Raw genomic sequence first — 57671 nt, 5'->3', positions numbered from 1 at the left:
CATTGGGAAGGTAATGTTGCGGAATTTTTGCCAAGCATTCGCCCCATCAATATAGGCTGCTTCGTAAAGATCATTTGGAATAGATTGCAAGATTCCGAGTGTCAAGACGTAAATGTAAGGGAAGCCGAGCCAACCTTGCATCATAATCAAAGCAATCTTCGTCCAGGTAGGATCTGTTTTCCAAGGAATGAGAACTCCATCCAAGAATGGGAAAATCTTCGCAAAGAGCGGAAGAACTTGCGCATTAATGGCCCCGATACTATCATTGAACATGTTTGAGAAGGTCAAGATTGTAATGAAGGCAGGAACCGCCCAAGGAAGAAGGAAGATGACACCGAAGATGCGTTTTCCTTTAATGAATGGTTGGTTGGAAATAATGGCCGTCAGGATACCAAGGACGATTTGAAGTGTTGAAGCTGCCAAGGCCCAGATCAAGGTCCAGCCCAATACAGATGTAAAGGCAGAACGGAAGGTACTCAAAGTCCACATGTTGGTGAAGTTTTGAAGTCCGATCCAATCAAGGAGCGTAAAGCGAGCAGTATGCTTAAAGTCGTAGTTGGTAAAGGCAATCATCAAGGTAACCAAAACAGGGAAGATGATTGCAAAGGTCATGGCAATATAAGAAGGGATGATTAAGAGATAGGGGAAGCCATTTTCATAGATAGCATTCACCATCTCTTTTAGGGTCTTCGGCACTCGAATACCGTTATTAATCCGCTTAGCTACAGTACCCGCATCTTTGATATTCAAGGCGTAGAACATCAAATAAACGACGGTGATAATTAAGTGGAAGGCCCCACGAATCAAGATAAAAAGAGAATTATCTTTTCCACGGACAGTACCGAGGGTAACGAGTTTAGACAATTCCTCCAAACCAATACCGAAAAAGTAAGCGAGAAAGACAAGTGTTACACCAAGGAAGATGTATCCTTTTGCTTTCTGTTTGTTATAGATTTGTCCCAAGCCAGGAATGAGGGATAACCACATTGCCTTTTTTGGATTTTGTTGTGTTTCCATATCGACTCCTTATAAGTGAGCGACCAGAGGCCACATCACAGCTAAAGGCTGGGAAACACTCCCAGCCCCTTGGGAACTGTATTACTTGCCACCGAATTTTTGTTCGATAGTTTCTTTGATTAATTTAACAGCACCGTCAGCAGCATCTTTAGCAGATTTCTTACCACTTACAGCGTCGAAGAGCATAGTTGCAGCTGGATCCCAAACAGTACTCATTTCAGAGATGTTTGGCATTGGTTGTGCATTTTCAAACTGTTTAACAACGGCAGTTGTCAATTCATCGTTTTTACCAACAGCGTACTCACGAGCTTCTGTGTTAGCTGGCACTTCGTTCGTCTTATCGTAGAAAGCTTTTTGTTGATCAGTTGAAGTCAAGAAGTCTACGAATTTTTGAGCTGCTTCAGGGTGGTTAGCACCTGCAGGGATAACCCAAGCTTTACCACCACCGAAGGCAGAGTAAGCTTTTCCGTTTGGAAGAGTAGGGATTGTTGCTACACCGTAGTTTACTTTGGCTTCTTTCAATGAAGATGCTTTCCATGGACCATCGATGATGGCTGCTGTCTTACCTGATTGGAATTGAGTTTGGATGAAGTTTGCAGCACTTTTAGTGTCTTGCAATCCTTTAGGCCATTTAGCGTACCAAGTTTTTGCGTATTCGATACCGTCGATCGCACCTTGGTTGTTCAAACCAATGTCTTTTGGATCTGTACCATCTTTACCGAAGACATAGCCACCGTTACCTGAAAGGAGTCCGTATGCATAGTAGAAGTTTGTCCAGTCAGCAAGGAAGGCAGTGTTTTTACCATCTTCATCAGCGAAGTCATACTTGCTGTCTTTTGCCAATTCTTCAAGTTCGCCAAATGTTTTTGGAGCTTCTTGCAAGAGGTCTTTGTTGTAGTAAAGAACCAATGTTTCGATAACAGCTGGTGCACCGTATACTTTACCACCGTTTGTTACAAGTGATTCAGTTGTTTTGTCAGTCTTGCTGTCTTTGTTCAATGTCACTTCAGCCAATTGACCGTCGTTACCAAGGCCACCTACACGGTCGTATGGTGCCATCATAACGTCTGGAGCTTTACCAGATTGGTTGTCAAGAGACAATTTGTCCAATCCACCAAGAGCGTCACCTGTCTTGATCGTTACTTTTGTTCCACTTTCTTTTTCAAAAGCTTTCGCAGCTTCTTCCATGTAAGCTTTGTAGCCATTGTCAACGTATACTGTCAACTCGTTTTCAGAAGCAGCAGAGTCGTCTTTTTTGCCTCCACAAGCTACCAAAAGAAGTGATGCGAATCCAACTGTACCAAGTACAGCAGCGCTTCGAAGAATTGTGCGTTTCATGATTTATTCCTCCTAAAGAATAAAAATAAGATTATTAGTTGAAAACGTTTTAGACAAACGTTTTCCTTAACACGAATAGTATATCACAGAGAGAAAACGTTTGCAAGCTCTTTGTGCAAAAATTTTTTAAAAATTTTTATCTTCTATTAAATACACACAAATAGTTGACAAGAAAATGAGAAAGGGATAAACTAGGCGTGGGGTGAACCCGCAGAAAAAATCATAAAAGTTTAGGAAACCTCTTGCATAAACCACAAGAATACTTTATAATGGACACGTAACGCAAACGTTTTCCTTGAACGTTGCATAACGATGATCTAAGGTCATTTATAAATAGGCTAAATTTATTTCTATGTCTGAAAGTTGGTCGCTTCTTATGCCTTCTAAGAGTCGGAATGAGAACTGGAACAGAACAGAGTAGAAAGTTGGTCTATTTTTCTTTGAAACAAAAAATATTAAACTAAAGGTGGTACCCTCAATGAAAAAACGCCAAAGTGGTGTCTTGATGCACATTTCATCCTTGCCTGGGAAGTATGGAATCGGTTCGTTTGGTCAAGCAGCTTACGATTTTGTCGATTTCCTCGTTCGGACTAAGCAACGGTATTGGCAAATTTTGCCTCTCGGAACAACTAGTTATGGAGATTCTCCTTATCAATCCTTCTCGGCTTTTGCAGGCAACACCCACTTTATTGACTTCGATCTCTTGATCGAGCAAGGGCTCTTGGATGCATCTGATGTTGAAGGTGTTGATTTTGGTCAAGACCCAACAGAAGTAGACTATGCAAAGATCTTCGAACAACGTCGTCCTCTTCTAGAAAAAGCGGTTAAAGCTTTTATCGAAAACGGTGATTGGGATGACTTCAGCCGTTTTGCTGAAGAAAATGCAGCTTGGTTGGAATTGTTCGCAGAATACATGGCTATTAAAGAGCACTTTGAATTAAAAGCATGGACAGAATGGCCAGACGCTGCGATTCGTGTACGTCAACCGGAAGCCCTTGCATCCTACCGCGCTCAATTGGAAGATAAATTGACTTACCATCGAGTAACACAGTATTTCTTCTTCAAACAATGGTTGAAATTGAAAGCATACGCTAACGACAACCATATTGAGATCGTAGGTGATATGCCAATCTACGTAGCGGAAGATTCAAGCGATATGTGGGCAAATCCTCATCTCTTTAAAACAGATGAAAATGGAAAAGCAACCTGCATCGCAGGATGCCCACCAGATGAGTTCTCAGCAACTGGTCAGCTTTGGGGCAACCCAATCTATGACTGGGAAGCAATGGACAAAGATGGTTACAAATGGTGGATTGAACGCTTGCGTGAGAGCTTCAAGATCTACGACATCGTGCGGATCGACCACTTCCGTGGTTTTGAATCTTACTGGGAAATCCCAGCTGGTTCTGATACAGCAGCACCAGGTAAATGGGTCAAAGGTCCTGGCTACAAACTCTTTGCTGCAGTGAAAGAAGAACTCGGTGATTTGAACATCATCGCAGAAGACCTTGGCTTCATGACGGACGAAGTCATTGAGCTTCGTGAGCGCACAGGCTTCCCAGGCATGAAGATTCTTCAATTTGCCTTCAATCCTGATGATGAAAGTATCGACAGCCCTCACTTAGCGCCAAATAACTCTGTTATGTACACTGGTACACATGATAACAACACGGTTCTTGGATGGTACCGCAATGAAATTGATGATCCAACTCGTGAATATCTTGCACGTTACACCAACCGGAAAGAATACGAATCTGTTCCACATGCCATGCTTCGTACTGTCTTTGCTTCTGTCAGCTTTATGGCCATCGCTACCATGCAAGACTTGCTAGAGTTGGATGGTTCAGCACGGATGAACTTCCCATCTACTCTTGGTGGTAACTGGTCATGGCGGATGACAGAGGATCAATTGACACCGGCTGTTGAGCAAGAATTGCTTGACTTGACTACAATTTATCGCCGTATCAATGAAAATTTGGTAGAATTAAAGAAATAAGACATTATCAGGAGACATAAAAAATGTTACCATTAAAAGAATTTGTACAAAATCGTTACAATAAATCTATCGCAGAATGTAGCAACGAAGAACTTTACCTTGCTCTTCTTAACTACAGCAAACTAGCAAGCAGCCAAAAACCAGTGAACACTGGTAAGAAAAAAGTTTACTATATCTCAGCTGAGTTCTTGATTGGTAAACTCTTGTCTAACAACTTGATTAACCTTGGTCTTTATGACGATGTTAAGAAAGAACTTGCTGATGCAGGTAAAGAGTTGATCGAAATCGAAGAAGTAGAATTGGAACCATCGCTTGGGAACGGTGGTTTGGGACGTTTGGCAGCCTGCTTTATCGACTCAATCGCTACACTTGGTTTGAACGGTGACGGGGTTGGTTTGAACTACCACTACGGTCTTTTCCAACAAGTGCTTAAAAACAACCAACAAGAAACCATTCCTAACGCTTGGTTGACTGAGCAAAACTGGTTGGTTCGTTCAAGCCGTAGCTACCAAGTACCATTTGCACACTTCACATTGACATCTACTCTTTACGATATCGATGTACCTGGTTACAAAACGGCTACGAAAAACCGTTTGCGTTTGTTTGACTTAGATTCAGTTGATTCATCTATCATTGAAGATGGCATTAACTTTGATAAGACAGACATCGCTCGCAACTTGACTCTTTTCCTTTACCCAGACGATAGCGACAAACAAGGTGAATTACTCCGTATCTTCCAACAATACTTCATGGTTTCAAACGGTGCTCAATTGATCATCGATGAAGCCATCGAAAAAGGAAGCAACTTGCATGACCTTGCTGACTACGCAGTTGTACAAATCAACGATACTCACCCATCAATGGTGATTCCTGAATTGATCCGTCTTTTGACTGAACGTGGTATCGAACTTGATGAAGCAATCTCTATCGTTCGTAGCATGACTGCCTACACAAACCACACAATCCTTGCTGAAGCCCTTGAAAAATGGCCTCTTGAATTCTTGGAAGAAGTGGTTCCTCACTTGGTACCAATCATCAAAGAATTGGACCGCCGTGTTCGTGCTGAATACAAAGATCCAGCTGTTCAAATCATTGATGAAAACAATCGTGTACACATGGCCCACATGGATATCCACTATGGATACAGCGTAAACGGGGTTGCCGCTCTTCACACAGAAATTTTGAAGAACTCTGAGTTGAAAGCTTTCTACGATCTTTACCCAGAAAAATTCAACAACAAAACAAACGGTATCACCTTCCGTCGTTGGCTCATGCATGCTAACCCAAGCTTGTCTCACTACTTGGATGAGATCCTTGGCCGCGAATGGCACCATGAAGCTTCTAAATTGGAAGACCTTCTTTCTTACGAAGACAAGGCTGCTGTCAAAGAAAAATTGGAAAGCATCAAAGCTCACAACAAACGTAAATTGGCTCGTCACTTGAAAGAACAACAAGGTGTGGAAATCAATACTAACTCTATCTTTGATATCCAAATCAAACGTCTTCACGAGTACAAACGTCAACAAATGAACGCTTTGTATGTGATCCACAAATATCTTGACATCAAGGCTGGTAATATCCCTGCTCGTCCAATCACAGTTTTCTTTGGTGGTAAAGCAGCTCCTGCCTACACAATCGCTCAAGACATCATCCACTTGATCCTTTGCTTGTCAGAAGTCATTGCAAACGACCCAGCAGTAGCTCCACACTTGCAAGTCGTAATGGTTGAAAACTACAACGTTACTGCAGCAAGCTTCCTCATCCCAGCATGTGATATCTCAGAACAAATCTCATTGGCTTCTAAAGAAGCTTCAGGTACTGGTAACATGAAATTCATGTTGAACGGAGCTTTGACTCTTGGTACTATGGACGGTGCTAACGTGGAAATCGCTGAGTTGGTTGGAGACGAAAACATCTACATCTTTGGTGAAGATTCAGAAACTGTTATCGATCTTTACGCAAAATCTGCATATAAATCAAGCGAATTCTACGCTCGTGAAGCGATCAAACCATTGGTTGACTTTATCGTGAGCGACGCTGTTCTTGCAGTTGGTAAGAAAGAACGCTTGGAACGTCTTTACAATGAATTGATCAACAAAGACTGGTTCATGACTCTTCTTGACCTGGAAGACTACATCAAAGTGAAAGAGCAAATGTTGGCTGATTACGAAAACCGTGATGCATGGTTGGATAAAGTCATCGTTAACATTGCTAAAGCAGGATTCTTCTCATCTGACCGTACAATCGCTCAGTACAACGAAGATATCTGGCACTTGAACTAATTTGCTTTCAGAATTCTAGAAGCAATATACTCATAAAAGAGGAGCTCCTTTTGGATCATATCCTGATTTAGAGGGAGCTTTTTTGTATAGGAGAACTGGGAAAATCTAAACTTGCGCTTCCCTTCGGTTCACGTTATAATAAATAGTATGGATATTAGAAACGAGGAAATACAATGAAGAAAAATCCGATTTATATGTATGTCTTGCTAGCCCTCTCAGCGATGGGAACTCTATTAACTGCTCAGTCCTTCTTTGGATTGGCTAAAGTGGAGGTCACAGATGAGACGGCAGCTTCTTTGAACTTAACCACTGCTCTTGAACGGGAAGAATACAAAGCCTTCCTTGAAAAATTAATCGTAGCGTTACGCGGACCAATCGCTTGGTTGTTGCTCTCTCTTTTGATTGCAGGCTTAATTGCTGTTGGCTATTTCTTCCTGTCTAAAAAGGATATTGTCAAGGCAACCTATGCCTATATGGGTCAAATTGGAGCCTTCCTCCTAATAAGCTTGCACAATTTCTGGTCTTATCGTTCTTCCATGTCGGTGATCACGTCAGATAAATTGCGGACTTTGATACAGGCTTCTAGCTTATATGCACTTGTCTTGAGTGTAGTTGTAGCCCTTGTTTACTTGGGAATCCTCCTCTACAAATTGAAAAATAGACCAGCTAGCGACCTTCAAGCTTAGATCATAGCATTTAAAAGCTCCTCTAGTTTTAGACAAAGAAGAGGAGTTGGTCTGATTGGAGAAGAAAATGAAAGTATGTTTTGTCTATATCAGTTTAAGTGGCAATACTGAAAGTTTTGTCCATCGCCTCAGTGATTATCTATGGGAGCAGTATCCTGACTTGGTTATTGAAAAAATCCATGTCAAAGACCTGGTCAAAGAAGGGAAGCCCTTCTTTGAAGTCGATACACCTTTTATTACCTTTTTGCCGACCTACCTAGAAGGAGGAAATGGTATTGATAATGGGGATGTGGAGATTTTAACGACCGATGTAGCAGACTTTATTGCCTATGGAGACAATGCCACTAAATGCTTGGGAGTTGTAGGATCTGGAAACCGCAACTTTAATAATCAATATTGCCTAACGGCCAAGCAGTACAGCCAACGCTTTGGTTTCCCTATGCTAGCAGACTTTGAAATGCGAGGGATGCTAGGGGATATCAAAAAAGTAGCTGGTATTATCGAAGACTTGTATCACTTTTAAAATGAGAAACCCCAAGCCTAGGCTTGGGGTTTCTTTGTATGAGAGGAGGTTGCTTGATTAGCAGAGAAAAGGAGGCTGGGACAAAGTCCTAGCCTCTCAATTATCTTTGGATTATCAAGCAAGACGCAGTGGTTGAGTGGCCTCTACTACGCTGATTTCATCAGCTTTTACAGCCCGACTCAACTGTGCGGAGGTAGGACGACGAAATCGAATTCTAACGAATTACCGATTTCTGTCCCACTCCCTTTTTTGCTGGTTATTTTAATTGATCGGTGATTTCTTTCGCAAGCAAGAGGCCGAGGCGATAGTCCTTGTTGATGGCGTGGATGACATCGTTGATGTTCTCCGTTGTTTGTATTTGTTCCTTGATGCTTGCTTTGAAGGTTTCATCTTTTAAGAGTTGCTCTTGTAAAATCTTTTGCAGTTTTTCTCTCTCGTATTTATTGATTAAAAAGAGGATGAGTAGACTAACCAAAATAAGGATGTAAACAGTTTGATTCATAGGGTTCTCCAGAGGATAAGATAATGGATAAAGGGGAGGGAAACGATAATCCCTAAAAATATAGGTGTATTTAGCATGAAAAAAGGAGTGAGATGGAACTAAATAAGGTTTATTTAGCGATTCCTCTCACCCCTATAAGAGATGGTTTCCTATCAAAAAGTAAGGAAGAAATTACATTTTCTCAGGCGCATCTACACCCAATAGACGAAGTGCTTCTTTCAAAACAACTGCTGTTGAGTAGCTAAGAGCAAGACGGCTATCGCGTTCTGGACTTTCATCCAAGATACGAGTGTGAGCATAGTACTTGTTGAAGGCTTGAGCCAGGTTGATGGCATATTTTGCTATCAAGGATGGATCATAGTTTTCAGCGGCACGTTTCACGACACGAGAGAAGTCTTGGAGAAGTTTGATGATTTCCCAGCTTTCTGGATCGTTCAAGCTGTAAGTTGCATCTGTTGATGGAGTGAAGTTAGCTTTGCGAAGGATGGATTGGATACGAGCGTATGCGTATTGAACGTAAGGTCCAGTTTCCCCCTCAAAGGATACCATGGCTTCGAGGTCAAAGTCATACCCATTGCGACGGTCTGTCTTCAAATCGTAGAATTTAACCGCACCAACACCGACTGCACGTGCCACTTCTTCCTTGTTTTCAAGTTCAGGATTCTTCTCTTCGATCTGAGCTTTGGCGCGAGAGATAGCTTCTTGAAGAGTTGGTTCGAGTAGGATGATATTTCCTTTACGAGTTGACAATTTTTGGCGGTTCTTTGTGACCAAACCAAAGTCAACGTGGATCATATCGTCGCTCCACTCAAATCCCATTTTCTTCAAAACAGCTTTCAACTGACGGAAGTGGTTGGATTGTTCTTGACCTACGGCGTAGATGTTTTTCACAAAGTTGTAGGTCCGTGCACGGTAGATAGCGGTTGCGATATCACGAGTGATATAAAGAGTGGCACCGTCTGATTTCTTAATCATAGCTGGTGGAAGGTTGACATCATCCAACTCAACGATGCTAGCCCCTTTAGACTCTTTCAACAAGCCTTTTTCTTCAAGGATTTGGACGGCTTCATCCATCTTGTCATTGTAGAAAGCTTCTCCGTTTAAGCTATCAAACTCAACACCGAGTAGTTTGTAGATACGGTTGAATTCCACCAAACTCTCGTCACGGAACCATTGCCACAATTCAGTCGCTTCTGGATCTCCATCTTCCAATTTCTTGAACCAGAGACGTCCTTCTTCATCAAGCTCAGGATCGTTTTCAATTTCAGCATTGATACGAACGTAAAGTTTTAGCAATTCATCGATTGGGTTGGCTTCGACAGCTTCCTTGCTACCCCATTTTTTATAAGCCACCATCAAGAGACCGAACTGTTTGCCCCAGTCTCCCAAGTGGTTAATTTTAATGGTATTGTAGCCCATTTTGCGGAAGATGTTTGAAAGAGCATCCCCGATAACAGTTGAACGTAAATGACCAACTGAGAAAGGTTTTGCGATGTTTGGACTAGAAAGGTCGATGGTGACGTTCGCTCCTTGACCTTCTTCTTGTTGTCCATAGTCGGCACCCGCTTGGATAACAGATTTGATGACTTGGTCAGAGATTTGTGATTTATCTAAGAAGAAGTTTACATAAGGACCAGTAGCAACGACTTTTTCAAAGTGAGAAGCATCGATTTTTTCCGCAATATCAGCAGCAATCGCTTGAGGAGCTTTGCGTTCGATTTTAGCCAAAGAAAAGGCAGGAAAGGCGATGTCTCCAAGGTCTGAAGATTTTGGTTGCTCTAGTAAATTTAAGATAGTTTCTTGGTCTAAGCCTTCAATGACTTTTGCCAATTCACTTGCAATAAGTTCTTTATGATTCATAGTAGCTCCTTTGGTCTTTTGTTACTATTCTATCACAAAATTCGGCCTTTCTTCAAACTTTTTGGTATAATCAAAGTATAATTATTCAAAAGTGGAGCAAAAATGAAAAAAGATGAACGTCAGCTTTTGATTCGAGAGATTATTCAAAATGAGAAGTTATCGACGCAAAAAGAAATTCAAGACCGCCTAGATCAGAGAGGGGCGGGAGTAACCCAGACAACCTTATCCAGAGATCTGCGAGAAATTGGTCTGATCAAGGTGAAAGAAAAGGGTGGGCTCTATTATAAATTAGCCGATGAACCTGATCGAACAGATATTTTTAGACTGATTGCTCAATATGCACAAGAAGTCTCGAGAGCAGAGTTCACACTGGTTGTTCGGACGGAGCTTGGAGAGGCGGCCATTTTAGCCAACGCAGTCGATGAGATTTTGGATGATCAAATCCTTGGCACCGTCGCAGGAGCCAATACCCTCTTAATTGTTTGCAAGGACCAAGAAGTAGCACAAACGGTCCAGCAGACTATTCTCCAACATTCTAGTCACTAGTCAAGGGCGAGGGACCAGTCCAGAAAGGGATCGGCCCTCCTTTTATGTCAGTTTAGAGTTGGAGCAAGCTCTCAGAATGAAAGCAATGATATAGAAAAGGAGCAATATGGCAGCAGAAAAACTATCACCTGGTATGCAGCAATACCTAGATATCAAAAAAGACTATCCGGATGCTTTTTTGCTCTTTCGGATGGGAGATTTTTACGAGCTCTTTTATGAAGATGCCGTCAATGCCGCTCAGATTTTAGAGATTTCCTTGACCTCAAGGAATAAAAATGCAGAAAATCCAATTCCCATGGCTGGAGTTCCCTATCATTCAGCCCAGCAGTACATTGATGTCTTGATTGAAAAAGGCTATAAGGTGGCTATTGCAGAGCAGATGGAAGATCCCAAGCAAGCTGTCGGTGTAGTTAAACGGGAAGTAGTCCAAGTCATTACCCCAGGGACGGTTGTCGACTCGACCAAGCCAGACAGCGCCAACAATTTCCTGGTAGCCTTATCTCATGATGAGACGGATTATGGCCTTGCCTATATGGACTTGGTGACTGGAGAGTTTCAGGTCACCAGTTTGAATGATTTTGCCATGGTCTGTGGGGAGATTCGCAACCTACGGGCACGTGAGATTGTCCTGACCTACTCCTTGTCAGAAGGGGAAGAAAGAGTCCTTCTTGGCCAAATGAATCTCTTGCTCTCCCCTATCTCAGAAGTAGCGGAGGATGTCCAACTTTTAGGGGCAGACTTGACTCATTTGGAAAGAATAGCGGCGGGAGGCCTGCTCCAATACGTCCAGGAAACCCAGAAGCGGGAGCTCCACCATATCAAACCTGCTCATCACTATGAAGTCCGTGATTTCTTGCAGATGGATTATGCGACAAAGGCGAGTTTGGACTTGACAGAGAATGCCCGGACAGGCAAAAAACATGGTAGCCTCTACTGGCTCCTAGATGAAAGCAAGACAGCCATGGGAGGACGTCTCTTGCGGGCTTGGATCCAGAAGCCCTTGATGGACCGCCATCGGATCGAAGAGCGCCAAGAGATTATCCAAGTCTTCTTGGACCATTTCTTTGAGCGAAGTGATCTGGCAGACCGTCTCAAGGGTGTGTACGACATAGAGCGCTTGGCCAGTCGAGTTTCCTTTGGTAAGACCACTCCTAAGGACCTCTTGCAGTTGGGTGAAACGCTACGCCACGTTCCCTTGATTAAATCGCTCTTGGTCGAGATGGGAGAGCCGGTGCTAGGCCTCCTCATTGCGCAGTTAGATGAGCTCCCAGAGCTTTGCCGACTCATCGAAGCAGCGATTGACCCAGATGCACCTATCGTTCTGACAGAAGGCAATATCATCCGTACCGGCTTTGATCCAACCCTGGACCAGTACCGTGTCATCCTCAGAGAAGGGACCGGCTGGATTGCGGAGATTGAAGCCAAAGAACGTGAAGCCAGTGGTATTACCGGACTTAAAATCGACTACAACAAAAAAGATGGCTACTATTTCCATGTAACCAACTCCCAATTATCCCGTGTGCCAGCTCATTTCTTCCGCAAGGCGACCTTAAAAAACTCTGAGCGCTTTGGGACAGAAGAACTAGCTCGGATTGAAGGAGAAATGTTAGAAGCTCGGGAGCAATCGACCAGTCTGGAGTATGCGATTTTCCTACGAATCAGAGAAGAAGTCGGCAAGTACATTCAGCGCCTACAGTCACTAGCCCAAGCCCTAGCAACGGTCGACGTCTTGCAAGGTCTGGCCTGTGTGGCTGAAAAGCAACAGCTCATCCGTCCAGTCTTCCAAGAGGCGCGTGATATCCGGATTGAAAAGGGCCGTCACCCAGTTGTTGAGAAAGTGATGGGAGCTCAAAGTTATATTCCCAATAGTATTTCCATGTATGAGACTTGCCAGATCCAGTTGATTACGGGGCCCAATATGAGTGGGAAATCCACCTATATGCGTCAGTTGGCCATCATTGTCATTATGGCCCAGATTGGTTCCTTTGTACCGGCTCAAGCTGCGACCCTCCCTCTCTTTGATGCCATTTACACCCGGATTGGGGCAGCAGATGACTTGGTATCCGGTCAGTCAACCTTTATGGTCGAGATGATGGAGGCCAACAATGCCATTCGCCAAGCGACTCCAGCCTCACTGATCTTATTTGATGAGTTGGGACGGGGAACAGCGACCTATGATGGCATGGCCTTGGCTCAAGCCATCATCGAGTACATCCATGACCGGACAGGGGCCAAGACCCTCTTTGCTACCCACTACCATGAGCTAACCGACTTGGAGCAGACCCTATCTCGCTTGCGCAATGTCCACATCGCTACCTTGGAGAAGGATGGCCAAGTGACCTTCTTGCACCGGATCGAAAAGGGACCAGCTGATAAATCCTACGGGATCCATGTGGCCAAGATCGCAGGCCTGCCAAGCGACCTCTTGAAGCGGGCGGATGCCATCCTGAGTCAATTAGAAGGCCAAAGCCAAGAAGTGCCGGTGGCCGGTCCGACAAAGCAATCCTCTCCAGAGCTTGGTGGACAGTTATCTTTGTTTGCAGCAGATGCCACTCACCCAGTACTAGAAGAATTGAAGAATCTTGATATCTACAACATGACCCCGATGGAAGTCATGATGGCAGTTGCTGAGATGAAAAAGAAGGTATAAAACAAGATCTCCCCGCGATGAGTTTCACGGGGAGATTTTTATATGAGGATTGCTTTTTAAGCTTTCCCTTGCAACTGTTGGTTGATCTCTTCTACTTTTTTCTTGTAAATGCGATAAGAAACAGCCCAGATAACCAAGTAAACAAGGCTAAACTCTATAATGACGGAGATGTAGAAGCTGATTTGGATTGGGAACCAGCCTCCCAAGGTTGCCAAAGGTAGAAAACCAAAGAGCATCAAAAGGTAGTGGCTGAGGGTCGCACGGAGGAGGCTCCAGTCTTTGTTGAACAGGTTTTTTCCTAAGCTGAAGAGCAAGCCGATGCCAGCCCATATAAGGATACAATAGAGCATGACAAGGGATCCATGCACGTCATGGGCTTGCATCCATTGTCCAACGCCTGAACTTGGACTGAGAGGCATATAAGTTGAAGGTGAGTTTAGGAAAGAAAAGACGATAGAGAGGGTAAGGCCGATGAAGATGCCTTTAGAGGCATTCGATAGATGAGTCTTTAACATGATAATTTCTCCTTAATAGCTTTTAAATAGCGACGAGACGAATAGGTGATGGTCCTGTTTTTCAGATTGATTTGGACCGATCCGCTGGTGGTAAAATATAGCTGATCGATTTCTTTGGTGTTGATAATTTCAGATTGGGAAATTTTTAAAAAGTAGATGGGCAAGTCTTCAGAGAGTTGGTAGAGTGGACCTGTGAGGATGAAGCGATCATCCTTTGTTTCCCCCACCACTTGCCGATTTTCAATATAGAAACGATGAAACAAGTGGGTCTCTACAAGATAGGTTTCCCCATCCTTTTTCGCTCGCAAGCGTTCCTTCTGGTCCAATTCTTCTATGAATTGTTGGACTTTCTGGATGCGTTCGCTAGTTTGTGGCGCTGTGATGGCTACGCCTTCTTCTTGAAAATGGGGGTCAATGGTAACTGTTACTTTCATACAAATCCCTTCTAACTCTATGATTTGAAGTCAGATGTCCGCTAGCAGGACCTCCTCCTTACAAGTCTATTAAACACTTTTTCAGGCATCAAGACAAGGTTTTTTGTCTATTCGGTCATTTTGTCTGTTTATCTGGTAGTAAGCCAGTATCTTTAGTGGAACTAGGGTAGAAGATTTTATAAACGGAGGGCTTCCTTGGAGATATGGTATAATAGTTCTACCTATGCGCGTATAAAACATAAGAGGGGAAGCTATGTCACAGATTATCGAATTACCAGAAATTCTAGCCAATCAGATCGCTGCCGGGGAGGTCATCGAGCGCCCTGCTAGTGTGGTCAAGGAACTGGTTGAAAACTCCATCGATGCGGGGGCTAGTCAGATTGTCGTAGAGATTGAAGAAGCTGGCTTAAAGACCATTCAAATCACGGATAATGGACAGGGAATTGCCCACGAGGAAGTAGAATTAGCCCTTCGTCGCCATGCGACTAGTAAGATCAAAAGTCAAGCGGATCTCTTTCGGATTCGGACCCTAGGCTTCCGTGGAGAGGCCTTGCCCTCCATTGCCTCTGTCAGTCTTATGACCATCCTAACAGCTCAGGAAGGAGCTAGTCATGGAAGCAAGCTAGAGGCCAAAGGGGGCGAAATCACTTCTCTTGAGCCGGCGACTAGCCCTGTGGGGACTAAAATCACAGTTGAGGACCTCTTTTTCAATACACCAGCCCGCCTCAAATATATGAAGAGCCAACAGGCAGAGCTGTCCCATATCGTCGACATTCTCAACCGCCTGAGTCTGGCCCATCCAGAGATTGCCTTTACCTTGATCAATGACGGCCATGAAATGACACGGACGGCAGGGACGGGAAATCTCCGCCAAGCCATTGCAGGAGTCTACGGCCTCGCTACTGCCAAGAAAATGGTTGCCATCGAGACAGGTGATTTGGACTTTGAAGTGTCCGGTTTTGTCTCTTTGCCAGAACTGACCAGGGCCAATCGCAACTACATCAGCCTCTTTATCAATGGCCGTTACATCAAGAATTTCTTGCTCAATCGGGCCATCTTGGATGGCTACGGCAGTAAACTCATGGTCGGACGCTTCCCAATAGCGGTCATCAATATTCAGATCGATCCCTATCTAGCTGATGTCAATGTCCACCCGACCAAGCAAGAGGTGCGTATTTCTAAAGAACGAGAACTGATGGCCTTGATCTCCCAAGCGATTGCCTCCGCTTTGAAAGAGCAAGATCTGATTCCAGATGCTCTGGAAAATCTAGCCAAGTCGACGCTTCGTCGAACAGAAAAGCCAGTCCAGACTAGCCTCCCTCTAAAAGAAAATAGCCTCTATTACGACCGAGACAAGGGAGACTTTTTTGTCCGTCCAGAGGTTGGGGAATCCCAGCCAAATGGTGAAATGATTCCAGAGCAAACGCTTCTCTTTTCACAAGATGAAGGAAAGGAGACCAAATCTCCAGCCATTAAGTTCGCAGAGCGAAAGGCGCCTCAGTACGACCAACTGGATCACCCAGAGTTGGACCTGGCTAGTCTAGACAAGGCCTATGACAAGCTGGAGGGAGAGGAAACATCGACCTTTCCAGAGTTGGAATATTTTGGTCAGATGCATGGGACCTATCTCTTTGCTCAAGGCAATGGGGGCCTCTACATCATTGACCAGCATGCAGCTCAAGAGCGGGTCAAATACGAAGAATACCGGGAGAGCATCGGGGACGTAGACGGCAGTCAACAACAACTGTTAGTGCCTTATATCTTTGAGTTCCCTGCAGATGATCTGATCCGCCTGCAACAGCGCAAGCACCTTTTAGAAGAAGTGGGAGTCTACTTAGAAGAATACGGAGCTAACCAGTTAATCTTACGGGAGCATCCGATCTGGATGAAGGAAGAGGAGATTGAGGCGGGCATCTATGAAATGTGTGACATGCTCCTCTTGACCAAGGAAGTGTCCATTAAGAAATACCGGGCGGAGTTGGCTATCATGATGTCCTGCAAACGGTCTATCAAGGCCAATCACACTCTGGATGATTACTCTGCACGGGATCTCATCTACCAACTGTCCCAATGTGACAACCCTTATAACTGCCCCCACGGCCGTCCCGTCTTGGTCAACTTCACCAAGTCGGACATGGAAAAGATGTTCCGACGCATTCAGGAAAATCACACCAGTCTACGGGATTTGGGAAAATATTAAACAAAGAATAAAGGAATCTTATGTACGAATACATTAAAGGAATCTTAACAAAAATTACTGCCAAATACATTGTGGTAGAAACAGCTGGGATCGGCTATCTCTTGCATGTGGCCAATCCCTATGCCTACTCTGGCAAAATGAATCAAGAGGTGCACGTCTATCTGCACCAAGTGGTCCGTGAAGATGCTCACCTTCTCTATGGCTTTGCGACCGAAGAAGAGAAACAGCTCTTTTTGAACTTGATCTCAGTCTCCGGGATTGGACCTGTCTCAGCTCTAGCTATTATCGCTGCGGATGACAATGCAGGCCTTGTCCAAGCTATTGAAAGCAAGAACATCACCTACTTGACCAAGTTTCCGAAGATCGGCAAGAAAACAGCCCAACAGATGGTCTTGGACCTAGAAGGTAAGATTAATCTTGACCTAGAAGATGCACCGGCTCAGTCCAATGCCAAAGTTTCAGAAGAAAACCAAGCTCTTGAAGAAGCTATGGAAGCCATGTTGGCTTTGGGCTACAAGGCAACGGAACTCAAGAAAATCAAGAAATTCTTTGAAGGAACTTCTGATACGGCTGAAAACTACATCAAGTCTGCCCTGAAGATGTTGGTCAAATAGGAGAAGAAGATGCCAAAACGTTGTGGATGGGTTAAAATGACCAATCCTCTCTATGTGGCCTATCATGATGAGGAGTGGGGACAGCCCCTCCACGATGATCAGGCACTTTTTGAGTTACTCTGTATGGAAACCTATCAGGCCGGTCTATCTTGGGAAACGGTCCTCAATAAACGGCAGGCTTTCCGAGAATCTTTTCATGGCTACCAAATTCAAGCGGTCGCGGAGATGACGGATGAAGAGCTGGAAGCTTTGATGAATAATCCAGCAATTATCCGCAATCGAGCCAAGATCTTTGCGACACGAGCTAATGCTCAGACCTTTCTACAAGTTCAGGAGGAATTCGGGTCGTTTGATGCCTATCTTTGGTCTTTTGTCGATGAGAAAACCATCGTCAATGATGTTTCAGATTACAGTCAAGCACCAGCTAAAACAGCCTTATCTGAGACATTATCCAAGGACCTCAAAAAACGTGGTTTTAAGTTCACCGGACCAGTCGCAGTTTTATCCTTTCTACAGGCTGCAGGTCTGGTTGATGACCATGAGAATGATTGTGAATGGAAAAGCGGTAAGTAGTGAGTACAGATAGCGAAAGTATTTGAGAATATAGAAAAAAAGCTGAGAGTTCTATCTCAGCTTTCTTTGTTATAGTCAAAGCGAATGACTTGCTCCGTTGCATCTACATGGGCGTGGACTCCGAAGGGGACAATGGCTCTTGGAGTTGCATGACCAACATTCAGATTATAGACAATTGGGATATTGCTATCGATGATATCCAAAAGTGCTTCTTTATAGTCGTCATAGAAAGTTTCATCCATAGGTTTTCCGACTAATAGTCCACTGATGACCTCGAATATACCCGTGTCCTTCAAAGTCCGCAACATCTTTTTGAAGTCGTCAGGTTCAGGCTTTTCTTGGCTTGTTTCTAGCAAGAGGATCTTTCCTTCCCAGTCTGACAAGTCGGGGAAAAGTTTGTATTTTTGGCAGAGGTCCGTGCTATCTGCGTGTAGAGAGTTGTCAAAAATATCATAGAGAGACTCAAGACAACCACCGAGGATTTCTCCCTCGAACTGAGCATTGCCTTGCAATAAGTCAAAACCTGTATTTGCATGGCTGACACGAGGTGTTCCCAAGGCTTTGGGACTAAAATCAGTCCGTTCCTCATACCAAACGTTACTAGGGCGAATTTCTGAGATTCTTCCCGTCTCAATCAATTCTTTGAAGTAGTGGAGGCTATATGGCAACATTTCTTTGTCTAACTCACAAATGTCTGCTAGAAATGATTGGCCGTAAAAAGTCTTGATTCCTAGTTTATGCAACATGAGATGGTTCATGGTCGTATCCGAGAAACCGAGAAAAATCTTTGGTTTGATAACCTTTTGTAGTTGGTCATTTTCAAAAAGATAAGGTAGCAAGCGATAGGTATCGTTTCCACCAATGGCGCATAGGATCATGTCGATGCTATCATCAGAAAAGGCCTGAATCAAATCCTCTGCACGAGCTTCAGGATGTTCTTTGATAAAATCTAAGCCTTTTAGCGAATGAGGTAAAAAGATAGGGTTGAGTCCGAGGTCCTTGAGACGTTGAATACCCAAGTCCACTTCGTGCTTGACAAAGTCTTCACCCATAGTCCCACTAGATAAACTTACAATACCAATAGTAGAAGTCATATATTATCCTCCTAAAAATAAATTGATGCTATTGTATCATAAAAAGTGATAGAAAAATATAAGGACTAGCGTTAGAGATACGATTTTATGTCAATAAAGCAATATAAAAATAACCGCTCGATGTGCTTACTTCAGAATATAGGCAAGCCCTTCTAGAAGTTGGTTACCACGTAGTTAAATCTCTTAGGAATATTGATGTAACGGAATTTATAAGAGTTTTTTACTTTATAATACTCTAAAAGAAAAAGATTGAAGAAAGTTACCTAAAATGAACTTTTTCTTCAATCTGTTTTTAAAATAATTTAGGAAATTGTGTTACAATGAAGAAAAATTACGAATAGTATAAGTGGAGGCGTTATGAAAGCAGAGATCATTGCAGTGGGAACCGAAATTCTCACAGGACAGATTGTCAATACCAATGCGCAATTCTTATCAGAAAAGTTGGCCGGTCTAGGGATCGACGTTTATTTCCAAACTGCAGTTGGGGATAATGCCGATCGTCTCTTGTCTGTTCTTGCGATTGCGCGTGATCGAAGTGATCTCGTCATCCTCACGGGAGGCCTCGGACCGACCGAAGACGACCTGACCAAGCAGACCCTAGCGCAGTTCTTGGGTAGAGACCTGACCTTTGATCCAGAAGCAATGGCCAAGTTGGATCGCTTCTTTGCCAGTCGGCCAGACCATGTCCGAACTCCCAACAATCTGAGACAAGCGCAAATAGTGACAGGCTCAACACCGCTCCAAAATTTGACTGGTTTGGCAGTGGGAGGGTTGATTGAAGTAGAGGGCGTTAGCTATGTGGTCTTGCCTGGTCCCCCTAGTGAACTGAAACCTATGGTTACTGATGAGTTAGTGCCCCTTCTAGCCACAGGCGAGAAGCTCTACTCACGCGTCTTGCGCTTTTTTGGAATCGGGGAAAGCCAGCTGGTAACCGTTCTAGCCGATGTGATTGATGGCCAGACTGACCCGACGGTGGCTCCTTATGCCAAGACCGGAGAAGTGACCTTGCGCTTGTCGACCAAGGCTGCGTCACAAGAGCAGGCTGATCAGAAATTGGATCAGTTGGAGCAAGTGATCCTTCGTCATGAGACTTTAGATGGTCAAGCCTTGAGCCAGCTCTTCTATGGCTATGGAGATGACAATTCCCTAGCTAAGGTTGCTTTTGAACTCTTGCGAGAGAGAGGTTTGACCCTAACCGCAGCAGAGAGCTTGACAGCCGGGATGTTCCAATCGACTCTGGCTAATTTCTCAGGAGCCTCAGCAGTCCTACCAGGAGGTTTCGTCACCTACAGCATAGAGGAAAAGAGCAAAATGCTCCAAATCCCCCTAGCTGAGTTGCAAGAACATGGAGTGGTCTCTGCCCATACAGCTGAGCGGATGGCGGCGCAAGCCCGTCTCTTAACAGGGGCTGATTATGGAGTTAGTCTGACAGGTGTTGCTGGCCCAGACAGTCTAGAAGGCCACCCAGCAGGGACCGTTTTTATTGGAATTGCAGGTCCTAAAGGAGTCCAATCGATCAAGGTCAATATCGCTGGCCGGAGTCGTATGGATGTTCGGAAAGTTGCAGTCCTCCATGCCTTTAATCTGGTACGCCGGACTGTATTATTAGATGAAAATTTGCTATAATGATAAGAAGCTTGTATAGCATTACGCTTTGAATATAGGAGAAAAGAATGGCGAAAAAACAGAAAAAATTAGATGATATCTCTAAGAAATTCGGAGACGAGCGTGAAAAAGCGCTCAATGATGCCCTAAAGTTGATCGAAAAAGACTTTGGTAAAGGATCCATCATGCGTCTGGGCGAACGCGCAGAGCAAAAAGTTCAAGTCATGAGCTCAGGTTCCTTGGCTCTTGATATTGCCTTGGGTGCTGGTGGTTATCCAAAAGGTCGGATCATCGAAATCTATGGTCCAGAATCATCTGGTAAAACAACCGTTGCCCTCCATGCAGTAGCGCAAGCACAGAAAGAAGGAGGCATTGCTGCCTTTATCGATGCCGAGCATGCCTTGGACCCATCTTATGCTGCAGCTCTTGGGGTTAATATTGATGAACTCCTCTTGTCTCAACCAGACTCAGGAGAACAAGGACTTGAAATTGCTGGTAAATTGATTGACTCTGGTGCCGTTGACTTGGTCGTTATCGACTCTGTTGCTGCCTTGGTCCCACGCGCAGAAATCGATGGAGATATCGGTGACAGCCACGTTGGTTTGCAAGCGCGGATGATGAGCCAGGCTATGCGTAAGCTTGGAGCTTCAATCAACAAGACCAAGACCATTGCTATCTTTATCAACCAATTGCGTGAAAAAGTTGGGGTCATGTTTGGGAATCCTGAAACCACACCTGGTGGTCGTGCCCTTAAATTCTACGCTTCTGTTCGTCTAGATGTTCGTGGAAATACTCAAATCAAAGGTACTGGGGACCAAAAAGATACCAACGTTGGTAAGGAAACCAAGATTAAGGTTGTGAAGAACAAGGTGGCTCCACCGTTCAAAGAAGCCATGGTTGAAATCATGTACGGAGAAGGAATTTCACGTACAGGCGAATTGCTAAAAATTGCAACAGACCTTGATTTGATCCAAAAAGCAGGGGCTTGGTATTCTTATAACGGTGAGAAGATTGGCCAAGGTTCTGAAAATGCTAAGAAGTACTTGGCAGACCATCCAGAAATTTTTGATGAGATTGACCACCAAGTGCGCGTGCGCTTCGGTTTGATCGATGATGACACTGCTGTAGTTGCACAAGATGAAGTAGCTGAAAGCCCACTTCTTGAAGAAGTAACACTAGATCTTGATGATGCCATTGAGATTGAAGAGTAATTTTTTTTAAAATAGGTCGAAAGACTGATGGTTTTTATGGTATAATATACTACAATGTTATTATCGTGTGGCGAAAGGAGTGCATGCATGATTAAAATTTACACAGTTTCAAGTTGCACGAGTTGTAAAAAAGCCAAAACTTGGCTAAATGCTCATCAGTTGATCTATAAAGAACAAAACCTTGGTAAAGAAGGGATTACAAAAGAAGAATTACTCGATATTTTGACCAAAACAGAAAATGGCATTGCAAGTATCGTTTCTTCAAAAAACCGATACGCTAAGAATCTAGGTGTCGATATTGAAGACCTCAGCATGAATGAAGTCATCGATATCATCTTAGAAACACCACGAATCTTGAAAAGTCCTATCCTAGTGGATAACAAGCGACTTCAAGTTGGTTATAAGGAAGATGATATTCGGGCCTTTTTACCACGTTCTGTACGAAATGTTGAAAATGCGGAGGCTCGCTTAAGAGCAGCCCTATAAGAACAAGTAGCCAAACATTGAGCTACTGAGAAGAGTCGAGATGTCAAAATCTCGACTTTTTCTTTTGTATCTGGCCAAAGAATCCACGAAAAAATGGTTGTAAGAATGTTTTTGCGGGGCATTCTATGGTACAATACTTCTGTGGGGAAAATCCCTTTTATAGAAGCTTATCAAAGGAGAAAACATGAAAAAGAAGCTTATTTGTCTCGGAGTCTTGCTCCTGACGCTGACAGCTTGTGGACAGAAGAAACAAGGGAAAACCGACTCTTCCAGTGTTCAAAAATCCAACAGTGCTAAAATTGAATCATTCAATAAAGAAAATCGAAATCTGTTAGAGAAGGCAGAAGAGCAGCAAGTCTTTACCAAACACTTTGTTCTTCCAACAGATGAGAAAGGTATTCGCCAAGAGCAGACCATCACCTATCAAGGGGAACAATTACAAAAATTGGTCATGACCAATACCACTCCTGCTAGTGATGAATTGAAAAAAGCCATTCAAGAGGTCGGCCTCGAAGAAACCCAACGATTGATGGTGGAGTCGATGGACAAGGATGAACAACTCCAACAGGCACGGACTCTTCCAGGCTTTACCATTGAACTGACCGTACCAAATGAAAATGAATACCAAACGGTCATCACCTATGACTTCACTCAGTTGGATACTAAAAAAGCGGTTGAGTTAGAGTACTTCAAATCGGCTAATATTGCAGATTTGTTGAAGTTGACACCAACAGAGTATATGAATAATCTACTCCGTAATGGAGCAAAAGAAGAATAAGGAGAAAACATGAAAAAATTTCTATTACTGGTCGTTGCTGGATTGCTTGTCTTGGTAGGTTGTGGGAATTCTCAATCAAAAGGGGGCAACTCCCTATCGAAAGATAGCGTCATCACTCGGACCTTTAAGATTGACAGAGATGTTGATGAGGTTGACGTGGTAGGTAAACAGGAAATCACAGTGACCGTATCCTACCAAGGAAAGAAATACAAAAAAGTTTCCATCAAACTAGCGACTCATGTATCGGATGAATTCAAAGCTGAAATCAAGAAGTTAATCGATGCTGAGGATGATAAAGAAGGTGCCAAGCAAGCCTTGATCGAAGGTTACGAAGGTGAAGGTGGCATTGATGAATTGAGAGACTACGATGGAATCACCGTGACATCAGATTGGACAGGTGAAGCAATGGTCTCTGAGATTGAGATTGACCCTGATAAAGTAGACTTCGATGACATTAAAAACAGCGAAGACTTGGGAGAAATTTGCAAAATGATCAAGACCTATTCTCCAACGCTCTTCATCAAAAACATGGAAAAAAATGGTTTTAAAGAAGTAAAATAAAGTCATTGAAAACTGTAGAAGATTGCTTTCGGAAACAAGTGATGAAAAGTCCAAGAAAGCCCATGAAATCAGTAATTTTCGTTTGAGAAAGTATGGCAATTATGATATAATAGTATGAATATAAAGAAAGAGGGTGGTATTGTGGGATTTACAGACGAAACAGTACGTTTTAATCTTGACGATTCAAACCGTAAAGAAATTAGTGATACATTAAAGGATGTCTACTTATCTTTGGATGAGAAGGGCTACAATCCAATCAATCAAATCGTTGGTTATGTACTCAGTGGTGATCCTGCTTATGTACCTCGTTATAACAACGCTCGCAACCAAATTCGTAAGTACGAACGAGATGAAATTGTTGAAGAATTGGTTCGTTACTACTTGAAAGGGCAAGGGATCGATCTCTAATGAGAATTATGGGACTAGACGTTGGCTCGAAGACTGTCGGAGTAGCCATCAGTGATCCATTAGGTTTTACTGCTCAAGGTCTGGAGATTATTCAGATTGATGAGGAGAAAGGAGAGTTTGGTTTTGACCGTCTCTCTGAAATGGTGAAGGAATACCGGGTTGATCGTTTTGTCGTTGGTTTGCCGAAAAACATGAACAACACAAGCGGTCCTCGAGTGGAAGCGAGTCAAGCTTATGGGAAGCGCCTTGAAGAGTTATTCAACTTGCCGGTTGAGTATCAGGACGAGCGTTTGACGACCGTTGCCGTAGAGCGAATGCTGATTGAACAAGCAGATATCAGCCGAAATAAGCGAAAAAAAGTAATTGATAAATTGGCTGCCCAGTTGATTTTGCAAAATTATTTAGATCGAAAATTTTAGAAAAAAGAGGAAATAAGATGGCACACAATCATGATCATGACCACAACCATGACGAACGCGAATTGATTACATTGGTAGATGAGCAAGGAAACGAAACCTTGTTTGAAATCCTTTTGACCATTGATGGAAAAGAAGAATTTGGTAAAAACTATGTTCTTTTGATTCCTGCAAATGCAGAAGAAGATGAAAACGGTGAAGTAGAAATCCAAGCTTACTCATTTACTGAAAACGAAGACGGAACAGAAGGCGACCTTCAACCAATCCCAGAAGATTCAGATGATGAATGGAACATGATTGAAGAAGTCTTCAACAGCTTTATGGAGGAGTGATACAGTCTGGGAGACTGTATCACCCTAACTCCAAGAGATTGGAAAGAGTTGGTAAGTCCAGTGGATGTTTTTAGCCCTGCTTCAAGAAACAAGAAAAAGCAGGAAGTCCGGGGGACGTTTTTAGCCTTGCGCTGAAAATGAAAACCGCAAGTAAGTCTGGGAGACTGTATCACCCCAACTCCAAGAGATTGGAAAGAGTTGGTAAGTCCAGTGGATGTTTTTAACCCAACTTCTAAAAATATTGGAAGTGAAATAAGAAACCAAAGAAATAGCAGAGCGTGAGCCAGCAACAAGGCTTGATCGCTCTTTTCTTTTAGGAGAAAGAAATGAATCAAATTGAAGAATGGATGAATAATCGAATTGGACTCAATTTTCGTTCAGGTTTAGGGCGGATGCAACAGGCTGTAAAGCTCTTAGGGGACCCTCATGAAGCTGTTCCGATGATCCATGTGACGGGGACCAACGGGAAGGGATCAACCATTGCGTTTATGCGCCAACTATTCCAACAACATGGTCTGAAAGTAGGTACCTTTACTTCTCCGCATATCGTTAGTATGCATGATCGGATTTGTATCAATGGGCAACCGATTTCGGATCAGGACCTGATTCGCTTGGGTCAGAGCATCCAAGCGATGGAGTCACAGCTTCTCGAGACCCACGACCAACTGTCTTACTTTGAGATTATCACCCTCTTGGCCTTTTTGTATTTCCATGAACAAAAAGTAGACCTGGCCTTGATAGAGGTTGGGATCGGAGGGCTCCTTGATACGACCAACGTCATCACAGGAGAGGTAGCAGTGATCACCTCAGTAGGGCTGGATCACCAGGAGACCTTGGGAGGAAGCCTAGAGGCCATTGCTAGGCAAAAAGCTGGGATCTTTAAAGCCGGGAAGCCGGCTGTTATCGGTCCACTGGCTAAAGAGGCTGAGAAAGTCTGCATAGAAAAGGCCCAAGCAATAGGCTGTCCGCTAGCTCGCTATGGAGAAGATTTCCAACTGGTGAAGGGCGTCTTTCAAGATGCGCAGCATCGGTTTGACTCACTAAAAATTGGGCTCAATGGAGCTTATCAGGAAGAGAATGCTGCGGTGGCTCTCGAAGCCTTTCTCCTCTTCATGGAGCAGAGAGGTCTGGCGGTCGATGAAAACGGTGTTCGGGAGGCTTTGCAAGCGACTAGCTGGCCGGGTCGTCTGGAAAACTTTAGCCAAGGCATCTATCTAGATGGCGCTCATAACCCCCATGCCATCCACCGCTTGGTCGAATATGCCCGCACTTTTTCAGATAAGCGCGTGAAGATCCTCTTTGGTGCTTTAAAACGCAAGGATTACCAGGGAATGTTGGAGATCTTTGCAAGCGATTTGCCGGAGGCGGACTTGACGGTGACGACCTTTGCTTATGGGGAAGTGGTCCAAGAGGCGGATGGCTTAGGCTATCCTTATGTGGCGGATTTCAGAGATTATTTGCAAGATTTTTATAGCCGACAAGATGGTCAAGAGGTGCTCTTTGTCACTGGCTCTCTCTACTTTATTTCCGAAGTTCGCGCATATCTATTAGAGCAGGGAAAGAATCCTTTATAGGTAGCAACTCTCATCGGCCAGTCATAAAGATTGACCAAAAACAGGCTCTAACGTATACTAAAGGTGAGCCACAAATGAACGGGGAAGTCCGTTGAAAAGTTGGCGCGAAAGGAGACCATCCATGGCAAAGAAAGTAACTGCTTTATTAGTAACAGCTACAGTCCTCCTACTTGGAGCGTGTTCGAACCAGCAAACACCATCGCAAACGAACACGTCATCAAGTGCGACGACCACAACGGCAACTTCTTCTCAACAGACAACGACTAGTCCGCAGGTTAACCAAGCAGGTCTGAACGGAACCTATATGGGAATGGATGAAAGCGATCAAGTGACGCTCGTCATCGCTGGTGATTCAGGGACTTGGACGGCTGTAGAGGCAGATGGAGAGCAAGAGCTGAAACAGGTCAAGCTAGATGCTGCCAACCAGATCCTCTTTATCGGAGATGATGGCTACCGCTATCAACTGGAGGGGAAACAATTGACCCTGAAAGAAGCGGATCAAGACTTGGGTGATCAGGATACGATTGTTCTGACCAAGAAATAAACTAGCAGAAATGAGAGTGGGACAGAAATCCTAGCCTCTCAATTGTCTTTGGATTGTCGAGCAAGACGCAGTGGTTGAGTGGGCTCTACTACGCTGATTTTATCAGCTTTTACAGCCCTACTCAACTGTGCGGAGGTGGGACGACGAAATCGAATTCTAACGAATTACCGATTTCTGTCCCACTCTCTTTTTTCATTTTATCGGGTTTGCGCTCCCTTCTTAGAACTGGTATACTAGTAGGGATTATAAAAGAAGGAGAATGAGGGTGAGTTTTCGAAAGATTCGATTGTTAATGTCCAAATATGGGTTCAGTATCCTCTTTATGGGGTTTGAACTCTGGCTGTCCTTTGCGGCCTTCTTTTGGCTAAATGAATGGTTCCCAAATTGGATGTCTGTCACCATCATGGTTCTCTTGTATATCTCGACCATTTTGGCGATCGTCAACCGAAATATGCCTCCAGAGAGCAAGGTGACTTGGCTCCTGATTGCCGTCATCCCTGTCTTTGGTTCCCTTCTTTACCTCATGTTTGGGGAGCGGCGCCTGTCCAAAAAAGAAATGGTCCAGTTGGAAAATATGGAGTCCATGAATTTCCGTGAGGACAACAGCCGTGAGCTTCGCCTGCAATTGAAAGAAGAGAGTAAGAGCGTCTATGGGATGGTCAAGTCTATTCTGTCCATGGACCACAACGCAGACCTCTACAACGGGACGGCTTCGACCTTTTTCCCACTAGGGGACCAGATGCTCCCACAACTATTAGAGGATTTGCGCTCAGCCAAGAAATTTATCTTTCTTGAATTCTATATCATCGAGGAAGGTTTCATGTGGAACAGCATCCTAGAGATCCTACTTGAGAAAGTCAAAGAAGGGGTCGAAGTGAAGCTGCTCTACGATGATATTGGCTGTATGGCGACCCTGAAGGGAAACTACACCAGACGCTTGCGCAAATTAGGCATTGATGCCCATAAGTTTAACAAGGTGGTGCCACGATTGACGGCGGCTTATAACAATCGAGACCACCGCAAGATCTTGGTCATTGATGGCCAGATTGGCTATACAGGTGGCGTTAACCTAGCGGATGAGTATATCAACCAGAGAGAACGCTTCGATCATTGGAAGGATAGTGCAGTGCGCTTGGACGGCCGAGCCGTCAAGGCCTTGACGCGACTCTTTCTCATGAACTGGTACATCAACCAGGGAGAGATTGAAGATTTCGATAAATACCATATGGAAAACCAAGCGGTAGATGGAGAAGGCTTCTATATCCCCTTTGGGAGTGGACCGAAACCCATCTACAAGTCCCAGGTTGGTAAGTCTGTGTATCAGAATATCATCAATCAGGCAACAGACTATGTCTACATTACGACCCCTTATTTAATCATTGATTATGATTTGACGGAAGATATTCGAAATGCGGCTCTCCGTGGTGTCGATGTACGCATCGTGACCCCTTTCATTCCGGATAAAAAATTGATCCAAATCGTTACACGAGGGGCTTATCCAGACCTGATGGAAGCAGGGGTGAAAATCTATGAATACACCCCAGGCTTTATCCATAGCAAGCAAGTATTGGCCGACGATGAAGTCGCAGTAGTCGGGACCATTAACTTTGACTATCGGAGCCTAGTTCATCACTATGAGAATGCTGTCTGGATGTATCGAAGCCCAGAATTGACCAAGATCCGAGCGGATTTTGAAGAGATATTCTTCGTATCTCAGCAGATCCAGTTGGACACTTTCCGGATCACCTGGTACCAGCATTTGATCAAAGAAATTATGCAGTTATTTGCGCCCATGCTATAGGTGCTTAGACCCCTCCATAATAGAAGGGGTCTTTTTTATTACGAAGGAGAGACAAAATATTACAATTTCCTTACATAGGCTTGTCTAAGAATGTTCAAGGGGGCTATTTTTGGTATAATGAACATAATCTATAAAAAATAAGGAGAACTTATGAAAAAGCTCGTAAAATATGGTGTCTTACCAGCCTGCTTGTTGTTGTTGGCAGCTTGTTCGTCAAAACCAGCTACTGAGAAAAAACCAGCCAAAGAGGACAAGGTAGAACAATCTAGCGAATCAAAAGAAGAAAAAACAAAAAAACAAATTGAGAAAGATGGAGATATCATTCTTCGTGCCATCTTCACGGACCATTCTTCTGGTTTCACAACTTTGATGGGAACATCCGTTGATAAGTGGAAAAAACAAATTACAGAAAAATTTGTTGATGAAAATGCATCAAAATATCTACCTGCAGAAGACTTCACGCTTGAACTGACAACTGAAACATTCACTCCAGAAAAAATCTTGGAATTGTTTGACCAAGCTCGTTTCAAAGTGTTAGCAACGATTGGTGATGACTATGAAATCACTAAGGTTGAAGACGAAGGAGATACTGCGACAGTTACCTTCAAATCTCGTGCGATTGCAACACGTGACTTGGCTAACTTGATCAACCGTGCAAAATCTAGTCTGTTTGAAAACGGAATTGAAGATGTTAAAAAATTAGAAGACAACACAGATCCAGATCTAGAAAAACGCTTGTCTCTATTGAACAACTTCTTGTTCTACTATGCCTTTGATCGTTTGAATGAAGACTTTGGTTACATCGAACCACGCGAGTACACTTTGGAATTGACTAAAACCAAAGAAGGACGTTACATCCTTAGCGATGAAAGCTTCCTTGAATTGCGTAAGGAAATCTTTGTAAACGAATATTCTGCTGATGGAGCTGAAACTCGTAAAGGAAGCAATTCCTCACAGAGTGACTCAACTAGCAAGGATTCAGATACAAGTTCAACCTCAAAAGATAAAGTATAAATCCATAAAAAAGGTGAGTTTCCTCACCTTCAGATTGAAGATAAAGTCTTCCGAAAAACTTTCCTTAGGTGAGTGCGGACGTCAGCGAACTTCGAAGAAGTTCCATGACTTAGTTTTGAGCCTAGGGTCTCAAAACTCCCGAGTGCCTGAAATTATTGTGTTTCAGGCACTTTTCTCACAGCGGAAAGTTTTTAATCTTCTTAAATGGCAAAATAAATCATTTTTGAAGAGTAACTAGCTGTTTTATGTAAAATAATAGTTTATCTACATTCAAAAAGGTGAGTTTCCTCACCTTTTTATTTACTCATTTCTTTGTCCCATATTGCTGTACAGAGAGCTCAGAATAGTATAAAATTAATAGTGGAGAATTGGGCCTAGATTCCGATTTTTAGGATGATTTTATGTTATAATATTTAAGAAAATAGTATGGGGGATAAAATGAATCAAAGCAGAAAAAACAAACGCTCAACTAGAACTAGCAGTTGGGATCAGCTACGGATTGTCAATAGCGGTCTCTGGGTCTTAACGCTACTTGTGGCTGGGCTCTTTATTTATAATGTCTTTAGCTACAATATCCTAGCCTTCCGTTATTTGAATATCCTTGTGACGACCTTGCTAGTTGGCGGACTTTTTTTAACCTTGGGTTTGATCCTTGCAGGCAAGGCTAAAAAGACGACGCTATTTTTATTGGTTTTAGGGTTGCTAGGAACCTCTGTGGGGACCTATGTTACCCAGCAATTGGTCGATGTCGCTGGAAATGTGAACAGAAATGCCAATTATACGGAATTTGAAATGGCTGTCTATGTCAAAGATGATAGCCCAATCCAAGATATCAAAGAAATCAGCAGTGTAGCAGCGCCTACGGGGAATAATAATGCAGATGATCTGATGGCCCTAGTAGAGGAAGTGAAGAAAACGCGCCAGCATGACTTGACCATCGAAGATGTGGAATCTTATGCGGCAGCCTACCAGGCCCTACAAGAAGACAAGACGAAAGCCATCGTCCTGAATAGTACCTTTGAAGATACTGTAGCAAGTGTGGATGCTGACTACGCAAAAAAAATAAAGAAAATCTACTCTTACAAGATCCGTCGCCAAGTGGAAACCAAGGCAAAGGCAGATGCCAATGCGGATACCTTTAACATCTATGTCAGCGGGATTGACACTTACGGTCCAGTCACTTCGGTTTCTCGGTCTGATGTCAATATTATCATGACGGTCAATCGAAAGACCAAGCAAGTCTTGCTGACCACGACTCCGCGTGACGCCTATGTTCCAATTGCTGATGGCGGGAACAACCAAGGGGATAAGTTGACCCACGCTGGGATTTACGGAGTAGATGCGTCTATTCATACCTTAGAAAATCTGTACGACATCAAGATTGACTACTATGTCCGCTTGAACTTCACATCCTTCTTGAAGCTTGTCGACCTCGTCGGAGGGATTGATGTAGAAAATGATCAAGAGTTTACAAGTCTACACGGGAACTACCACTTCCCTGTAGGGAAAGTCCACTTGAATTCGGAACAGGCCCTTGGCTTTGTCCGTGAACGCTACTCTCTCGAAGGTGGAGACAACGATCGTGGGAAGAACCAAGAAAAAGTCATCGCAGCCATTATCCATAAATTAACATCGACCAAAGCATTGAGCAATTACAACGAAATCGTTTCTGGTTTACAAGATTCCTTGCAAACCAATATGCCCTTGCCAACCATTATGAATTTGGTCAATACACAGTTGGAGACTGGTGGAAGCTACAAGGTGACTTCACAAGCTGTCATTGGACAAGGACGAAATGACTTGCCTTCATATGCGATGCCAGGATCTGCTCTTTACATGATGGAGCTGAATGCTGATAGCGTGGCACAAGCCAAAGAAAAAATAAACCAAACCATGGAAGGAAAAAACAATGATTGATATTCATTCACACATTGTCTTTGATGTGGATGATGGACCAAAGACGATTGAGGATAGCAAGCTCCTCATCGAGGAAAGCTACCGTCAAGGGGTTCGTACCATCGTTTCGACGTCCCATCGTCGAAAAGGGATGTTTGAAACCCCAGAAGAAAAGATCTATCAAAACTACTTGGCAGTAAAAGAGATGGTAGAGACCTATCTGCCTGAAATGAAACTGCATTTCGGAGCAGAAATCTACTATACGCGAGATATCCTAGAAAAGCTAGAAGCCGGGACTATTCCAACGCTTGCTGAGACCAGTTTTGCCTTGATCGAGTTTAGTATGGCGACCCCCTACAAGGAGATTCACCAGGCCTTAAGTGCAGTTTTGCGCTTAGGAGTGACTCCGGTGGTTGCCCACATTGAACGCTACCACTGTTTGGAAAAAAATGAAAAACGGGTGCGAGAATTAATCCGAATGGGATGCTATACCCAGATCAATAGTTCGAGTGTCCTCAAGCCGAAGTTGTTTGGTGATCGCTATAAGTTCATGAAACATCGTGCCCAATATTTCTTGGATAAGGACTTGGTCCATTTTGTTGCCAGCGATATGCACAATGTTGATCAGCGCCCTCCATACATGGACCAGGCTTATCAGTTGATTGAAAAACGCTACGGTAGTGACCGGGCGCGTGCCCTTTTTGTTGAAAATCAGCAAACATTATTGGATGACGAATTGTTTTAATCATCAAGTTCCATCACGGAGATTGAAAAGGAGAAAGTGAATATGAAAAACCAAGAGAGCAAAGAGATCGAATTGGATGTGGTCTCCCTCTTTAAAACCTTATGGCGTCGTAAATTCTCAATTATCATTACGGCCTTGCTATTTGCGATCGGAGCCCTAGGCTACAGCGCATTTGTGGCGAAGAAAATCTACCAAAGTACCAGTCGTATCTACGTGGTCAGCCGTCAGAATCAAGAAAACAATGCCTTGACCAACCAAGATCTTCAAGCGGGATCCTACTTGGTTAAAGACTATCGCGAGATTATCCTTTCTCAAAACGTCTTGAACCAGGCTATTGAAGAGTTGAAGTTGGAAATGACGCCAGCAGAGCTTGCTAAGAAAGTCTCAGTAGCAGTTCCGACAGATACTCGGATTTTGTCTATCACAGCATCAGATCCAGATCCCAAAGAAGCAGCTCGGATCGCGAATGGTTTGAAAGATGTAGCGGCAGAAAAAATTATTGCTGTAACCAAGGTGTCTGACGTGACGACTTTGGATGAGGCTGTCGTACCGCAAAATCCTTCTTCACCAAATATCAAACGAAATGTTGTCATTGGCTTTGTCCTTGGTGGTGTCTTGATTTCCATTCTGGTGATCTTGTCAGAGGTATTGGATGACCGTGTGAAGAAACCAGAAGATATCGAAGAAGTGATGGGCATCACACTATTAGGTGTGATCCCTAGTGTGAAGAAACTGTAAGAGGGAGAATTCATGGCAACCTTAGAAATTGTAAAAAGCAAATTAGCAGCGATGACTCAGGCTGAAGAGTATTTCAATGCCTTGAGTACCAATATTCAGTTGAGTGGGACCAATATTAAGGTCGTTGCCATCTCATCTGTGCAACCAAACGAAGGAAAATCAACCATTTCTACGAATTTGGCGACCGCCTTTGCGCGTGCGGGCTATCGTACCTTGTTGATCGATGCGGATATCCGTAACTCGGTCATGACAGGTGTCTTCAAGAGCCAAGGTCGTGTCGCAGGATTGACAGAAGTACTTTCTGGGAAGAGTGAGATCTCTCAAGCGATTGCGACGACAGATTATCCAAAACTGGATGTGCTCCTGGCAGGGCAGGTTTCTCCAAATCCAACGGGTCTCTTGCAAAGCAAAAACTTCGAGGTCATCATTGAGGCACTTCGCAATCACTATGACTATATCATTGTCGACACCCCACCAATTGGGATGGTGATTGATGCGGCGATTATTGCTCAACGCTGTGATGGTAGCTTGATTGTGACAGCAGCAGGAGCTGTTAGTCGCAAGGCTGTTCAAAAGGCCAAAGAGCAACTGGAGCAGACAGGGACACCATTCCTAGGAGTGGTCCTCAATAAATTTGATATTCAATTAGAAAAATATGGTTCCTATGGTAATTACGGGAACTATGGCAATTATGGGAAAAAGAGATAAGGAATAGGATAGGGATATTATGACAGAAGGAAGGGGATTTCACAAATTTGCTTTGGCCTTTGTTCAAAGCTTACCAGTCTTAGTTGTGGCTTATTTGTTTAGTTTTGTGACAGAGACAGAAATCCACTCTAATACAATTTTCTATCTGTATTTGTTGCATTACGTAGCCTTTTACGTCAGCGATTACAACCAAGATTACTTCAAGCGGGGGCATCTAGTCGATTTCTTACAAACCTTGAAATACAGCTTGTGCTTCGCGCTTGCCATCAGTTTTTCGAGCTTCTTTTTGGAGGAGAAGTTCTCCCTCTCCCGTCGCGGAATGATTTATTTTCTGTTCCTGCTAACACTTGTCCTTTATTTGATGAACTACCTCATCAAACGCTACTGGAGACGCTTCTATTATAGTCTCAAAGGAAGTCACAAGATTCTCTTGATTACGGCTCATTCTCGTATGGATAAAGTCCTGGATCGACTCCTTTCGTCCAATGATAGCGGTGGGGAAGTGGTTGCGGTGACAGTATTAGACCGGCCAGACTTTCAACACCCCTCTGTTCGGGTTGTTCCAAAGGAAGACCTGTTGAATTTTGCGACCTATGAAGTGGTAGACGAAGTCTTTCTCAATCTTCCAAGTGAAGAGTATGATATTGGGGAGTATGTCTCACAATTTGAGACCATGGGGATCGACGTTACCGTCAACCTAAATGCTTTTGATTTGAACTTCGCCGGCAACAAACGGATTCGCGAAGTGGCTGGGCTCAATGTCGTCACCTTCTCGACCAACTTCTACAAACCTAGCCACGTGACGGCAAAACGTGTGATTGATATCTGTGGTTCTTTGGTGGGCCTGGTTATCTGTGGCTTGGTGGGTATCGTGTTGGTGCCCTTGATTCGCAAGGATGGAGGTCCAGCTATTTTCGCTCAGAAGCGGGTCGGGAAAAATGGCCGCTATTTCAAGTTTTATAAGTTCCGTTCTATGTATGTCGATGCAGAAGAACGGAAAAAAGAATTGATGGATCAAAACACCATGACCGGTGGCATGTTCAAAATGGACAATGACCCTCGGATTACACCGATTGGCCGCTTTATCCGCAAGACCAGTCTGGATGAGCTGCCACAATTCTTTAATGTCCTAAAAGGAGATATGAGTCTGGTTGGAACCCGTCCGCCAACAGTGGATGAGTATGAGAAGTACACTCCAGAACAAAAACGCCGCTTGAGCTTCAAGCCTGGAATTACAGGGCTTTGGCAGGTGAGTGGTCGTAGCGAAATTACAGACTTTGATGAAGTGGTTCGCTTAGATGTGTCCTATATTGATGATTGGACCATTTGGTCAGATATAAAAATCTTGCTGAAAACGATCAAAGTTGTATTTAAACGAGATGGAGCGAAGTAGAAAATGAGTAAAGTAAGACAGATTCAATTAGGAGAGTTGTCCTTATTAGAAAAGTATATTGAGATTTGTTCTAAGTACAATCTTCGCTATTATGCTTTAGGTGGGACTCTATTAGGAGCCATTCGTCACAAAGGATTCATTCCTTGGGATGATGATATGGATTTGGGGATGCCTAGAAAAGATTATGAAAAATTCCTGGAAATTTGCGAAAAGGAATTACCAGATCATGTTATCCTAAGAATCCATGACGATAATTTAGGTAACACCTCTATCATGGATACTTCCCTTCAAATTGAATTTGGTGGGGTTGTGTGTAGTCCGTTTATTGATGTGTTTCCTTTAGATGGTTATCCGTCAGATGGTTTCCACTATTTCTTGCATACTAATAAAATCAAGTATTACCGTGCCCTTTCAAAAATATCTGTCATCAATCGATTGCACAATCGGGACCGAGGATTCTTTGAAAATTCAATTGTGAAGGTTTCTAAGATCCTTCACTTGGACAAATTATTAAATACAGAAAAAATTAATCGGAAATTACAGAATACGATTAAACAATACGACTTTGAGACAAGTGCTCTTGTCGGAAACGTCTTAGGCTCATATCGTGAGAGAGAGTTGGCCTATAAAGAGGTGTTTGGGGAGCCACAACTCCTTGATTTTGAAACCATTAAAATCAGCGGACATGCTGATCCGGATGCTTATCTGACAAAGATTTATGGCGATTATATGAAGTTGCCAGAAGAATCAGAGCAAAAAGGTCACTTTGAATCCACTTGGGGAGAATAAGCTTGAAAAGTTTTACAATGATGGGGGTCAGAATTGACCCTTTAACAATGGTAGAAACCGTTGCTGCTACAGAACAATTCGTACGAGATAAAAAACCGCTCCATTTGATGGGGGTCAACGCAGACAAGATCAATCAATGTGCGACAGATGAGGCCATCAAGAAGATTGTCAATGAGTCTGAAATCATCAATGCAGACGGTGCTTCTGTCGTTCTCGCGGCACGCTATTTGGGCTATTCTGTGCCAGAACGCGTGGCAGGCATCGATTTGATGCAGGAATTGCTTCATTTGGCCAATGAAAAAGGCTACTCTGTCTACTTCTTCGGCGCAAAAGAGGAAGTCTTGACAGATATGTTAACTATCTTTAAAAAGGATTATCCGAATCTCCGAGTAGTGGGGCATCGCAATGGCTATTTCTCTGCTGAAGAGGAAGAGGCTATTCAAGAAGATATTCGTGAGAAGAATCCAGATTTTGTTTTTGTCGGCATCACCTCTCCTAAAAAGGAGTACTTGATCCAGAAGTTTATGGACAATGGAGTCAATTCTGTCTTTATGGGAGTGGGAGGAAGCTTTGATGTCCTCTCAGGTCATATCAAGCGGGCACCTATGTGGATGCAAAAAGCCAATCTGGAATGGTTGTTCCGTGTGGCCAACGAACCCAAACGGCTCTTTAAGCGCTATTTTGTAGGAAATGCCACTTTTATTAAGAGAGTAGTACATGAAAAACGGAAAGCAAAAAAATAATATTCTTCACATTTCGCGAACCATGGATATCGGTGGGGCGGAACGTATTGTCTATCAGTTGGCGACAGATCTTAAGGATGAATTTGATCAGGTTCATGTCGCATCAACTGGTGGATTGTGGGAAGAAAAACTGGCAGAGAATGGGATTCAACACCATAGGATTTTAGACGTCGATAGCAAACAGCCAGCTACGGTGCTCAAGATTCTTGCTAGTCTCTCCAAGATCATCAAAGAAAATGAGATTACTCTTGTCCACACCCATCACCGGATGGCTGCTTTCTATGTTCGTTTGTTGCAACTGCGCCATCCGAAATTGATCCATGTCTATACAGCCCATAATGTTTTTAAGGACAAATTGCCACTATACAAATTTGCCCTAGGCAAGGCTCGAACGGTTGCTGTCAGTCAAGCTGTCCAGGAAAATATCCTTAATGATGTAAGGTCGAAAAACTCTATTGTAATTTATAATGGAGTGAAAATGAAACAAAGTAAGCATACAGTAAATGAAATTACTCAGTGTGACGGTATCAAAATAGGTTGTATCGCTCGCCTTTCCGAACAAAAAGGTCTGCCCTATCTGATCCAAGCCATGTCACTAGTGGCAAATCCAAGTGTGTCCTTGTTTCTTGTCGGTGACGGAGAATTGAAAAATGATTTGATAAATCAAACAAAAGGGCTCGATCTGGAAGAAAGAATTCATTTTTTGGGCTACCGGAGTGACGTTGTAGAATGTATCAATAGCTTTGACTTTTGTGTTCTTCCATCAGTTTTTGAAGGATTTGGATTGGTTGCAATCGAGGCCTTTATGAACGGCAAAACGATGATCGCAACAGATATTCCAGGTGTGAACGAAGTAGTGAATTCTGAGAATGGGATCCTCGTCCCAGCTGAGAATCCACAAGCCTTAGCTCAAGCAATTAAAAAATTGGCAGAGAATCTTGAGGAAAGAGCCTCTTTAGCTGCTCAAGCAAAGAGAGATTATGATAACAAGTTTAGCTATCCGATCTTTTTAAACAACTATCGCAACTTTTACCAATCGATGAGGAAGGGCTCAAAATGAAAAAAGTAATGTTGGTGTTTGGGACGCGTCCAGAAGCCATTAAAATGTGTCCTTTGGTGAATGAACTCAAGCAGCACAATACGATTGAAACCGTAGTCTGTGTAACAGGGCAGCACAAGGAAATGTTAGAACAGGTCTTGGATGTCTTCCAAGTCACTCCAGATTATGATCTTGGTATCATGAAGGCCAACCAAACCTTGTTCACCATCACAACCTCTATTTTGGAAAAAATCCAACCAGTTTTGGAGCAGGAGCAACCTGATATTGTCCTCGTCCATGGGGATACCACAACCACCTTTGCGACAGCTTTGGCGGCCTTTTATATGGGCATCAAAGTGGGGCATGTGGAAGCAGGCTTACGGACATACAATCTTCAAAGCCCTTATCCCGAGGAGTTTAATCGTCAGGTTACCTCCATTGTGGCAGACTATAACTTTGCACCGACCCAAGTTTCAAAAGAAAACCTCTCAAAAGAGGGGCGTACCAATATCTTCGTTACAGGAAATACTGTTATTGATGCCTTAAAAACAACGGTAAGAGAAGACTACGACCACCCTATATTGGAGTGGGCAAAAGGGAGCAAGCTCATCATGTTGACGGCTCATCGTCGCGAAAATCTTGGAGAACCAATGGAACACATGTTCCGTGCGGTCAACCGGATTTTGGATGAGTTTGAAGATGTCAAGGTGGTCTATCCCATCCACAAAAATCCAAAGATCAGAGAATTGGCTAGCAAGATTTTTGGAGAGAATGAGCGAATGAAAATCATTGAGCCCTTGGAAGTGATTGATTTTCATAATTTCATGAACCAAAGCTATATGATTTTGACAGACTCAGGTGGCGTCCAAGAAGAAGCACCTTCTTTAGGAAAGCCTGTCCTTGTCATGCGCGACACGACAGAGCGCCCAGAAGGTGTGGCTGCAGGGACTCTGAAATTGGTCGGAACAGAAGAAGAAGCCATCTATCGCAATTTTAAGCTCCTTCTGGAAGACCAAGACGAATACAAAAAGATGAGCCAGGCAAGTAATCCTTACGGGGATGGAACAGCTTGTCAACAGATTGTAGAAATTATTATGAAGGGATTAGCATAATGGAAAAGGTTTCGATTGTCATACCGGTCTATAATGTCGAGGAGTATTTACAATATAGTGTCGGTAGTCTTAGACAACAGACCTATTCAAATATTGAAATCATCCTGGTCGATGATGGATCAACTGATCGTTCAGGAGAAATTTGTGACCAGTATGCTCAGGAAGATGACCGTATTCGAGTGCTCCATCTTCAAAATGGAGGATTATCTAATGCTCGAAATACAGGAGTAAAAGCTGCGACAACTGACTGGATTATCTTCCTTGATTCAGATGATTATTATGACATTAGAACAGTCGAATATTTGGTTGGCTTAAAAGAACAGTATAAAGTTGACCTTGTATCGACACCGGTTATTGAAGTCAGAAATCATGAGGACAAGGATTTTTCAGGAGATCTAAATGAAAAAAGTTCAAGGAAATTAGATCGTCATACAGCCCTCAAAGAAATGTTCTATGGTCACCACGTTGGAACTCATTCAGGAGGAAAACTATACAAGAAAGAGATCTTGCTCCAATACCCCTATCCAGAAGGAATGATCTACGAAGATTTGGCTGTTGCTTATGAACATATTGCTTGTTGTGAGGAAATTGCAGTTAGCGATCTAAATCTTTATAAATACTATCGAAGACCAGGGAGTATCGTCAATTCTTCTTATAGCGATCGGCTCTTGGATTTCTACAAGGCCATGGAATGGAACAGAGCCTATGTCGAGCGAGACTATCCTGATGATCCGGAAATGAAAAAAGCGCTCAATACCCGCTATGTCTTTAATGGCTTGCATGTGGTCCATGCTATGCTGGGTTCTCATATGTATGATCAGGTTAACAAAATTCGCAAAGAGTATCGTCGCTATTGGAAAGATATTCTAATCAATTCACATATTACAAGAAAAAATAAACTCAAATACCTTCTTTTGCTCCTTTCTCCTCATTTGTATCAAAAGGTAAGAGCAAGACTAGGCTAGATTGCTAAATAGCCATGTTCTAGAGAAGGAAAAAGAGAAATATCAGGAGGTTTAGGATGATTTATGCAGGGATTTTAGCAGGTGGGACAGGCTCACGGATGGGGATTACGGATATGCCTAAACAATTTTTGGATTTAGGTGGACGTCCTATTTTGATCCATACGGTTGAGAAGTTCTTATTGGTTCATGAGATTCAAAAGATTGTATTGGGGATTCATCCAGACTGGGTGACCTACACAGAAGACCTAGTTGACAAATACTTGGCCTCTTACAAGGGCCGGATCTTGGTTGTAGAGGGAGGAAGTGATCGCAACTCTACCATCGAAAACATCATCCTGGCTATCGATGAGCTGCAACCTTTGACAGATGAGGACATTATCGTCACCCATGATTCGGTTCGTCCATTTGTCAGCTTAAAAACCATCCAAGAGAACATTGAATTGGCCAAGAGCCATGATGTTGTGGATACAGTGGTCGAAGCGACCGATACCATTGTTCAAAGCTTGGACAATACCTTTATCACGGAGATCCCAGAGCGCCAATACCTTTATCAGGGTCAAACCCCTCAAACCTTCAAAATGAAAGACTTTCTTACCTTGTATCATGATTTAAGTGACCAACAAAAAGAAGTCTTGACAGATGCCTGCAAGATCTTTGTCATTAATGGCAAAAAAGTTGCCCTTGCAAAAGGGGAATATTCCAATATTAAAATTACGACGATTACAGATTTGAAAATTGCACGCGGTATGATTGAGGACAATTAATATGTTGAACCAAATCTTTCAGCTGACCCAGCCGAAAAATATTACCATCAAATACCAAGAAGAAGACATGAGCCGTGGAGACAAGGTGTTAATACGTCCTTATTATATGGCTATTTGTCATGCGGACCAACGTTACTATCAAGGAAAACGGGATCCTAAGGTGCTTAAAAAGAAATTACCCATGGCCCTGATCCATGAGTCGTCTGGTATCGTGGTAGCGGATCCTACGGGAACCTATCAACCAGGACAGATTGTGGCTATGGTTCCCAATCAACCTCCTCATCAAACAGAGGGTGTCTTCTTTGAAAATTATTTGGAGGGGACGCACTTCTTGTCTAGTGGCTTTAATGGCTTTATGCAGGAAGTTGTTGCCTTGCCACTGGATCGTGTAGTGGCTTATCCAGAGGAAGTTCGGGGTCCTGTGACAGCCTTAGCGGAATTTAGTAGTGTTGCCATGCATGCTATTCATCGCTTTGACCTCGTTGCTCACCAACGAAGAGAGTCCGTTTTGATTTTAGGAGACGGAAGTCTCTCTTATGTGGTTGCGACTTCTTTGCACTATCTATACCCAGATTTGAAGATAACTGTAGTTGGGCGCAACAGTGATAAACTGCAATTGTTTAATTTCATTCATCAAGCAATTCTGACCAGCGAGTTGACAGACGATCAACGGTTTGACCACGCCTTTGAGTGTACTGGTGGCCAAGGAAGTGAACCAGCCATCAATGATATTATTGATCATATCAAGCCTCAAGGAACCGTGATGTTAATGGGGGTTAGTGATAACCGGGTCGCAGTTAATACAAGAGATGTTCTTGAAAAGGGTTTGACTTTTGTAGGGTCTTCTCGCTCAGGTCGTGAAGATTTCGAACGGGCTGTAGAGATGCTGGCTAATCGTCGAGTCCAAAGCCGTTTGAAAAACATTATCCATGTTGATGGAGAAGTTCAAACCATTCCAGATATTCATCGAGCTTTTGCGACGGATTTGATCACACCGTTTAAAACGGTCTTCAAGTGGGGATTGTAGACAGTCATGAAAGTGTTAAAAAATTACGCCTATAATCTCTCCTACCAGTTGCTGGTGATTATCTTGCCGATTATCACCACCCCCTATGTGACGCGGGTCTTTAGCTCGAATGACTTGGGGACCTATGGCTATTTCAACTCCATCGTCACCTATTTTATCCTCTTGGCGACGCTAGGAGTGGCCAATTATGGAACTAAAGAGATCTCAGGACACCGGAAAGATATCCAGAAGAATTTCTGGGGGATTTATACCCTCCAGTTGGGGGCTACGATTTTATCTCTTACCCTTTATGTTCTTTTGTGTCTCACCCTACCTTCCATGCAAAATCCTGTTACTTATATCCTAGGACTTAGTTTGGTTTCTAAGGGACTCGACATTTCCTGGCTCTTTCAGGGATTAGAAGATTTTCGCAAGATTACGGTTCGGAATATCACGGTCAAACTAGTTGGAGTCATCTCCATCTTCTTGTTTGTCAAATCTGCCAATGATCTGTATCTCTATGTATTCTTACTGACCATCTTTGAGCTCTTAGGTCAGCTCAGTATGTGGCTACCTGCTCGGGAGTTCATTGGGAAAGCCCATTTTGATATGGCTTATGCACGGGTACATTTAAAGCCGGTCATTCTGCTCTTTCTACCGCAGATTGCCATCTCCCTCTATGTCACCTTGGATCGGACCATGCTGGGGGCTCTCGCCTCTACAAAGGATGTGGGGATTTATGACCAAGCCTTAAAACTGGTCAATATTTTGTTGACCTTGGTGACCTCACTGGGCAGTGTCATGTTGCCTCGGGTATCGAGCCTCTTATCCTCAGGAGACCACAAGGCGGTTAATAAGATGCACCAAATGTCCTTTTTGATTTATAATTTGGTCATTTTCCCCATTATTGCCGGCATGCTAATCGTCAATGATGACTTTGTTCAGTTCTTCCTAGGGAAGGACTTCCAGGATGCGCGTTATGCCATTGCCATCATGATTTTTAGAATGTTCTTTATCGGATGGACCAATATCATGGGGATTCAAATTCTGATCCCTCATAATAAAAATAAAGAATTTATGATTTCGACTACTGTACCTGCCATTGTCAGTGTCGGATTGAACCTCATCTTCCTACCAAAACTGGGCTTTATTGGAGCTGCGATTGTCTCAGTGTTGACAGAAGCTTTGGTATGGGGGATTCAACTCTACTTCACACGAGCTTATCTTAAAGAAGTGCCGATTATAGGCTCAATGATGAAGATTGTGCTCGCTTCAGGCCTCATGTATGGTCTCTTGCTACTAGTCAAGTCCATTGTCCATCTTTCGCCGACTCTGAATGTCGTTCTCTATGCTGGACTAGGTGGGGTCATCTATGGAACCTTGATTTTACTCTTCAAGGTGGTGGATGTGAAAGAGTTGAAACAGCAATTTACGAAACGTGCATAGAGCAAGACTCATCCATAAAGATGGAAGAGGTACTTGCTAGACGAAATAATGGTAACTATGAAAAGAGAGGCCGAGAAAGGAAAGATAAAAGATTCTTGATCAGCTTGGATATAAATAGTGGGATGGACACTTGTGTTTGGCACCAGACGAGCCTGTCTCTTGTTATCCTTGCTTTCGTGTTTTTTATCAATGTATTATCAATATGTTAAAAATGAAATTTGACGACCTCCTCGTAAGTGTTGTCGTAGCTATCGTCATATTCTTTAATAGCCTATCAACAACAATGTTGAATAAAGGGATTTTTCACATGAATGCAAGCACTCTTTTGTTAGTAGTCTTGCTATTAGCAGTGCGATTTTGGAACAAGATCAATGTTTCTTATACGTACTTGCTATTTTCATTAGCTTTACTATCAATTGGTGCCCTCGTATATGTGAGAACTGGGAGACTCAATTTTTTAGTCTATTCCTTATTGATGTCCTTGTTAATAAGTGCAGATAGGAAGGTTGTTTTACGAACCTATATCTTTGTTGGTGGAAGTGTTCTTGTATCAGTCTTCTTCTTATCTCTTTTAAAAGTCATTCCGAACTTGCAATATAGTCGGGGAGGCGTTATTCGGAATTCCTTTGGGTTTATCTATCCTACGGATTTTGCTTCGCACTGTTTTTATCTTTTCGTAGCGATTTCTTATCTATTGAAGAATCGCTATATCTGGCTACGGACCTTTGTTGGTCTCTTCTTGGCCGTCTTTCTCATCAAGTTTTGTGATGCTCGGATGAACGCCTATTCATTGTTGGTGGCAACCTTGATTTTTACTTTCTTCTATCTGACCAAGGAAAAGAGAATTGGGCTCTATGCCCTCATGCCCTACTCAGCTGCGCTCTTTTCTTCCCTCATCCTCTATCTGACTTATCACTTCTCATGGACTTCGCCTTTCTATGTAAAAATCAATCAATTGATTACAGGGCGCTTAGCCTTAGGGAAAAATGCCTTTAATTTATACGAACTAAATTGGTTTGGCACCAAAGGCGTTCAATTTATTGGTTCAGGGGGAAGTACAGAGTCTGTTCTCAGCTACAACTACGTCGATTCGTCCTACGTTCAAATGCTCTTCACTTATGGCATTATTCCGGTACTCACCCTCATTTTCATTTATATTCTAGTATCTAGGGACGAGTATAAGAGGGGGAGATATCTTTATGTTGCTATTCTTTCTTTGATCACTGTCAATTGTATGATTGAAGCCTTTTGGTTTGTACCTTCTTATAATATTTTTATGTTTATCCTCTTCACTCGAAACACGGTGGATGTTAACTCAACGGAAACAGTTGGTGAGCCAGTAACTGGTTAGCGACAAGCTCAGTAGAAGCTGGAGAAATTTCATCCTAGGAAAAAGGGATCACTCTTATTGGACATGTTATTTGTATCAGTCAGAGGCATGCTAAGTTAAAAACTGATGACCATCTATTAAAAGGGAGACAACTATGTACGATTATCTGATTGTTGGTGCTGGTTTATCGGGGGCAATTTTTGCTCATGAGGCGACCAAGCGTGGCAAAAAAGTAAAAGTAATTGACAAACGGGACCACATCGGTGGCAATATCTATTGTGAAGAAGTTGAAGGGATCAATGTTCACAAGTATGGAGCACACATTTTCCATACCTCAAACAAAAAGGTTTGGGATTATGTCAACCAATTTGCTGAATTTAACAACTATATCAATTCACCAGTGGCTAACTACAAGGGAAGCCTCTACAATCTTCCCTTCAATATGAATACCTTCTATGCTATGTGGGGGACCAAGACTCCTCAAGAAGTCAAGGACAAGATTGCAGAGCAAACGGCTGACATGAAAGATATTGAGCCCAAGAACTTGGAAGAACAAGCGATCAAGTTGATCGGTCCAGATATCTATGAAAAATTGATCAAGGGCTATACGGAGAAGCAATGGGGCCGTTCTGCAACAGACCTTCCACCATTTATCATCAAGCGCCTCCCAGTGCGTTTGACCTTTGATAACAACTACTTTAATGACCGTTACCAAGGGATTCCAATCGGTGGTTACAACGTCATCATTGAAAACATGCTAGGTGATGTAGAAGTAGAGCTTGGGGTTGATTTCTTTGCCAATCGTGAAGAGCTGGAGAGCTCAGCTGAAAAAGTGGTCTTTACAGGAATGATTGACCAGTACTTTGATTACAAACATGGGGAATTGGAATACCGCAGTCTTCGTTTTGAACACGAAATCTTGGATGAGGAAAACCATCAAGGAAATGCCGTGGTCAACTATACAGAGCGTGAAATCCCTTATACTCGGATCATTGAGCATAAGCACTTTGAGTATGGTACACAACCTAAGACAGTTATCACACGTGAATACCCAGCTGACTGGAAGCGTGGAGATGAACCATACTACCCAATCAATGATGAAAAGAACAACGCCATGTTTGCTAAGTACCAAGAAGAAGCAGAGAAAAATGATAAGGTCATCTTCTGTGGACGTTTGGCAGACTACAAATACTACGACATGCACGTGGTTATTGAGCGAGCTTTGGAAGTCGTAGCAAATGAATTTGATTGAAAGAAACAGTGATTCATGAAGTATTTTCTAAAAGAAGAGTTTTTAAAAGATTCTGGAGCTCGAAACGCCGGGAACAAGGCTAGAAATGATGTCGAGGAGATCGTCAAACGCGAAGGCTATCAGCTCTTGTTGTTAACAGTTGAGGATTGGTACCAAATGGGAACCGTTAAAGCCCAACAGCATAAGGCGAAAGCGCTGGCTCAAGCTTTTTCTCAGTTGAAATCAGGGGATCAATTATTGATTCAATTTCCCATGCTCCATCATAGTTTTTTCACCACTCGCTTGGTAAGAAAAATCCAGCGAAGAGGGGTACAAGTCTATTTTATTATCCATGATTTGGAAGCTTTACGCTATGCCAATCTGGATACAGTACCTTTAAAACATAAGATTCGAGTTCATCTTCAAGAATCGAGTCTATTGAAGGTAGCTGATGGAGTGATTGCTCATAATCCGATTATGAAATCAGTATTGGTGGAGAAGGGGATTCCAGAGCACAAACTAGTTAGTTTAGAAATTTTTGACTACCTCATTCCGAATTACCAAGAGAAAGGTGGTCTATCAAAGGATCAACCAATCATTGTAGCAGGGAATTTAGCCCAAGAAAAAGCTGGCTATCTTTATCAATTGCCTGCTAGGCCGGCCTACAATCTTTATGGTGTTGGCTTCGACGAGAGCAGAGCTCTTGCGAATGAGACTTACTTTGGGTCTTTCTTACCTGACGAGCTACCAGCAGCTCTTGTGGGTGGTTTTGGACTTGTCTGGGATGGGGATAGCGCTGAGACCTGTAGTGGCATCTTTGGTGAATACCTTCGCTATAACAACTCTCACAAGGCGTCTCTTTACTTGGCATTGGGCTTCCCACTTGTGGTTTGGAAACAGTCTGCTCTCTCGCATTTTGTCTTAGAGAATGGTTGTGGGATTGCAGTGGAATCGTTGTATGATCTCTCTCAAGCGCTTGAACAGTTAGACGATAAGGACTACCAAGACTTGCTTGTTAATACAAGAAGGATTGGCCAAAAGATTCGTGATGGAAGTTATTTAACAAACGCCTTGAATAAAATTGTAAAATAGAAGCCTGGAAAGGCTTCCTTTTTATATTCCGTAGAAAAAACGCCTAGAAACCTTTTCGAATGCATGTCTGTGTGCTACAATAGAAACAGTATAAAATATGATTAAAGGAATGAAAATGAGAAAAAAGGATTTCATTTATTTTGCCAGTGCAGCTGTACTGCTAGCTGCGTCTGTTCAAGTTGCCCATGCCGATGAAGTGGGAGTGAAAGAATCGGCAGTCACTGAAAGTGAAGCGGTAACGACACCAGCTAGCTCAGCACCAATTGTCGAGGAAAAGCAAGAAGTAGGGACTCATCAATATGTGGCACCAGCCCCAGTAACAGAGCTTCCAGTCACTAGCTCAGAAGTTACGAAGGCAGAAGAGCCACAGGTAGAAACAAAGCCTATTTCAACAGAACAATATGCCCTATCTTCTGAGTCAACAGCGAAACCAGTAACGGGCACCACTACTTTCTATAGTGCTGGTTCCAAGGCCCCATCTGGCCGTACAGTTAGTAGCCCTGTTTCGGCAGATTTGACCATCTCCAATCCGGATGTCGATGGGAACTTTACCATCACAGCCAAGAACCTCAAAGGCTTTGAGGGCTACAAGGAAGTGAAGATTCCTTTCTGGTCGCATGCCAATGGAATGAAGGATATCGTCTGGTATAGCCCAAGTCGTCAAACAGATGGTTCTTATACGGTTACAGCTAAAGCCAGTGATCATGAAAATGCCAGTGGGAAGTACGAAGCGCAAGTCTTCTATGTGGATGCTCAAGGTCAAAATAAGTTTGTCAAAAAGGCCTTTATTGATTACACAGCACCCAAACCATCTGCTGATCTGACCATTACGAAATCAGAAAAAGAGGGAACCTTCACGATTACCGCTAAGAACCTCCAAGGCTTCGATGGTTATAAGGAAGTGAAAATTCCCTTCTGGTCGCATGCCAATGGCATGAAAGATATTGTCTGGTACACTCCGACTCGCCAAGCAGACGGTTCATATACAGTGACCGCAAAGGCAAGTGATCACGAAAACGCTGATGGTAAGTATGAAGCGCAAGTCTTCTATGTGGATGCTCAAGGTCAAAACAAGTTTGTGAAAAAGGTCTTTGTTGATTACACAGCACCCAAACCATCTGCTGATTTGACCATCACAAAATCAGAAAAAGAGGGAACCTTCACGATTACCGCCAAGAATCTTCAAGGCTTCGATGGCTATAAAGAAGTGAAGATTCCATTCTGGTCCCATGCCAATGGCATGAAAGACATTGTCTGGTACACTCCGACTCGCCAAGCAGATGGTTCATACACCGTAACTGCGAAAGCTAGTGATCACGAAAATGCCGATGGCAAGTACGAAGCGCAAGTCTTTTATGTGGATGCTCAGGGTCAAAACAAGTTTGTCAAGAAAGCCTTTATTGATTTCAAAAATCAATCTCGTCCAACTGGAAATCTCCTAATCCAAAACAACAACAAGGATACGGGAACTTTTGACGTCATTATTAAAGATGTCTACAGCCCTAAAGGTCTGCGGACCGTTCAAGTCCCAACTTGGTCTGATAAGGATGGTCAAGATGATATCCGTTGGTACGAAGCGACTCGTCAATCAGATGGAACTTACAAGGTTTCTGTCAAGGCTGGCGATCACAAGAATTCTACTGGCAAGTACCATGTTCATCTTTATTACATCCAAAATGATGGCTCGCGTGTAGGGGCTGGAACAACAACCACAGAAGTGGAATTTAGAAATCTGACGACCAAGACCCAAACAGGGATCAAGAATGTTAATTCTGGTGCGGGAACCTATACGGTAACAGTGGACCAAGCACCTCAGGGACGTCGGATCAAGAATATCCGTGTTGCCGCTTGGTCTCAAGCTCATCAAGAAAATCTATACTGGTACTCTGCAACACCGTCAGGTATGCATACAGAAGTGCAAGTCTCTGCAACGAATCACCAGTACCAGAAAGGAAACTATACCACTCACGTCTATGTGGACTATGTGGATGGTGGCGTTGAAGGCTTTAACCTGGGTCAAACAGCTCTTTCACCTCGTGAGACAGTTGATCAAACAGCATACAATCCTCATGTTTCTAATGGTCAACGAGATCGTATTTTACGAGCTGCAGCAAGTCTTGTCGGTGTTCGTAGCGGAAGTGCAGCCCATCATCAATTGGTCAAGGATTACAATAGCGTTAATCCATTGCCAGTCGGTTATGCAGTCAAGAATACAGATGATTGGTGCGATGTGTTTGTAACAACAGTTTTCCAACGCGAAGGTCTTAGTCATTTGATTGGTCGGGAGTGTGGCGTAGAGCGCCATATCCAAATTTTTAAACGTCTCGGTATTTGGAATGAAAATGGATCCTCTACACCGAAGTCAGGGGATATCATTACCTTTAACTGGGACCAAGACTATCAGCAAAATGATGGATTTGCGGATCATATTGGGATTGTAGAACGCGTCGAAAATGGACTGATTCATACAATCGAAGGAAATTCCGGTGTTGTTGGAACTGTAAAACGCAATGTATACCGTATCGGACACGGCAATATTCGCGGATTTGCGACACCACGTTATAAATAACAAATTTTAATTTGCAGAAACTCCTGAAAAGATCGATAGTAGCTCTTTTCAAGAGTTTTTCTTTTTAAAGCTATTAACACTTCACTTATTCTGAAAACTTACCAATCTTCTAATGGGATTTATTTTTTAAGAAGAGAGGAGATATCCTCTAGATTACTTTCGTATTGCTATTCTATATGGTACAATAGGGGAGTATAAAATATGATTAAAGGAATGAAAATGAGAAAAAAGGATTTCATTTATTTTACTAGTGCAGCTGTATTGTTAGCTGCGTCTGTTCAAGTTGCCCATGCTGATGAAGTGGGAGTGAAAGAATCGGCAGTCACTGAAAGTGAAGCGGTAACGACACCAGCTAGCTCAGCACCAATTGTCGAGGAAAAGCAAGAAGTAGGGACTCATCAATATGCGGCACCAGCCCCAGTAACAGAGCTTCCAGTCACTAGCTCAGAAGTTCCGAAAGTGGAAGAGCCACAGGTAGAAACAAAGCCTATTTCAGCAGGACAATCTGCGCCATCTTCTGAGTCAACTGCGAAACCAGTAACGGGGACCACTACTTTCTATAGTGCTGGTTCCAAGGCCCCGTCTGGCCGTACAGCTAGTAGCCCTGTTTCGGCAGATTTGACCATCTCCAATCCGGATGTCGATGGGAACTTTACCATCACAGCCAAGAACCTCAAAGGCTTTGAGGGCTACAAGGAAGTGAAGATTCCTTTCTGGTCGCATGCCAATGGAATGAAGGATATCGTCTGGTATAGCCCAAGTCGTCAAACAGATGGTTCTTATACAGTTACAGCTAAAGCCAGTGATCATGAAAATGCCATTGGGAAGTACGAAGCCCAAGTCTTCTATGTAGACCAGCAAGGTCGCAATACCTTTGTGAAGAAGGCCTTTGTCGATCGTGCAAAGCCAAGCGCTGACTTATCGATCTCTAATCCAGATGCCAATGGAAACTTTACCATCACAGCCAAGAATCTCAAAGGTTTCGAAGGCTACAAGGAAGTGAAGATTCCTTTCTGGTCGCATGCCAATGGGATGAAGGATATTGTTTGGTACAGTCCGACACGCCAATCCGATGGTTCTTATACGGTTACAGCTAAAGTCAGTGATCATGAAAACGCCAATGGGAAGTACGAAGCCCAAGTCTTTTATGTAGACCAGCAAGGTCGCAATACCTTTGTGAAGAAGGCCATTGTCGATCGTGCAAAACCAAGTGCAGATATCATAATCTCAAAAAATGAGGTAGAAGGTACCTTTACCATCACAGCTAAGAACCTCAAGGGCTTTGAGGGTTACAAGGAAGTGAAGATTCCTTTCTGGTCGCATGCCAATGGGATGAAGGACATTGTTTGGTATAGCCCAAGCCGTCAAGCGGATGGCTCTTATACGGTTACAGCCAAGGCCAGTGATCATGAAAATGCGAATGGTCAGTATGAAGCTCAGCTCTTTTATGTAGACCATAAAGGTCAGAATACCTTTGTGAAGAAAACCTTCGTCCAGTACGAAGGGAAAACAACTCCGACTGGTAGGATCACAATCCAAAACAATAACAAGGATAATGGCACTTTCGATGTCATTATCAGCAATGTATATAGTCCAAAAGGTGTTCGTGCTGTTCAAGTTCCGACCTGGTCTGATGTGAATGGGCAAGATGATTTAGCTTGGTATGAAGCTACTCGTCAATCAGATGGGACTTACAAGGTCAGTGTGAAGGCTTCTAATCACAATAACTCAACAGGTACCTACCATGTTCATTTGTACTATATCCAAGGGGATAATAGTCGTGTTGGTGTTGGTACGACAACAGTGCAGGTAGAAAACCGCAACGCAAAGACAAAAACACAAGCACTTATAAGAAATGTCGATACTGAAAAAGGAACATATACTGTAACAGTTTACCAGGCTCCTCAAGGCCGACAAATTAAGCAAATTCGAGTTGCGGTTTGGTCACAGCCTCATCAGGAAAACCTTCGTTGGTATTCAACGAAACCAAGTGGTGTAGAAACCAATGTCGACATTCTTGCCTTTAATCATGGGAATGTAGCGGGGGACTATACTACACATGTTTATGTAGATTATACAGATGACAGTGTGGAAGGTCTTAATCTTGGAAAAACAAAACTATCCCCTCGTAATCCAAAAGTTGGTTCTCAAACTGCTTATTATTCTCAACGGGACCCTCGTTGGGGAGCCAAATGGTATGGTGTGAGCAATATGGACCAATCGGGCTGTGTTCCAACTTCTTTAGCGATGGCATTTACGGATATTCTTGGAAAAGAAGTGTTGCCAACGACAGTAGCGGATTATCTGTATTACAACACCAATTCCTTTAATAAAATTGCTGTGGCTGGAACTGATGCAGATGGACTTGTGGCTGCAACTAAACATTGGGGCTTAACGAGCCAAATGCTTACGGGGAAAGATGCGATTGCAGCTACCTTAGTATCAGGGAAACACGTCCTTGCGGCAGTTGAGGAAAGCATCTTTATCAATGCTCCTTATACGCATGAAATTGTCTTGCAGGGATATGATAATGGGAAAACCTATGTAAGAGATCCATTCAATCCTGCCAACAACGGCTGGCATTCTATTGATTATATCTTCTCAGTAAAAAGTACTGATCCAATCGACGCTAAATTAGGTTCACCATTTTTCAGCATTTTTGCCTAAGGACTTTTCTAGAATAGAAAGACAACCAGCTCTGCAAGAGGGCTGGTTTTTTGCATCCCTTTGATGATAGGAGGAGTAGTCGTTAGGCAAGGAGTTTTTGTCCAAAAAACTTAAAAACACCCTAGAGATATCTATGCAACTATTTAAAGGTAACTGAGAAGGGTATAAAAAAGCTATGAAAACAAGGGCTGGAGCCATATAATAGATCTTTGCAATCATATCTTGGGAGGACTTAACCTAAATTGGCTAGTTGATGCAGAAATCAAGAAAACTTAAAAAAACAAAAACATTAGACGGTTCATTTGTTCATTTAGCGACATTTTTTATATAATCGTTGGCTAAATTGGCTCATATATGATAAAAATGGAGTGAGGAACTTTTGCGGTTCAAAATGATAAAAAGGAGATGAAAGAATGAAAAAGAGACCGTCCTTATGGAAAACCTTTTTGAAAAAAGGGTTTGCCCTCTTCACCATTTTGATGATGCTGGGTCAATTGGGTCAAGGTGCTGTAACAGCCTTGGCGCAAGAGCTAGCAGTCGGAGATAATGGTGCCTTAGATGTTAGCCTCTTGTATGGAGATAAGCAAGAACATCCAGGTGGCATGGCCTATAACACATCTGATACCATGTCTGGCTACATTCAGATTACCCCTAAGAATTTGACAACAGATCTGGATGACGTGGTTGTAAATCTAGTGCTTCCAGGGAAATACCTGGATGAGGTTAATGTTCCCGAGTTCAATAGTAGCTCGCAACATGACGCACCAACAGTGACAAAGGTGGGAGATGACTACCATGTCAGTTTACATTTTACTAACTACCAAAAATCGGAAGTCTTGACCCTACCATTCATCGCCAAGTTTAAGTTAGGATTCCCTCCTACCAACTACTCGATGGATATTACAGGGACGCTCAATATTAACGGTGCTGAGACTGCTATCAATAGTATCACTTGGAAACCTCAATACAAGGACTATACCTTGACCAAGTTTGTCAATCAGAACTATGATGCGACCATGTCCAGAGACTATGCGGAAGCCTCTCCAGGGATTGTAACTGGAGCAGATGGCAAAAAGTACATCGAAAAAGCTACTTCGGTTCCGTTTGCCTTCTTGTTAGATGGGATGCGTGGACAGTACAATGGTAGCTATCGTCAGTTGGAATCTGCAACAATCACAGATAAGCTGCCAACCTATACGGACAAAGATGGAAAAACTCGCACAGCGGTTCTAGATACAGAAAAATCAGAAGGCTGGGTCGATAATGGGGATGGTACGGTTTCAAAAACTTTTGTAGCTGATGAAAATAAAAATGTTCAAAGTTACCACTCAGATTTGATGCAAAAAATCCAAGACAAGAGTTTCTTGTACTTGAAATTCCCTGATTTGGTCATGGAAAAAGACCAAACCTTAGAAGATGTCTTAGTGAAAGATTTGACCAATACTGCGTCTGTCGTGGGGATTCCTGCGGAACGTGGTGAGGGAGAGCCGGATGTAACGGCTGAAGATTCTCTCATCTTCCGACTCACTTCGCGTGACTTGGAAGGTAAAGGAGCTTTTGCTAAACAAGCAGAAGGAAATGTCTACGATTCGACAGACTACAAGGCAGCCAACTACAAGTGGCTCTTGAAATTCCAAAATATCACACCATTTGCTCAGAAAAACATTGTCTTTTATGATGAGCAAGTAGACTCTCGCTTGAAGTTTACCAAAATTGAATATGGTCGTATGTTGATTGGAATCTATGGAAATGGCCCTTTGATCAATCAATACGTGAAGCGCATCATCCTTACAATGGAAGATGGTTCGACCAAAGAAATTCAACCAGAGGCAGACAAGGATGGATTTGGAAGCATTGATTTGACCAAATATGGTACTGTTGTCGGCTGGAGACTGGAGATGAAAGACGACTTCGAGCTTCCATCGGGTCAAGGAATTAATATTTCTACCTATACAGCCTTCAAGGATCCAGAAAAGACTCATATTGATCAGAATGATGAGGCCAAGAATGCCTATGAAAATACTGGACGGATTACTTACAAAACCCAGTCAGGGGCAGACAGAGACCAATCTGCTAAATGGCAGTTCAAGCTTCTTCCATTGACAGAAAATGTTAATCTGACCAAGAATACAGATTACAACAATGTCCAATTCACAGATGGAAAAACCATCCGTTTTTCCCTATCTGCCGATAATGTTCGCTTAGATCCAGGTAAGGATTACAAAGATTTGCGGGTCATTGACCTCTTTGATCCAAATACCTTGGACATTGACTTCAATTACCTAGATCGATATTTTGATAAGAATAACACTAGTTTTTATGCCCCTTGGTACAAATCCTATGAGGTCATTGAAAACTACCACAACTCTGGTCGCTCTGCCTTGATTATTCACTTGGATCAAAAGGAATTTATCAAACGCTCCCTAGAAACGGGTGGTCAAGTTCGTTTGCCATTTATCTATACTAAACTAAAAGGGAAGGCTGATGGCGGAACCTTTACCAACCATATCTATATGGCAGGAGAGGGTCTCTGGGATCTAGAAACTGCTAACCCGAATAAGGTTGCAGTAGATAGCTATGATTTAAATAACAATGGTTCTACAACGGATAAAATCCCACATGCAGAATCAAACTATACTATTGTTGCAGCTGAAGGTGTATATTCTCGTAAGTTTATTGCCAAGAATGACGACTTATCTGATGCATCAACAGTGACTCGTACCTTTAAACCAGGGGAAACCTTTAATTATAAATTAACAATCAAAAATAATACAGATACTCCTGTCGAAAATACGGTTATCTATGACGTCCTCCCTAAAGTTGGGGATGTCAATACACTTGATGCTTCAGCCCGTAAGACAGAATACACTGTAAGTCTTCGCGGTCCTATCACTGCGCCAGAAGGATGGACAGCATACTACACAACAGATGCCACAGTCACAGCTAAGACCATGGCTCAAGCTGTCGATAAAGATATTTGGTCAACAGATGTCACAGACTTTAGTAAAGTAACAGGAATTAAAGTCGTAGCGAATGAAGGGACCACTATCGGTGCACGGAGCCAAGTAGATGTTGCGGTGCCAGTGGTCAACCCAAGCGAATTGACAGACCAAGTCAAGCAGTTGATGCTAGAACGGACCGAAGATAACAAGGACAATGGTGGCCGTTCAGGTGTCGTCCAAGCCCATAACCAATTCGGATATAGAGCTAAAGGACATGAAGGAAACCGTGAGTCCAATACCGTAACGTCTCAAATCTTTGCGGCGAGCTTCCATGTGAAGAAAGTAGATAAAGACGATACAAGCAAAGGCCTAGCAGGTGCGGAGTTCACCTTGTCAGATGCGACTGGTGCAGTCCTTGCGACTCAAGTTTCCGATAAGGATGGCGACCTTTCCTTCACCACCCTAACAGAAGGAACTTACATACTTAAAGAGACGAAAGCTCCAAACAACTACAAGTTGGATGAGACTGAACATGCAGTCGTGGTGACCTACGATGCAGATCAACAGCTCTACCATGTCACGATTGATGGCGAAGCTGTTGGTTCAAAAGCTTCACCAAAAGTCATCGCAAATGAGAAAGATATCCATTATATCGATCTGGAAGCTTCAAAAGTCTGGGATGACCAAGACAACATCGAAGGTCTTCGTCCAGAAAAGATTGAATTTCAATTGTACAAGAATGGAACAGCAGAAGGCAAACCAGTAGCACTTTCAGCAGGAAGTGACTGGAAAGTAACCTTTAATAATCTTCCAGATAAAGATAAAGATGGCAAGGTGATTATCTATACTGTAAAAGAAGTCAACGTACCGACTCACTATACAGCTGATAGTCAAGAAGCTCAGTTCGTCGATGGAAAAGCAACCATTACCAACAAGCGTACTCCTGAAACTACAGAAGTAAGCGTGAAAAAAGTTTGGGACGATGCTCAAAACCAAGACGGTCTCCGTCCATCAACCATCACAGTGCATCTCCTAGCGAACGGAGAGGAAGTACAGGTTGCGACTCTTTCTGGTGAGGGAGATGCATGGAGCCACAGCTTCACCGACTTGCCAGTCTACAAGAATGGTCAAAAACTAGTCTATACGGTAACAGAAGATACAGTTGCGAACTACTCAACAGCTATCGACGGTTCAACCATTACCAACACTTACAAGCCAGGTAAGACAAGTGTAACAGTGACCAAGAAATGGACAGATGCAGAAAACCAAGATGGCCTTCGTCCGAAGAGCATCAAGGTTCAGCTCTATGCTAATGACCAAAAATCAGGTAAAGAAGTAGAACTTTCTGCAGACAACGACTGGACTTACACCTTCTCTGACTTGGATGAGAAAAAAGCTGGTCAAACGGTTCAGTATACTGTGAAAGAAACAGAGGTGCCAGAAGGCTATACTCAAACTGTAGAAGCTACGAACCCGGGTCAAGTAGTGATTAGCAATACGCACACTCCTTCTAAGACGAAAGTTCAAGTAACCAAGAAATGGGAAGATGCTAATAACCAAGATGGTCTTCGCCCAGCGACGATTACGGTCAAACTTTATAAAGATGGAGTCGCTACAGATCAGACCCTTGAATTGTCAGAAGCGAATCAATGGCAAGGAACGTTTGAAAACCTTGATGAGAAAGCAACCGGCAAGGCTATTCACTACACTGTGAAAGAAGAGAATGTCCCAGAAGGCTACACCCTTTCGATTGATGACAAGGATCCAGCTCATCCTGTCTTGACCAATAAGCATGAGCCAGCTGTCACTCAGGTCAAGGTCACCAAGAAATGGGATGACGCTAATAACCAAGATGGCCTACGTCCAAAAGAAATTCGCGTCCAATTGTATGCGGGTGATGAAAAGCTAGGCAAGGAAGTTGTCTTGTCTGCAGACAATAAATGGACTCATACCTTTGAGAAACTTGCTGAAAAAGCAAACGGACAAGAGATTCACTATTCTGTGAAAGAAGTGGACGTTCCGGAAGGTTACACCGTAACAGAAGAGAGCAAGGAGAAGGGTGATGTCGTCTTGACCAACACGCACACTCCAAGTACGGTGGATATTCCAGTCACTAAGATCTGGGTGGACAATGACAACCAAGATGGTCTTCGTCCGGCTAAAATCACTGTGAAGCTTCTGGCCAATGGTGGAGAAGTGGCTCGCAAAGATATTACAAGCGAGACCGATTGGAAAGAAACCTTTACTGGCCTTCCTAAGTTTAAGGATGGCAAGGAAATCGTCTACACCCTTCAAGAAGAAAAGGTTGAAAATTATTCACCAAGCATTGACCAAGAAAGCTATACTATTACCAATACGCACACTCCAGGAAAGACCACCCTCTCTGTAACTAAACAGTGGGATGACCAAGAGGACAAAGATGGACTTCGTCCGAAGAGTGTGAAAGTGCAACTCTATGCGGATGGTAAGAAATCTGGTAAAGTCATTGAGTTGTCAGCTGAGAACAAGTGGACTCATACCTTTGCGGATCTGGACAAGAATGTCAAGGGCAAAGCTATCACCTACACGGTGGAAGAAGTCGATGTTCCAAAAGGTTACCAAGTGACGAAAACCGATGACGGTCAAGGTAATGTTGTTCTGACCAATAAACATGAACCAACAGAGCCAGTTACACCAGAACCTAAAAAACCAGGTAAGAAGGTTGGTATCTTGCCAAGCACTGGTACCACCATCTCCTTGATTAGCTTAGTATTAGCCTTTGTAGTAGCAAGCGGTGCAGCTTATCTCCTTAAAAAGAAGAAAAAATAAGCGCAAGGCTTGATCTAACTAATCGAGAGTATTAAAGAGGCCCTTAGGGGCCTCTCAGATTGAAGACAAAGTCCTTAGACCATAAGTTTCTAAGGGCTTTTATTTGTGTAAAGTCGTATAATAGAGGT

At 43.1% G+C, this 57671-nt stretch carries 47 protein-coding genes (1 of these 47 running past the window's edge); 40 read left to right on the top strand and 7 right to left on the bottom strand.

Going from position 1 to position 57671, the window contains the following annotated elements; translation table 11 throughout:
• A protein-coding gene (locus tag ABT997_RS06550; RefSeq protein ID WP_009731885.1) for a sugar ABC transporter permease crosses the window boundary here: on the bottom strand, window positions 1-1017 show its 5' portion. It extends 279 nt beyond the left edge of the window; 1017 of the gene's 1296 nt are visible here — the first part of the coding sequence; its start codon is at window positions 1015-1017; its stop codon lies off the left edge, out of view.
• 81 nt (window positions 1018-1098) lie between these two features.
• Window positions 1099-2355, bottom strand: coding sequence for an extracellular solute-binding protein (locus ABT997_RS06545; RefSeq protein WP_129822583.1), 1257 nt, complete (start codon window positions 2353-2355; stop codon window positions 1099-1101).
• A 478-nt stretch (window positions 2356-2833) separates the two neighbouring features.
• Here ABT997_RS06545 and malQ point away from each other — a divergent pair, with 478 nt between their 5' ends.
• The 4 genes from malQ (at window position 2834) to nrdI (ending at window position 7842) form a co-directional block, all read left to right on the top strand.
• On the top strand, window positions 2834-4351 hold the full coding sequence (gene malQ / locus ABT997_RS06540) for a 4-alpha-glucanotransferase (RefSeq protein ID WP_350019004.1): 1518 nt from the start codon (window positions 2834-2836) through the stop codon (window positions 4349-4351).
• Between the two features lie 23 nt (window positions 4352-4374).
• Window positions 4375-6633 carry a glycogen/starch/alpha-glucan family phosphorylase gene (glgP, locus tag ABT997_RS06535; RefSeq protein ID WP_350019003.1) on the top strand — a complete coding sequence of 753 codons (2259 nt, stop codon included), beginning with the start codon at window positions 4375-4377 and terminating at the stop codon, window positions 6631-6633.
• Between the two features lie 173 nt (window positions 6634-6806).
• Window positions 6807-7319, top strand: coding sequence for an ABC transporter permease (locus ABT997_RS06530; RefSeq protein WP_350019002.1), 513 nt, complete (start codon window positions 6807-6809; stop codon window positions 7317-7319).
• A 55-nt stretch (window positions 7320-7374) separates the two neighbouring features.
• Window positions 7375-7842: a class Ib ribonucleoside-diphosphate reductase assembly flavoprotein NrdI gene (nrdI, locus tag ABT997_RS06525; protein ID WP_350019001.1), complete on the top strand. Its 468-nt coding sequence runs from the start codon at window positions 7375-7377 to the stop codon at window positions 7840-7842.
• 256 nt (window positions 7843-8098) lie between these two features.
• On the opposite strand, the gene ABT997_RS06520 is transcribed toward nrdI, so the two are convergent.
• Window positions 8099-8344 carry a MarR family transcriptional regulator gene (locus ABT997_RS06520; RefSeq protein WP_350019000.1) on the bottom strand — a complete coding sequence of 82 codons (246 nt, stop codon included), beginning with the start codon at window positions 8342-8344 and terminating at the stop codon, window positions 8099-8101.
• Between the two features lie 171 nt (window positions 8345-8515).
• Window positions 8516-10204: an arginine--tRNA ligase gene (argS, locus tag ABT997_RS06515; protein ID WP_350018999.1), complete on the bottom strand. Its 1689-nt coding sequence runs from the start codon at window positions 10202-10204 to the stop codon at window positions 8516-8518.
• Window positions 10205-10306: 102 nt separating this feature from the next.
• Here argS and argR point away from each other — a divergent pair, with 102 nt between their 5' ends.
• A complete protein-coding gene (gene argR / locus ABT997_RS06510) occupies window positions 10307-10750 on the top strand; it encodes an arginine repressor (RefSeq protein WP_350018998.1) in 444 nt (147 codons plus the stop codon).
• 106 nt (window positions 10751-10856) lie between these two features.
• On the top strand, window positions 10857-13400 hold the full coding sequence (mutS, locus tag ABT997_RS06505) for a DNA mismatch repair protein MutS (protein ID WP_350018997.1): 2544 nt from the start codon (window positions 10857-10859) through the stop codon (window positions 13398-13400).
• 56 nt (window positions 13401-13456) lie between these two features.
• Here mutS and ABT997_RS06500 read toward each other — a convergent pair whose 3' ends face one another.
• Window positions 13457-13915, bottom strand: coding sequence for a DUF3021 domain-containing protein (locus ABT997_RS06500; protein WP_061564496.1), 459 nt, complete (start codon window positions 13913-13915; stop codon window positions 13457-13459).
• On the bottom strand, window positions 13909-14349 hold the full coding sequence (locus ABT997_RS06495) for a LytTR family DNA-binding domain-containing protein (RefSeq protein ID WP_350018996.1): 441 nt from the start codon (window positions 14347-14349) through the stop codon (window positions 13909-13911). The genes ABT997_RS06500 and ABT997_RS06495 overlap by 7 nt, the downstream gene beginning before the upstream one ends.
• Before the next feature lie 253 nt (window positions 14350-14602).
• On the opposite strand from ABT997_RS06495, the gene mutL reads away from it, so the two are divergent.
• From mutL to ABT997_RS06480, 3 genes are read left to right on the top strand one after another with little or no spacing between them, the layout of a single operon-like run.
• A complete protein-coding gene (gene mutL, locus ABT997_RS06490; RefSeq protein WP_350018995.1) occupies window positions 14603-16549 on the top strand; it encodes a DNA mismatch repair endonuclease MutL in 1947 nt (648 codons plus the stop codon).
• 20 nt (window positions 16550-16569) lie between these two features.
• Window positions 16570-17163 carry a Holliday junction branch migration protein RuvA gene (gene ruvA, locus ABT997_RS06485; protein WP_048715638.1) on the top strand — a complete coding sequence of 198 codons (594 nt, stop codon included), beginning with the start codon at window positions 16570-16572 and terminating at the stop codon, window positions 17161-17163.
• Window positions 17164-17172: 9 nt separating this feature from the next.
• Window positions 17173-17736: a DNA-3-methyladenine glycosylase I gene (locus tag ABT997_RS06480; protein ID WP_048715636.1), complete on the top strand. Its 564-nt coding sequence runs from the start codon at window positions 17173-17175 to the stop codon at window positions 17734-17736.
• 56 nt (window positions 17737-17792) lie between these two features.
• Here the strand turns inward: ABT997_RS06480 and ABT997_RS06475 are convergent, their stop codons facing one another.
• Window positions 17793-18830, bottom strand: coding sequence for a S66 family peptidase (locus ABT997_RS06475; protein ID WP_048715634.1), 1038 nt, complete (start codon window positions 18828-18830; stop codon window positions 17793-17795).
• A 357-nt stretch (window positions 18831-19187) separates the two neighbouring features.
• Between ABT997_RS06475 and ABT997_RS06470 the strand changes: the two genes are divergently transcribed.
• From ABT997_RS06470 to ABT997_RS06320, 31 genes are all read left to right on the top strand, one after another.
• On the top strand, window positions 19188-20456 hold the full coding sequence (locus tag ABT997_RS06470) for a competence/damage-inducible protein A (RefSeq protein ID WP_350018994.1): 1269 nt from the start codon (window positions 19188-19190) through the stop codon (window positions 20454-20456).
• Between the two features lie 47 nt (window positions 20457-20503).
• The gene (recA, locus tag ABT997_RS06465) at window positions 20504-21646 is read left to right on the top strand and encodes a recombinase RecA (RefSeq protein WP_125335103.1); all 1143 of its coding nucleotides are present in this window, start codon (window positions 20504-20506) and stop codon (window positions 21644-21646) included.
• Between the two features lie 87 nt (window positions 21647-21733).
• Window positions 21734-22132: a transcriptional regulator Spx gene (gene spx, locus ABT997_RS06460; protein WP_006595399.1), complete on the top strand. Its 399-nt coding sequence runs from the start codon at window positions 21734-21736 to the stop codon at window positions 22130-22132.
• A 184-nt stretch (window positions 22133-22316) separates the two neighbouring features.
• Window positions 22317-22910: an SP0191 family lipoprotein gene (locus ABT997_RS06455; protein ID WP_350018993.1), complete on the top strand. Its 594-nt coding sequence runs from the start codon at window positions 22317-22319 to the stop codon at window positions 22908-22910.
• 9 nt (window positions 22911-22919) lie between these two features.
• Window positions 22920-23471 carry an SP0191 family lipoprotein gene (locus ABT997_RS06450; protein WP_125335099.1) on the top strand — a complete coding sequence of 184 codons (552 nt, stop codon included), beginning with the start codon at window positions 22920-22922 and terminating at the stop codon, window positions 23469-23471.
• A 141-nt stretch (window positions 23472-23612) separates the two neighbouring features.
• On the top strand, window positions 23613-23879 hold the full coding sequence (locus tag ABT997_RS06445) for an IreB family regulatory phosphoprotein (protein WP_006597020.1): 267 nt from the start codon (window positions 23613-23615) through the stop codon (window positions 23877-23879).
• Window positions 23879-24298 carry a Holliday junction resolvase RuvX gene (gene ruvX, locus ABT997_RS06440; protein ID WP_350018992.1) on the top strand — a complete coding sequence of 140 codons (420 nt, stop codon included), beginning with the start codon at window positions 23879-23881 and terminating at the stop codon, window positions 24296-24298. Before ABT997_RS06445 ends, ruvX begins: the two co-directional genes overlap by 1 nt.
• 17 nt (window positions 24299-24315) lie before the next feature.
• Window positions 24316-24627 carry a DUF1292 domain-containing protein gene (locus tag ABT997_RS06435; protein WP_006595405.1) on the top strand — a complete coding sequence of 104 codons (312 nt, stop codon included), beginning with the start codon at window positions 24316-24318 and terminating at the stop codon, window positions 24625-24627.
• Between the two features lie 326 nt (window positions 24628-24953).
• On the top strand, window positions 24954-26201 hold the full coding sequence (locus ABT997_RS06430) for a bifunctional folylpolyglutamate synthase/dihydrofolate synthase (protein ID WP_350018991.1): 1248 nt from the start codon (window positions 24954-24956) through the stop codon (window positions 26199-26201).
• Between the two features lie 121 nt (window positions 26202-26322).
• Window positions 26323-26745 (top strand): SP_0198 family lipoprotein, encoded by a 423-nt coding sequence (locus ABT997_RS06425; RefSeq protein ID WP_129822575.1) that lies wholly within the window; start codon window positions 26323-26325, stop codon window positions 26743-26745.
• A gap of 265 nt (window positions 26746-27010) precedes the next feature.
• Entirely contained in the window at window positions 27011-28546 is a 1536-nt protein-coding gene (cls, locus tag ABT997_RS06420) for a cardiolipin synthase (protein ID WP_350018990.1), read from the top strand.
• Window positions 28547-28696: 150 nt separating this feature from the next.
• On the top strand, window positions 28697-29560 hold the full coding sequence (locus ABT997_RS06415) for a hypothetical protein (RefSeq protein WP_195324243.1): 864 nt from the start codon (window positions 28697-28699) through the stop codon (window positions 29558-29560).
• Window positions 29561-29998: 438 nt separating this feature from the next.
• Window positions 29999-31477 carry an LCP family glycopolymer transferase CpsA gene (cpsA, locus tag ABT997_RS06410; protein WP_350018989.1) on the top strand — a complete coding sequence of 493 codons (1479 nt, stop codon included), beginning with the start codon at window positions 29999-30001 and terminating at the stop codon, window positions 31475-31477.
• Entirely contained in the window at window positions 31470-32201 is a 732-nt protein-coding gene (gene cps4B / locus ABT997_RS06405) for a capsular polysaccharide biosynthesis protein Cps4B (RefSeq protein WP_129269788.1), read from the top strand. The genes cpsA and cps4B overlap by 8 nt, the downstream gene beginning before the upstream one ends.
• 42 nt (window positions 32202-32243) lie before the next feature.
• On the top strand, window positions 32244-32939 hold the full coding sequence (locus tag ABT997_RS06400; protein ID WP_314369293.1) for a Wzz/FepE/Etk N-terminal domain-containing protein: 696 nt from the start codon (window positions 32244-32246) through the stop codon (window positions 32937-32939).
• A gap of 12 nt (window positions 32940-32951) precedes the next feature.
• Window positions 32952-33647 carry a tyrosine-protein kinase gene (locus tag ABT997_RS06395; protein WP_048715614.1) on the top strand — a complete coding sequence of 232 codons (696 nt, stop codon included), beginning with the start codon at window positions 32952-32954 and terminating at the stop codon, window positions 33645-33647.
• A gap of 19 nt (window positions 33648-33666) precedes the next feature.
• Window positions 33667-35040 (top strand): sugar transferase, encoded by a 1374-nt coding sequence (locus ABT997_RS06390; RefSeq protein ID WP_129269792.1) that lies wholly within the window; start codon window positions 33667-33669, stop codon window positions 35038-35040.
• Between the two features lie 3 nt (window positions 35041-35043).
• Window positions 35044-35829 (top strand): LicD family protein, encoded by a 786-nt coding sequence (locus ABT997_RS06385; RefSeq protein ID WP_126404963.1) that lies wholly within the window; start codon window positions 35044-35046, stop codon window positions 35827-35829.
• 17 nt (window positions 35830-35846) lie between these two features.
• The gene (locus tag ABT997_RS06380) at window positions 35847-36572 is read left to right on the top strand and encodes a WecB/TagA/CpsF family glycosyltransferase (RefSeq protein WP_414282147.1); all 726 of its coding nucleotides are present in this window, start codon (window positions 35847-35849) and stop codon (window positions 36570-36572) included.
• Window positions 36547-37632: a glycosyltransferase family 4 protein gene (locus tag ABT997_RS06375; protein WP_350018988.1), complete on the top strand. Its 1086-nt coding sequence runs from the start codon at window positions 36547-36549 to the stop codon at window positions 37630-37632. The genes ABT997_RS06380 and ABT997_RS06375 overlap by 26 nt, the downstream gene beginning before the upstream one ends.
• Complete coding sequence (gene wecB / locus ABT997_RS06370; RefSeq protein WP_272080894.1) at window positions 37629-38723, top strand: non-hydrolyzing UDP-N-acetylglucosamine 2-epimerase; 1095 nt, start codon at window positions 37629-37631, stop codon at window positions 38721-38723. The genes ABT997_RS06375 and wecB overlap by 4 nt, the downstream gene beginning before the upstream one ends.
• Window positions 38723-39688, top strand: coding sequence for a glycosyltransferase family 2 protein (locus tag ABT997_RS06365; protein WP_129269802.1), 966 nt, complete (start codon window positions 38723-38725; stop codon window positions 39686-39688). Before wecB ends, ABT997_RS06365 begins: the two co-directional genes overlap by 1 nt.
• Before the next feature lie 56 nt (window positions 39689-39744).
• Window positions 39745-40452 carry an IspD/TarI family cytidylyltransferase gene (locus ABT997_RS06360; protein ID WP_350018987.1) on the top strand — a complete coding sequence of 236 codons (708 nt, stop codon included), beginning with the start codon at window positions 39745-39747 and terminating at the stop codon, window positions 40450-40452.
• A gap of 1 nt (window position 40453) precedes the next feature.
• Window positions 40454-41479, top strand: a complete 1026-nt coding sequence (locus ABT997_RS06355; RefSeq protein WP_350018986.1) for a zinc-binding dehydrogenase — start codon at window positions 40454-40456, stop codon at window positions 41477-41479.
• A 6-nt stretch (window positions 41480-41485) separates the two neighbouring features.
• The gene (locus ABT997_RS06350; RefSeq protein WP_350018985.1) at window positions 41486-42904 is read left to right on the top strand and encodes a flippase; all 1419 of its coding nucleotides are present in this window, start codon (window positions 41486-41488) and stop codon (window positions 42902-42904) included.
• A gap of 202 nt (window positions 42905-43106) precedes the next feature.
• Window positions 43107-44255, top strand: a complete 1149-nt coding sequence (locus tag ABT997_RS06345) for a polysaccharide polymerase (protein ID WP_350018984.1) — start codon at window positions 43107-43109, stop codon at window positions 44253-44255.
• Between the two features lie 133 nt (window positions 44256-44388).
• Entirely contained in the window at window positions 44389-45486 is a 1098-nt protein-coding gene (gene glf / locus ABT997_RS06340; protein WP_350018983.1) for a UDP-galactopyranose mutase, read from the top strand.
• 15 nt (window positions 45487-45501) lie between these two features.
• Window positions 45502-46557: a glycosyltransferase gene (locus ABT997_RS06335; RefSeq protein WP_350018982.1), complete on the top strand. Its 1056-nt coding sequence runs from the start codon at window positions 45502-45504 to the stop codon at window positions 46555-46557.
• Window positions 46558-46672: 115 nt separating this feature from the next.
• Window positions 46673-49126 carry a GBS Bsp-like repeat-containing protein gene (locus ABT997_RS06330; RefSeq protein WP_350018981.1) on the top strand — a complete coding sequence of 818 codons (2454 nt, stop codon included), beginning with the start codon at window positions 46673-46675 and terminating at the stop codon, window positions 49124-49126.
• 219 nt (window positions 49127-49345) lie between these two features.
• On the top strand, window positions 49346-51793 hold the full coding sequence (locus ABT997_RS06325; protein WP_350018980.1) for a GBS Bsp-like repeat-containing protein: 2448 nt from the start codon (window positions 49346-49348) through the stop codon (window positions 51791-51793).
• Window positions 51794-52206: 413 nt separating this feature from the next.
• Window positions 52207-57543: a Cna B-type domain-containing protein gene (locus ABT997_RS06320; RefSeq protein ID WP_350018979.1), complete on the top strand. Its 5337-nt coding sequence runs from the start codon at window positions 52207-52209 to the stop codon at window positions 57541-57543.
• Window positions 57544-57671 lie beyond the last annotated feature (128 nt).

The organism is Streptococcus australis, from assembly GCF_040226615.1.
GTDB classification, from domain to species: domain Bacteria; phylum Bacillota; class Bacilli; order Lactobacillales; family Streptococcaceae; genus Streptococcus; species Streptococcus australis_E.
Note: the sequence above shows the minus strand (reverse complement) of the source record. Positions and strands in the feature narration are given on the sequence as shown.

Coding starts and splice junctions, on each gene's coding strand:
- ABT997_RS06545 (WP_129822583.1), bottom strand. CDS start 2,355: ATGAAACGCACAATTCTTCGAAGCGCTGCTGTACTTGGTACAGTTGGA.
- malQ (WP_350019004.1), top strand. CDS start 2,834: ATGAAAAAACGCCAAAGTGGTGTCTTGATGCACATTTCATCCTTGCCT.
- glgP (WP_350019003.1), top strand. CDS start 4,375: ATGTTACCATTAAAAGAATTTGTACAAAATCGTTACAATAAATCTATC.
- ABT997_RS06530 (WP_350019002.1), top strand. CDS start 6,807: ATGAAGAAAAATCCGATTTATATGTATGTCTTGCTAGCCCTCTCAGCG.
- ABT997_RS06520 (WP_350019000.1), bottom strand. CDS start 8,344: ATGAATCAAACTGTTTACATCCTTATTTTGGTTAGTCTACTCATCCTC.
- argS (WP_350018999.1), bottom strand. CDS start 10,204: ATGAATCATAAAGAACTTATTGCAAGTGAATTGGCAAAAGTCATTGAA.
- argR (WP_350018998.1), top strand. CDS start 10,307: ATGAAAAAAGATGAACGTCAGCTTTTGATTCGAGAGATTATTCAAAAT.
- mutS (WP_350018997.1), top strand. CDS start 10,857: ATGGCAGCAGAAAAACTATCACCTGGTATGCAGCAATACCTAGATATC.
- ABT997_RS06500 (WP_061564496.1), bottom strand. CDS start 13,915: ATGTTAAAGACTCATCTATCGAATGCCTCTAAAGGCATCTTCATCGGC.
- ABT997_RS06495 (WP_350018996.1), bottom strand. CDS start 14,349: ATGAAAGTAACAGTTACCATTGACCCCCATTTTCAAGAAGAAGGCGTA.
- mutL (WP_350018995.1), top strand. CDS start 14,603: ATGTCACAGATTATCGAATTACCAGAAATTCTAGCCAATCAGATCGCT.
- ruvA (WP_048715638.1), top strand. CDS start 16,570: ATGTACGAATACATTAAAGGAATCTTAACAAAAATTACTGCCAAATAC.
- ABT997_RS06480 (WP_048715636.1), top strand. CDS start 17,173: ATGCCAAAACGTTGTGGATGGGTTAAAATGACCAATCCTCTCTATGTG.
- ABT997_RS06475 (WP_048715634.1), bottom strand. CDS start 18,830: ATGACTTCTACTATTGGTATTGTAAGTTTATCTAGTGGGACTATGGGT.
- ABT997_RS06470 (WP_350018994.1), top strand. CDS start 19,188: ATGAAAGCAGAGATCATTGCAGTGGGAACCGAAATTCTCACAGGACAG.
- recA (WP_125335103.1), top strand. CDS start 20,504: ATGGCGAAAAAACAGAAAAAATTAGATGATATCTCTAAGAAATTCGGA.
- spx (WP_006595399.1), top strand. CDS start 21,734: ATGATTAAAATTTACACAGTTTCAAGTTGCACGAGTTGTAAAAAAGCC.
- ABT997_RS06455 (WP_350018993.1), top strand. CDS start 22,317: ATGAAAAAGAAGCTTATTTGTCTCGGAGTCTTGCTCCTGACGCTGACA.
- ABT997_RS06450 (WP_125335099.1), top strand. CDS start 22,920: ATGAAAAAATTTCTATTACTGGTCGTTGCTGGATTGCTTGTCTTGGTA.
- ruvX (WP_350018992.1), top strand. CDS start 23,879: ATGAGAATTATGGGACTAGACGTTGGCTCGAAGACTGTCGGAGTAGCC.
- ABT997_RS06435 (WP_006595405.1), top strand. CDS start 24,316: ATGGCACACAATCATGATCATGACCACAACCATGACGAACGCGAATTG.
- ABT997_RS06430 (WP_350018991.1), top strand. CDS start 24,954: ATGAATCAAATTGAAGAATGGATGAATAATCGAATTGGACTCAATTTT.
- ABT997_RS06425 (WP_129822575.1), top strand. CDS start 26,323: ATGGCAAAGAAAGTAACTGCTTTATTAGTAACAGCTACAGTCCTCCTA.
- ABT997_RS06415 (WP_195324243.1), top strand. CDS start 28,697: ATGAAAAAGCTCGTAAAATATGGTGTCTTACCAGCCTGCTTGTTGTTG.
- cpsA (WP_350018989.1), top strand. CDS start 29,999: ATGAATCAAAGCAGAAAAAACAAACGCTCAACTAGAACTAGCAGTTGG.
- cps4B (WP_129269788.1), top strand. CDS start 31,470: ATGATTGATATTCATTCACACATTGTCTTTGATGTGGATGATGGACCA.
- ABT997_RS06400 (WP_314369293.1), top strand. CDS start 32,244: ATGAAAAACCAAGAGAGCAAAGAGATCGAATTGGATGTGGTCTCCCTC.
- ABT997_RS06395 (WP_048715614.1), top strand. CDS start 32,952: ATGGCAACCTTAGAAATTGTAAAAAGCAAATTAGCAGCGATGACTCAG.
- ABT997_RS06390 (WP_129269792.1), top strand. CDS start 33,667: ATGACAGAAGGAAGGGGATTTCACAAATTTGCTTTGGCCTTTGTTCAA.
- ABT997_RS06385 (WP_126404963.1), top strand. CDS start 35,044: ATGAGTAAAGTAAGACAGATTCAATTAGGAGAGTTGTCCTTATTAGAA.
- ABT997_RS06380 (WP_414282147.1), top strand. CDS start 35,847: ATGATGGGGGTCAGAATTGACCCTTTAACAATGGTAGAAACCGTTGCT.
- ABT997_RS06375 (WP_350018988.1), top strand. CDS start 36,547: ATGAAAAACGGAAAGCAAAAAAATAATATTCTTCACATTTCGCGAACC.
- wecB (WP_272080894.1), top strand. CDS start 37,629: ATGAAAAAAGTAATGTTGGTGTTTGGGACGCGTCCAGAAGCCATTAAA.
- ABT997_RS06365 (WP_129269802.1), top strand. CDS start 38,723: ATGGAAAAGGTTTCGATTGTCATACCGGTCTATAATGTCGAGGAGTAT.
- ABT997_RS06360 (WP_350018987.1), top strand. CDS start 39,745: ATGATTTATGCAGGGATTTTAGCAGGTGGGACAGGCTCACGGATGGGG.
- ABT997_RS06355 (WP_350018986.1), top strand. CDS start 40,454: ATGTTGAACCAAATCTTTCAGCTGACCCAGCCGAAAAATATTACCATC.
- ABT997_RS06350 (WP_350018985.1), top strand. CDS start 41,486: ATGAAAGTGTTAAAAAATTACGCCTATAATCTCTCCTACCAGTTGCTG.
- ABT997_RS06345 (WP_350018984.1), top strand. CDS start 43,107: ATGTTAAAAATGAAATTTGACGACCTCCTCGTAAGTGTTGTCGTAGCT.
- glf (WP_350018983.1), top strand. CDS start 44,389: ATGTACGATTATCTGATTGTTGGTGCTGGTTTATCGGGGGCAATTTTT.
- ABT997_RS06335 (WP_350018982.1), top strand. CDS start 45,502: ATGAAGTATTTTCTAAAAGAAGAGTTTTTAAAAGATTCTGGAGCTCGA.
- ABT997_RS06330 (WP_350018981.1), top strand. CDS start 46,673: ATGAGAAAAAAGGATTTCATTTATTTTGCCAGTGCAGCTGTACTGCTA.
- ABT997_RS06325 (WP_350018980.1), top strand. CDS start 49,346: ATGAGAAAAAAGGATTTCATTTATTTTACTAGTGCAGCTGTATTGTTA.
- ABT997_RS06320 (WP_350018979.1), top strand. CDS start 52,207: ATGAAAAAGAGACCGTCCTTATGGAAAACCTTTTTGAAAAAAGGGTTT.